This window comes from Ideonella sp. (assembly GCF_035254525.1).
Taxonomy (GTDB): Bacteria; Pseudomonadota; Gammaproteobacteria; order Burkholderiales; family Burkholderiaceae_C; genus Ideonella.
Genome location: NZ_DATFAN010000121.1, coordinates 1 through 48,888 on the forward strand (window position 1 = coordinate 1; position 48,888 = coordinate 48,888).

At 69.4% G+C, this 48,888-nt stretch carries 32 protein-coding genes and 1 pseudogene; 10 read left to right on the forward strand and 23 right to left on the reverse strand.

Annotation, left to right across the window (positions count from 1 at the left end; translation table 11 throughout):
• Positions 1–464 precede the first annotated feature (464 nt).
• From paaE to chvE, 9 genes are all read right to left on the reverse strand, one after another.
• Positions 465–1,550 carry a 1,2-phenylacetyl-CoA epoxidase subunit PaaE gene (paaE, locus tag VJ693_RS12045; protein WP_324154420.1) on the reverse strand — a complete coding sequence of 362 codons (1,086 nt, stop codon included), beginning with the start codon at positions 1,548–1,550 and terminating at the stop codon, positions 465–467.
• Position 1,551: 1 nt separating this feature from the next.
• Complete coding sequence (paaD, locus tag VJ693_RS12050) at positions 1,552–2,100, reverse strand: 1,2-phenylacetyl-CoA epoxidase subunit PaaD (RefSeq protein ID WP_414652269.1); 549 nt, start codon at positions 2,098–2,100, stop codon at positions 1,552–1,554.
• A gap of 32 nt (positions 2,101–2,132) precedes the next feature.
• Positions 2,133–2,918, reverse strand: a complete 786-nt coding sequence (gene paaC / locus VJ693_RS12055) for a 1,2-phenylacetyl-CoA epoxidase subunit PaaC (RefSeq protein ID WP_324154422.1) — start codon at positions 2,916–2,918, stop codon at positions 2,133–2,135.
• Positions 2,919–2,934: 16 nt separating this feature from the next.
• On the reverse strand, positions 2,935–3,228 hold the full coding sequence (gene paaB / locus VJ693_RS12060) for a 1,2-phenylacetyl-CoA epoxidase subunit PaaB (RefSeq protein ID WP_324154424.1): 294 nt from the start codon (positions 3,226–3,228) through the stop codon (positions 2,935–2,937).
• A gap of 18 nt (positions 3,229–3,246) precedes the next feature.
• On the reverse strand, positions 3,247–4,260 hold the full coding sequence (gene paaA, locus VJ693_RS12065) for a 1,2-phenylacetyl-CoA epoxidase subunit PaaA (protein WP_324154426.1): 1,014 nt from the start codon (positions 4,258–4,260) through the stop codon (positions 3,247–3,249).
• A gap of 42 nt (positions 4,261–4,302) precedes the next feature.
• Positions 4,303–5,610: a phenylacetate--CoA ligase PaaK gene (gene paaK / locus VJ693_RS12070; protein ID WP_324154428.1), complete on the reverse strand. Its 1,308-nt coding sequence runs from the start codon at positions 5,608–5,610 to the stop codon at positions 4,303–4,305.
• A gap of 584 nt (positions 5,611–6,194) precedes the next feature.
• Positions 6,195–7,379, reverse strand: a complete 1,185-nt coding sequence (gene mmsB / locus VJ693_RS12075; RefSeq protein WP_414652268.1) for a multiple monosaccharide ABC transporter permease — start codon at positions 7,377–7,379, stop codon at positions 6,195–6,197.
• A gap of 15 nt (positions 7,380–7,394) precedes the next feature.
• On the reverse strand, positions 7,395–8,936 hold the full coding sequence (mmsA, locus tag VJ693_RS12080) for a multiple monosaccharide ABC transporter ATP-binding protein (protein WP_324154431.1): 1,542 nt from the start codon (positions 8,934–8,936) through the stop codon (positions 7,395–7,397).
• A 29-nt stretch (positions 8,937–8,965) separates the two neighbouring features.
• Complete coding sequence (chvE, locus tag VJ693_RS12085; protein ID WP_324154433.1) at positions 8,966–10,036, reverse strand: multiple monosaccharide ABC transporter substrate-binding protein; 1,071 nt, start codon at positions 10,034–10,036, stop codon at positions 8,966–8,968.
• A gap of 177 nt (positions 10,037–10,213) precedes the next feature.
• Here chvE and VJ693_RS12090 point away from each other — a divergent pair, with 177 nt between their 5' ends.
• Positions 10,214–10,999, forward strand: a complete 786-nt coding sequence (locus VJ693_RS12090; protein ID WP_324154435.1) for an SDR family NAD(P)-dependent oxidoreductase — start codon at positions 10,214–10,216, stop codon at positions 10,997–10,999.
• A 78-nt stretch (positions 11,000–11,077) separates the two neighbouring features.
• Here the strand turns inward: VJ693_RS12090 and VJ693_RS12095 are convergent, their stop codons facing one another.
• From VJ693_RS12095 to VJ693_RS12115, 5 genes are all read right to left on the reverse strand, one after another.
• Entirely contained in the window at positions 11,078–12,388 is a 1,311-nt protein-coding gene (locus VJ693_RS12095; protein ID WP_324154436.1) for an MFS transporter, read from the reverse strand.
• 8 nt (positions 12,389–12,396) lie between these two features.
• Entirely contained in the window at positions 12,397–13,947 is a 1,551-nt protein-coding gene (locus VJ693_RS12100; protein ID WP_324154438.1) for a hypothetical protein, read from the reverse strand.
• Positions 13,944–16,343, reverse strand: a complete 2,400-nt coding sequence (locus VJ693_RS12105; RefSeq protein ID WP_324154440.1) for a glycoside hydrolase family 9 protein — start codon at positions 16,341–16,343, stop codon at positions 13,944–13,946. Before VJ693_RS12105 ends, VJ693_RS12100 begins: the two co-directional genes overlap by 4 nt.
• A gap of 7 nt (positions 16,344–16,350) precedes the next feature.
• Positions 16,351–18,633, reverse strand: a complete 2,283-nt coding sequence (gene yicI, locus VJ693_RS12110) for an alpha-xylosidase (protein WP_324154442.1) — start codon at positions 18,631–18,633, stop codon at positions 16,351–16,353.
• A 91-nt stretch (positions 18,634–18,724) separates the two neighbouring features.
• Positions 18,725–20,302 carry a tryptophan halogenase family protein gene (locus VJ693_RS12115; RefSeq protein ID WP_324154444.1) on the reverse strand — a complete coding sequence of 526 codons (1,578 nt, stop codon included), beginning with the start codon at positions 20,300–20,302 and terminating at the stop codon, positions 18,725–18,727.
• 252 nt (positions 20,303–20,554) lie between these two features.
• Here VJ693_RS12115 and VJ693_RS12120 point away from each other — a divergent pair, with 252 nt between their 5' ends.
• Positions 20,555–21,967 carry an MFS transporter gene (locus VJ693_RS12120; protein ID WP_324154446.1) on the forward strand — a complete coding sequence of 471 codons (1,413 nt, stop codon included), beginning with the start codon at positions 20,555–20,557 and terminating at the stop codon, positions 21,965–21,967.
• A gap of 10 nt (positions 21,968–21,977) precedes the next feature.
• Positions 21,978–24,032 (forward strand): alpha/beta hydrolase family protein, encoded by a 2,055-nt coding sequence (locus VJ693_RS12125; RefSeq protein ID WP_324154448.1) that lies wholly within the window; start codon positions 21,978–21,980, stop codon positions 24,030–24,032.
• 24 nt (positions 24,033–24,056) lie between these two features.
• Here VJ693_RS12125 and VJ693_RS12130 read toward each other — a convergent pair whose 3' ends face one another.
• The 8 genes from VJ693_RS12130 to VJ693_RS12165 are packed head-to-tail and all read right to left on the reverse strand — an operon-like array spanning position 24,057 to position 35,777.
• On the reverse strand, positions 24,057–26,204 hold the full coding sequence (locus tag VJ693_RS12130; RefSeq protein WP_324154449.1) for a glycoside hydrolase family 5 protein: 2,148 nt from the start codon (positions 26,202–26,204) through the stop codon (positions 24,057–24,059).
• Positions 26,201–27,391: an AGE family epimerase/isomerase gene (locus VJ693_RS12135; RefSeq protein WP_324154469.1), complete on the reverse strand. Its 1,191-nt coding sequence runs from the start codon at positions 27,389–27,391 to the stop codon at positions 26,201–26,203. Before VJ693_RS12135 ends, VJ693_RS12130 begins: the two co-directional genes overlap by 4 nt.
• 53 nt (positions 27,392–27,444) lie before the next feature.
• Entirely contained in the window at positions 27,445–29,658 is a 2,214-nt protein-coding gene (locus VJ693_RS12140; RefSeq protein WP_324154451.1) for a GDSL-type esterase/lipase family protein, read from the reverse strand.
• Positions 29,655–31,430 (reverse strand): ABC transporter ATP-binding protein, encoded by a 1,776-nt coding sequence (locus tag VJ693_RS12145; RefSeq protein WP_324154452.1) that lies wholly within the window; start codon positions 31,428–31,430, stop codon positions 29,655–29,657. The genes VJ693_RS12140 and VJ693_RS12145 overlap by 4 nt, the downstream gene beginning before the upstream one ends.
• On the reverse strand, positions 31,427–32,686 hold the full coding sequence (locus VJ693_RS12150) for an AGE family epimerase/isomerase (protein WP_324154454.1): 1,260 nt from the start codon (positions 32,684–32,686) through the stop codon (positions 31,427–31,429). Before VJ693_RS12150 ends, VJ693_RS12145 begins: the two co-directional genes overlap by 4 nt.
• Positions 32,687–32,688: 2 nt before the next feature.
• The gene (locus VJ693_RS12155) at positions 32,689–33,594 is read right to left on the reverse strand and encodes a carbohydrate ABC transporter permease (RefSeq protein WP_324154456.1); all 906 of its coding nucleotides are present in this window, start codon (positions 33,592–33,594) and stop codon (positions 32,689–32,691) included.
• A complete protein-coding gene (locus VJ693_RS12160) occupies positions 33,591–34,499 on the reverse strand; it encodes a sugar ABC transporter permease (RefSeq protein WP_324154457.1) in 909 nt (302 codons plus the stop codon). Before VJ693_RS12160 ends, VJ693_RS12155 begins: the two co-directional genes overlap by 4 nt.
• 30 nt (positions 34,500–34,529) lie before the next feature.
• Complete coding sequence (locus tag VJ693_RS12165; protein WP_324154459.1) at positions 34,530–35,777, reverse strand: extracellular solute-binding protein; 1,248 nt, start codon at positions 35,775–35,777, stop codon at positions 34,530–34,532.
• A 169-nt stretch (positions 35,778–35,946) separates the two neighbouring features.
• On the opposite strand from VJ693_RS12165, the gene VJ693_RS12170 reads away from it, so the two are divergent.
• From VJ693_RS12170 to VJ693_RS12180, 3 genes are all read left to right on the forward strand, one after another.
• On the forward strand, positions 35,947–37,020 hold the full coding sequence (locus VJ693_RS12170; RefSeq protein WP_324154461.1) for a sn-glycerol-3-phosphate ABC transporter ATP-binding protein UgpC: 1,074 nt from the start codon (positions 35,947–35,949) through the stop codon (positions 37,018–37,020).
• Between the two features lie 25 nt (positions 37,021–37,045).
• Positions 37,046–39,544, forward strand: a complete 2,499-nt coding sequence (locus VJ693_RS12175; RefSeq protein ID WP_324154462.1) for a glycoside hydrolase family 2 protein — start codon at positions 37,046–37,048, stop codon at positions 39,542–39,544.
• 128 nt (positions 39,545–39,672) lie between these two features.
• Positions 39,673–42,714 (forward strand): TonB-dependent receptor, encoded by a 3,042-nt coding sequence (locus tag VJ693_RS12180; RefSeq protein WP_324154463.1) that lies wholly within the window; start codon positions 39,673–39,675, stop codon positions 42,712–42,714.
• 462 nt (positions 42,715–43,176) lie between these two features.
• Here the strand turns inward: VJ693_RS12180 and VJ693_RS12185 are convergent, their stop codons facing one another.
• Positions 43,177–44,508: a GH1 family beta-glucosidase gene (locus tag VJ693_RS12185; protein ID WP_414652270.1), complete on the reverse strand. Its 1,332-nt coding sequence runs from the start codon at positions 44,506–44,508 to the stop codon at positions 43,177–43,179.
• Positions 44,509–44,768: 260 nt separating this feature from the next.
• On the opposite strand from VJ693_RS12185, the gene VJ693_RS12190 reads away from it, so the two are divergent.
• The 4 genes and pseudogenes from VJ693_RS12190 to VJ693_RS12205 all read left to right on the forward strand — a co-directional run.
• Positions 44,769–45,785, forward strand: a complete 1,017-nt coding sequence (locus VJ693_RS12190) for a LacI family DNA-binding transcriptional regulator (protein WP_324154465.1) — start codon at positions 44,769–44,771, stop codon at positions 45,783–45,785.
• 131 nt (positions 45,786–45,916) lie between these two features.
• A complete protein-coding gene (locus tag VJ693_RS12195; protein ID WP_324154466.1) occupies positions 45,917–47,149 on the forward strand; it encodes an ROK family protein in 1,233 nt (410 codons plus the stop codon).
• A complete protein-coding gene (gene xylB, locus VJ693_RS12200; protein WP_324154467.1) occupies positions 47,149–48,627 on the forward strand; it encodes a xylulokinase in 1,479 nt (492 codons plus the stop codon). The genes VJ693_RS12195 and xylB overlap by 1 nt, the downstream gene beginning before the upstream one ends.
• Positions 48,628–48,661: 34 nt before the next feature.
• Positions 48,662–48,888: pseudogene (locus VJ693_RS12205) on the forward strand (xylose isomerase); the annotation flags it as partial.

Here is a 48,888-nt window from a genome sequence, read left to right on the forward strand (position 1 = left end):
CTTCGCTCACTGCGTTCGCTTCGTTCAGACAATCGCCGGCGAGTCAGTCTACGAGGCTCGCAGCGCTCGCTGCCACGAACGCTGCGCGCTTCGGCGCCTCGAAATCGCCTCACCGCCTGCCGGCCCCCGGCCGAGTCCATCGTTGGAGCAGTGGTGCGGTTTGAATACAAGCGCCGTGCCACGCCACCGACGATTGCAGGCTGGGAGCCGGTACCCGCCCGGGCGATTTAGGCAGCGCCGAGGAGCGCAGGGCTTGTGGCTGCGCGCGCCAGCGCGCTTCGTTAACTGACTCACTGGCGATTGTTCGAGCACAGCGAACGCCAGTGAGCGGAGCGAGTTCGACAGTGGCCACAAGCCCGAGCACCACAGGGAACCCTCGGCCTTCAGGCCGAGGGCGCGGACTCATGAGCCCGAGCGGGTACCTGCTCCCAGCCCGCGTCGCCCCTCGCGAATTGGCCCACGATTCATCGCTCATCAAACGACACCGTCACGCAAGGCGTCAGCGGGTGCGCCTGGCAGGTGAGGATGAAGCCCGCCGCCACCTCTGCCTTCTCCAGCGCGAAGTTGCGGTCCATCCGCACCTGGCCGTCGAGCAGCTTGGCGCGGCAGGTGCCGCAGACGCCGGACTTGCAGGAGAACGGCACGTCCATGCCCGCGGACGCGGCCGCGTCGAGGATGCTGGGGTCGGTCTTGTGGAAGGTGATGTCGCGGGTCAGGCCGTCGCGCACCACGGTGATGGTGGCGTTGTCGGCGTCGCCTTCCTTCGGCGCATGCAGCTTGGCCAGGTCGCCCGCCGATTGCAGCGCGATGCCGAAGCGCTCGATGTGGATGCGCTCCTGTGCCAGGCCGGCCTCGAGCAGTGCCGCCTCGCCCTCGTCGTTCATCGCGTAGGGGCCGCAGACGAAGGCGTGGTCGATGTGCTTCACGTCGACCACGGTGCGCAGGAACTCGGCGATCTTGTCGCGGTTCATCATGCCCATGTTCAGGGGCGAGTCGACCTGCTCGTCGCTGAACACATGGTGCAGCGTCAACCGCGTCATGTAGCGGTTCTTCAGGTCTTCCAGCTCTTCCTTGAACATGGTCGACGCGGCGCGGCGGTTGCCGTAGACCAGCGTGAACCGGCTGTCCGGCTCGCGCGCCAGCACCGTCTTCATGATCGACAGGATCGGCGTGATGCCGCTGCCGCCGGCCAGGCCCAGGTAGTGGCGCGATTGCTCCGGCGCCAGCGGCACGAAGAACTTGCCCTGCGGCGGCATCACCTGCAGCGTGTCGCCGGCCTTCAGGTGCTGGTGCAGCCAGTTCGAGAAGATGCCGCCGGCAACCTTGCGCACGCCGACACGCAGCTCGCCGTCGTCCAGCCCCGCGCAGATCGAGTACGAGCGGCGCACGTCCTGCCCGTCCACGTCATGCCGCACCGTCAGGTACTGGCCTTGCGTGAACTTGAACAGCTCGGCCTCTTCGGCCGGCACGTCGAACGAGACGATCATCGCCTCGTCGGTGTCGGGGCGGACTTCGCGCACACGCAGCGGGTGGAAGTGGAGCGTCGTCATGTCAGATGGGCTTGAAGTGTTCGAAAGGCTCCTGGCAGGCCAGGCAGCGGTAGAGCGCCTTGCAGGCCGTGGAGCCGTAGGCCGACAGCCGCTCGGTCTCGGCGCTGCCGCAGCGCGGGCACGCCACGTTGCGCGGGCGGATGCGGATCGGCGACGCGGCCGTGGACGCCTCGCCGCAGCGCCCCGGCGGTGCGATGCCGTAGGCGGCGAGCCGCGCGCGGCCGGCGTCGCTCATCCAGTCGGTCGTCCAGGCCGGCGAGCGGCGCGTGGTGACTTCGATCGGGCCCAGGCCGTCGTCTTCCAGCGCCTGGCGGATGGCCTCGTTGATGACCTCGGTGGCGGGGCAGCCGGAGTAGGTCGGCGTGACGATCACCGACAAGCCGGCACCGGCCTCGGCGATTTCGCGCACCAGCCCGAGGTCGACGACCGACAGGGCCGGCACCTCCGGGTCCGGCACGCCGCCAAGCACGCCCCAGGCGCGCTCGATGCGGCCCTCGCCAACGCGGCGCGCCGGCGTGGCCGGCAGCGCCCAGCGCGGGTCAGCCGGCAGCTCGGGCGCAGGGAACAGCGCCGTCTTCGTGTTCACCACTTGCCGCCCGGGTAGGCGCGCTGCAGGTGCTGCATCTCGGCCAGCATGTAGCCCAGGTGCTCGCTGTGGACGCCGCGGCTGCCGGTGGAGCGGAAGGCGCTGTCCTTCGGCAACGCCAGCTGCGCCTCGGCCAGCACGGCACCGAGGGCCGCCTGCCAGTCGGTGCGCAGCGTGTCGCGCGCGGGGCCCAGCCCGGTGGCCGAGGCCTGAGCATCGGCCTCGTCTGCATCGAACAGCTCGGGCGTGTAGAGCCACAGCCGATCCAGCGCCTGCTGCATGCGGCGCGCCGATTCCTCGGTGCCGTCGCCCAGCCGCACGACCCAGCCTGCCGCATGCTCGACGTGGTAACGCGCTTCCTTGACGGCCTTGGCGGCGATCGCGGCCACCTCGGCATCGCTGCTGGCCTGCAGACGCTGCCACACCAGCAGCAGCCACTGGCCGAGCATCAGGTTGCGCAGCGTGGTGTCGGCGAAGTCGCGCCCGCCCTTGCGGCCGGGCAGCTCGGCCAGCGTCATGTTCAGGTAGTCGCGCTCCTCGCGCAAGAAGGCAAGCTGGTCTTCATCGAGCTTGACCGGCGCGGCCTGGCCGATGTGGGTCAGCAGTGCACGGGCCTGGCCGACCAGATCGAGCGCCATGTTGGTCAGCGCCATGTCCTCTTCGAGGATGGGGCCGTGGCCGCACCATTCGGCAAGGCGCTGGGCGTGGATCAGGCAGGTGTCGGCGATGCGCAGCAGGTAGCGCGCGCGCAAGTCTGACGGTGGGGTGATCGAGGGGGTCATCGGGCGGTCCGTCCGTTCACATGTGGTTCACGGCTTCGGGCAGCTCGTAGAACGTCGGGTGACGGTAGACCTTGTCCTCGGCCGGGTCGAAGAGCATGCCCTTGTCGGCCGGGTCGGAGGCGACGATCTGGTCCGAGCGCACGACCCAGACGCTGGTGCCTTCGAGGCGGCGGGTGTAGACGTCACGCGCCATCTGCACCGCCATCTTGGCGTCGGCCGCATGCAGGCTGCCGCAATGCTTGTGGTCCAGGCCGGCCTTCGGGCGCACGAACACTTCCCACAGCGGCCATTCGTTCTTCACGTCACTCATCTGGTGTCTCCTTGGGGGTCAGGCCGCCGCGGCCTTCGTCAGTTGCTTGCGAGCATGGGCGAGCGCGCCGTCGCGTACCCATGCGCCCTCATCCCACGCATCGACGCGGGCCTGCAGCCGCTCGCGGTTGCAGGCGCCGTCGCCGCCGACCACGCGCCAGAACTCGGCCCAGTCAATCGGGCCGAAGTCGTAGTGCTCGCGCTCGGCGTTCCACTTCAGCAGCGGATCGGGCAGCGTGACGCCCAGCACCTTGGCCTGCTCAACGGTCGCATCGACGAACTTCTGGCGCAGGTCGTCGTTGCTGATGCGCTTGATGCCCCAGCGCATCGACTGCGCGCTGTTCGGGCTGTCGCTGTCGTGCGGGCCGAACATCATCAGGCTCGGCCACCACCAGCGATTCACGGCATCCTGCACCATCGCCTTCTGCGCATCGGTGCCCGCGCGCATCATCACGTTCAGCGCGTCGAAGCCCTGGCGCTGGTGGAAGCTCTCTTCCTTGCACACGCGGATCATGGCCCGCGCATACGGCGCATACGAGCAGCGGCACAGGGGGATCTGGTTCATGATCGCCGCGCCGTCGACCAGCCAGCCGATCACGCCGACGTCGGCCCAGGTCAGCGTCGGGTAGTTGAAGATCGAGCTGTACTTGGCCTTGCCGGTGTGCAGCGCCTCGAGCATCTGGTCGCGGCTGGTGCCCAGCGTCTCGGCGGCGGCGTAGAGGTACAGGCCGTGGCCGCCCTCGTCCTGGATCTTCGCCAGCAGGATGGCCTTGCGCTTGAGCGAGGGCGCGCGCGTGACCCAGTTGCCCTCGGGCAGCATGCCGACGATCTCGGAGTGCGCATGCTGGCTGATCTGGCGCACCAGCGTCTTGCGGTAGTGCTCGGGCATCCAGTCCTTGGCCTCGATGAAGGCGCCGTCGTCGATGCGCGCGTCGAAGCGCTCTTCCAGCACCGCCTCCTCGGCCGAGCGCACGGACGGCCGCAGGGCCTGGAGCTCTTCCTTCGACGCGGTGTCCATCGCCTGGGTGTACATGGCGTGTTCCTTTGCTTGGGTCGCTTGTCGACGCGATCGCGCTCAGCGCGGCCGCTTGTCTATCACGCGACGCGCCTTGCCGACCAAGGTGCGTTCGATCGAATCCGGTGCGCCGATGTCGACGCGGGTGCTGACGCCGATCAGCGTCTTGATGCGGTGCTGCAGCGTCTTGGCGATCTCGCCGCGGTCGGCGGCGGCGTGCGAGGGCAGCAGCTCGGTCCTGACCTCGACCTCGTCGAGCGCACCCTGGCGGGTGACGACGATCTGGTACTGGCCTGACAGGCCCTCCGTCTGCAGCACCAGCTCCTCGATCTGGGTCGGGAACATGTTGACGCCGCGGATGATCAGCATGTCGTCGGAGCGGCCGACGATCTTGCCCATGCGGCGCATCGCGCGCGCGGTGGGCGGCAGCAGGCGCGTCAGGTCGCGGGTGCGGTAGCGCACGATCGGAAAGGCCTCTTTGGTCAGCGAGGTGAAGACCAGCTCGCCCTCGCTGCCGTCGGGCAGCACCTCACCGGTCTCGGGATTGATGATCTCGGGGTAGAAGTGGTCTTCCCAGATCACCGGGCCGTCCTTGCTCTCGACGCACTCGCTGGCCACGCCCGGGCCCATCACCTCGGACAGGCCGTAGATGTCGACCGCGTCGATCGCGGCGTCGCCCTCGATCTGCGCGCGCATCGCCTCGGTCCAGGGCTCGGCGCCGAAGATGCCGACCTTGACCGACATCTCGCGCGGGTCCAGCCCTTGGCGGCGGAATTCCTCGATGATCACCTGCATGTAGCTCGGCGTGACCATGATGATGTCGGGCTGGAAATCGCGGATCAGCTGGACCTGCTTTTCCGTCTGCCCGCCCGACATCGGGATCACCGTGCAGCCCATCTTCTCGGCGCCGTAGTGCGCGCCCAGGCCGCCGGTGAACAGGCCGTAGCCGTAGGCGATGTGGCAGATGTCGCCCGGGCGGCCGCCGGCCGCGCGGATCGAGCGCGCCACCAGCCCGGCCCACATCTCGATGTCGTTCTTCGTGTAGCCGACGACGGTCGGCTTGCCGGTCGTGCCCGACGAGGCGTGGATGCGCGCCACCTGCTCACGCGGCACCGCGAACATGCCGAAGGGGTAGTTGGCGCGCAGGTCGTGCTTGGTCGTGAACGGGAACTTCGCCAGGTCGGCCAGCGAGGTCAGGTCCGACGGGTGGACGCCCTTCGCGTCGAACGCCGCCCGGTAGTGCGGCACGTTCGCATAGACGCGCTCCAGCGTGGCTTTCAGCCGCTGCAGTTGCAGCGCCGAGATCTCGTCGCGGCTGGCGGTCTCGATGGCTTCGAGCTCGCCGGGGGCAGGCGTCTTGACGGGCATGCGCGGGGTCTCCGTGGTGCCGCCCGAGTTAATTTACCGGACGGTCGGTAAATGATAAAGGCGCACCTCGGGTTGATGCAAGTCAGGAAGACCCCTGATTACCCGGACTTGACTTGGCGCCAGCTTCGTTCAGTGCCGGGCTAGTTGTCTGCAACGCTGGTGGCGAGCCGAGCGGTGGCGGCGCCCCCGTTCTCCGGCCCACCACGCGGGGCACCGTCGAGGTGGGTCACGGACAGCCGCATCAACACGGTGGTGCCCTGGATGCATGGGAGGCTACCGCGAATGGGGCCTGCGCCCGGGGGCACCACCACCGCCCTGCAGGCACCGTCGTTGGCAGGCCTCGCCGTGGCATGCCGCGCGAGTGCCTTGGGTCGGTGGCTTGGGGCACGATCGCAGGCCCCATTCGCGGTAGCCTCCCATGGCGGCAAGAGGAAACCGTGTTGATGGAGAGCCGCTTGCAGTCTGCAAACGGTGCCCCGCGTGGTGGGCCGGAGAACGTGCCCCAAGCCGCCGGCCCACGCGCAACCGTTGCAGGTCTGCCCTGCCCCCCCGGCGTTCGACCCCGCTCGCCGGCGCCCTGCGACTCAGGCCTTGTTCTTGTTGTAGACGTCCACGCAAACGGCCGCGAGCAGCACCAGCCCCTTGATCACCTGCTGGTAGTCGATGCCGATGCCGAGGATGGACATGCCGTTGTTCATCACGCCCATCACGAAGGCGCCGATCACCGCGCCCATCACCTTGCCGACGCCGCCCGAAGCCGAGGCGCCGCCGATGAAGCAGGCGGCGATCACGTCGAGCTCGAAGCCGAGGCCGGCCTTCGGCGTGGCGGTGTTCAGGCGCGCCGCGAACACCAGGCCGGCCAGCGCCGCGAGCACGCCCATGTTGACGAAGGCGAGGAAGGACAGGCGCTCGGTGCGGATGCCCGACAGCCGCGCCGCCTTCTCGTTGCCGCCCAGCGCGTAGATGCGCCGGCCGACGGTGGTGCGAGTCGTGACGAAGTGATAGACCACCATCAGCGCGAACATCACGATCAGCACGTTGGGCAGGCCCTTGTACGAGGCCATCAGCCAGGCGAGCGCGACGATGATCGCGGTGAACACCGCGTTGCGCACGGCGAACAGGGGCGTCGGCTCGACCTCCATGCCATGCATCTGCTGGTGGCTGCGCGCGCGCCAGCCGATCGCCACCATCGCCAGCGCCACGCCGGCGCTGAGCAGCAGCGAGGTCAGGCGCAGCTCGCTGCCGCCCAGCGGGTCGGGGATGAAGCCGGAGCTCAGGTGCTGGAACGCTTCCGGGAACGGCCCGACCGACTGGCCTTCCAGCAGCGCCAGCGCCAGGCCCTTGAACACCAGCATGCCGGCCAGCGTGACGATGAACGACGGGATCCTGAACCAGGCCACGAACCAGCCCTGCGCGGCGCCGATCAGGCCGCCGACCGCCAGGCACACCAGGCTGGCGGGCACGAAGTGCCACTCGTGATTGACCATCAGCACCGCGGCGAGTGCGCCGACGAAGCCGCTCACCGAGCCCACCGACAGGTCGATGTGGCCGGCCACGATCACCAGCAGCATGCCGAGCGCCATGATCACGATGTAGCTGTTCTGCAGCACCAGGTTGGTCAGGTTCAACGGCTGCAGCAGCGTGCCGTCGGTGAAGACCTGGAAGAACGCCATGATCGCGACGAGCGAGATCAGCATCCCGTACTCGCGCAGGTTCTGCTTCAGGAAATGGCCGGTGCGCGCGGGGGCGCGGCTCGCAGGGGTGCTCAAGGTCTGTTCCATGGTTCAGGCTCCAACGATCGCGCGCATGATCTTTTCCTGCGTGGCTTCGGCAGCGTTCATCTCGGCGATCAGCTCGCCCTCGTTCATCACATAAAGGCGGTCGCACAGGCCCAGCAACTCGGGCATCTCGGACGAGATCACCAGGATCGAGCGGCCCTCCTCGGCCAGGCGGGCGATCAGCGCATAGATCTCGAACTTCGCGCCCACGTCGATGCCCCGCGTCGGCTCGTCGAGGATCAGCAGCTTGGGGTTGGCGAACAGCCACTTGGCGAGCACGACCTTCTGCTGGTTGCCGCCCGAGAGGTTGACCACGCTCTGGTGCACGCCGGCGCAGCGCGTGGCCAGCCGGGCGCGGAAGTCGTTGGCCACGGTGAACTCGCGGCCCTCGTCGATCACGCCGTGGCGCGACACGCCCGGCAGGTTGGCCAGCGTGGTGTTGCACGCGATCGATTCGTTCAGCACCAGGCCGAGTGCCTTGCGATCCTCGGTGACGTAGGCCAGGCCGGCGTTCACGGCCTTCTGCACGCTGGACAGGTCGACCGGCTGGCCGCCCATCAGCGCCGTGCCGGTGATGCGGTGGCCCCAGGAGCGGCCGAACACGCTCATCGCGAGCTCGGTGCGGCCCGCGCCCATCAAGCCGGCGATGCCGACGATCTCGCCGCGGCGCACGTTCAGGTTCACGCCCTTGACGACCTCGCGCTCGGGGTGCAGCGGGTGGCGCACGCGCCAGTCGCGCAGCTCGAACAGCACCTCGCCGATCTTCGGCGTGCGCTTGGGGTAGCGGTCGGCCATCTCGCGGCCGACCATCGCGCGAATGATCAGGTCCTCGCTGGCCGGCGCCTCGCGACAGTCGAGCATCGCCACCGTCGCGCCGTCACGCAGCACGGTGATCGCGTCGGCCACCTTGCCGATCTCGTTGAGCTTGTGCGAGATCAGGATGCACGAGATGCCCTGCGCCTTCAGCTCCAGCAGTAGTTGCAGCAGCGCTTCGCTGTCGGTCTCGTTCAGGCTCGCGGTCGGCTCGTCGAGGATGAGCAGCTTGACTTCCTTGGCCAGCGCCTTGGCGATCTCGACCAACTGCTGCTTGCCGACGCCGATGTCGTCGACCCGCGTCGCGGGCGATTCCCGCAGGCCCACGCGGGCCAGCAGGTCGCGCGTCTTCTTGTGGGCGGCGATCCAGTCGATCACGCCGAAGCGAGCCGGCTCGTGGCCGAGGAAGATGTTTTCGGCGATCGACAGCAGCGGCACCAGCGCGAGCTCCTGGTGGATGATGATGATGCCCTGCTGCTCGCTGTCGGCGATGCCGCGAAAACGCCGTTCCTGGCCCAGGTAGCGGATCTCGCCGTCGTACTCGGGGTGCGGGTAGACGCCCGACAGCACCTTCATCAGCGTCGACTTGCCGGCGCCGTTCTCGCCGACCACCGCATGGATCTCGCCGCGGCGCACCGTGAGGTTCACGTTCTGGAGCGCCGCCACGCCGTGGAAGCGCTTGCTGATGCCGCGCATGTCGAGGATCGTGTCGTCCAACTCGTCTCCTTGTGCCATTCGATCCCCCGCTTTCGCTGCGGCCGGGCTTACTTGATCTGGCCGTCCTTGTAGTAGCCGCTGTCGACGAGGACCTTCTTCCAGTTCGTCGCGTCCACCGCGACCGGCTTGAGCAGATAGGCCGGCACGACCTTGACGCCGTTGTTGTAGGTCTTGGTGTCGTTGATCTCGGGCGCCTTGCCCGCGACCACGGCATCGACCAGGTTGGCCGTCACGCGGGCCAGGTCACGCGTGTCCTTGAACACCGTCGAAGACTGCTCGCCCTTCAGGATCGACTTGACCGACGGCACCTCGGCGTCCTGGCCGCTGACCACCGGGCACGGTTGCTGCGCGGTGCAGTAGCCCACGCCCTTGAGCGACGACAGGATGCCGATCGACATGCCGTCGTAGGGCGACAGCACGGCGTGCAGCTTGTCCTTGCCGTAGAAGGCCGACAGCAGGTTGTCCATGCGGGCCTGCGCGACCGCGCCGTCCCAGCGCAGCGTGCCGACCTTGCCCATGCCCAGCTGCTTGCTGCGCACGACGAGCTTGCCGCCGTCGAGGTAGGGCTTGAGCACCGACATCGCGCCGTCGTAGAAGAAGAAGGCGTTGTTGTCGTCGGGCGAGCCGCCGAACAGCTCGATGTTGAACGGCCCCTTGCCCTGCTTCAGCCCGAGCTTGTCGACGATCGAGCTGGCCTGCAGCACGCCGACCTGGAAGTTGTCGAAGGTGGTGTAGTAGTCGACGTTCTTCGTGCCGCGGATCAGCCGGTCGTAGGCGATCACCTTGACGCCCTTGTCGGCCGCCTTCTGCAAGGCGCCGGACAGCGTGGTGCCGTCGATCGCGGCGATCACGAGCACCTTCGCGCCCTTGGTGATCATGTTCTCGATCTGCGCGAGCTGGTTCGGGATGTCGTCGTCGGCGTACTGCAGGTCGGTCTTGTAGCCGCGTTCCTTGAAGACCTTGACCATGTTGTCGCCGTCGGCGATCCAGCGTGCCGAGCTCTTGGTCGGCATCGAGACGCCGATCGTGCCCTTGTCCTGCGCGGCGGCGGGCAGGCTCCAGGCGGCGGTGGCGAGCCCGAAGGCGGCGAGCCAGGTGTTCAGGGTGCGAATGTTCATCCGGTGTCTCCTCGGGTGGGGGATGTTCGTCAGTGAGGTCCCCTGGGGCGCGAATCGTACGTCGCGCACCCATCCCCATGAAATGAGATCTTTGGGGCGCTCTATATGGATTCCGGCATAGGTTCTGCCGGACAAACCATTGGAGCGGATACGACCGCACGCGTAGGATTCATCGTCATGTCTGAACCCACTTTGCGCCGCAACGGCGCCCGTTACCCCGGCCTGCAGGGCCGCAGTGTCTTCGTCACCGGCGGCGGCTCCGGCATCGGCGCGGCGATCGTGCGTGCGTTCACCGAACAAGGTGCGCGCGTGGCCTTCGTCGACGTGGCCGAGGCCGAGAGCGCGCAGCTGGCGGAGCAGCTCGCCGCAGCCGGCCTCGCGCGCCCGTGGTGGCAGCGTTGTGACGTGCGCGACGTGGCGGCGCTGCAGGCGGCGATCGCCGCCGCAGCGGCGGTGCTCGGCGATTTCCACGCCCTGGTCAACAACGTCGCGAGCGACGAGCGCCACACGATCGAAGGCGTCACGCCGGCCTATTACGACGAGCGGGTCGCGATCAACCAGCGTGCCGCCTACTTTGCGCTGCAGGCCGTGGTGCCGGGCATGAAGCGGCTGGGCGGCGGCTCGGTCGTCAACCTCGGCTCGATCGGCTGGCAGATCAAGGAAAGCGCCTACCCGTGTTACGCGATCGCCAAGTCGGCGGTCAACGGGCTGACGCGCGGCACCGCGGCGCAGCTCGGGCGCGACCGCATCCGCGTCAACACCGTCTCGCCAGGCTGGGTGATGACCGAGCGGCAGAAGGCGCTGTGGCTGACGCCCGAGGGCGAACGCGAGATCGACCGCAACCAGTGCCTGCCCGACCGGCTGCAGCCCGAAGACGTCGCGGCGATGGTGCTCTTCCTCGCTTCCGACGACGCGCGCATGTGCACCGCGCAGGAGTTCGTCGTCGACGGCGGCTGGCTTTAGTCGCGAAGACACCAAGCTTCCAAGGCAATTGCGCGGATCCGGCTTTGCCGGTCCGCTGCAAGAGTCCCCTCTCTCATTTCAAGGCGCGTGGTCGTGCGGGTCCTTGTGCGGGAACGGCGCGAGCCACGCGAGGATGACGGGCGGGATGGACGCGACCAGCACGAAGCCGAAGAACGTGGCGTAGTGGTGATCGAAGGCACCGTAGACCCAGCCGCTGACGGTGCCGGTGGCCCACTTGGTCATGGCCATCACACCGGTGGCAAAGGCGTAGTGGGTCATCTTGAACGGCCCCGGCGCGATCTGCTGCATCATGTAGAGCATGTGGCCGACCGAGCCCATGCCGAAGCCGAACTTCTCGATCGCGATGATGGCGCCGATCCACACGAGGTTGTCCGGCATCGCGTGGCTCAGGTAGAAGTAGGTCACGTGCGGCAGGTTCAGCACCAGGGCCAGCAGCAGGAACGCGCGCGGCAGCGTCAGGCGGGCCACCAGGAAGCCGCCGAGGAAGGCGCCCACGATGAAGGCGATCGTGCCCACCGTGCCGTTGATGAAACCGAGCGATTCGTTGTCGAGGCCCAGCCCGCCGGCACTGCGCGGGTCGAGCATGAACAGCGGGCCGAACTTCTCGATGAAGCCTTCGCCGAACCGGTAGAAGAAGATCACCGCCAGCATCATCCAGATGCTCGGCTTCTGGAAGAACGTCACCCACGAGTCGCGCAGCGCCGGAAACGCCGACCGGAAGCCCTGCCCCTGCACGGTCGACGGCGCGCCCGGCGGCAGCACCCGCAGGTGCCACAGGCCGAAGGCGCCCATCACCAGCGCGGTGCCGGCCATGACCAGCATCCAGCAGTGCACCCATGACAGGCCCATGCGGTTGTGCAGCCAGCCGGTGAGCGAGACCAGCAGGCCCGAGGCGATGACGGCGCCCATGTTCCAGCACATGCCTTGCAGGCCCGAGTAGCGGGCCTGGTCGCGCAGCGGCATCGTGGTCATGAAGACACCGTCGGCGACGATGTCCTGCGTGGCCGAGGCGAAGCCGGTGATCCAGAAGAAGGCCAGCGAGGCCTGGAAGAACCCGTCGAGCGGCAGGCAGAACGCCACCATGCCCAGCGAGGCCATCATGGTGAATTCCATGCTGATCACCCACCAGCGCTTGGTCTTGAAGGGCTCGAGAAACGGTGACCAGAAGGGCTTCAGCACCCACGGCAGGTACATCTGCGAGGTGTAGAGCGCGATGTCCTCGTTCGAGACGCCGAGGTTCTTGAAGATGATCGCCGCGACCACGCCGACGGTGACGTTGGGCAAGCCCATCGCCAGGTAGAGCGAGGGCACCCAGGTGAGCGGGTGCCGGGCTGATGTCGTCCGCTCGGCGGAAGTGTTGGGGTTCATGGGGGAAATCAAGGCGGTGGGTTCATCATCGAAGCCACCTCGCCGGCGCTCTTGCCGCCGCGGATGGCATCGATGGCCTGGCGCATGCGCGCGGCACGCTCGGGCTGGTGCGAGTCGGTCGCCAGCGGCACCAGCGCCCGGATGGCGTGCTCGCGGTCGCCGACCCCCAGGTCGGCGCGAGCCTCGAAGACGGCATAGTCGCCGACCGACGGGGCCAGCAGGCGTGCGGCGCGGGCGGCGTTCACGACGTTCTGGTCGATGCCCTTCTCGGCCAAGGCACGGGCCAGGTGATGGAGCGTGGGCGCATCGTCCTTCTTGAGGCGGTAGGCCTTGAACAGGTGGCTGCGCGCCTGCTCCTGCGCCGCACGCTGCTCATCGCCCGCCAGCTTCTCGGCCTGGCGGGTCAGCGCACGCGCCAGCAGGTAGTGCGCCTCGGCCGGCGCGTTGTCGGCGCTGACCGCGCCCTCCAGCATGCGCACGGCCGCCGCAGGGTCGCCGAACATCGTTTCGGCCCGCGCCAGGACCAAGGTGAGCGTCGGGTCGACCGAAGCCGACTTCTGCGCCTGCAGCCGCAGGCGCTCGAGAACGGCCTGGCCCGGCGCCGGCTTCGGGCAGGTGCGCAGCAGCGACGCATCCAGCGCGTAGCCGGCGGCGTCATCGTCGAGCTTCGTGGTGCGGATGGCCGGCTGGGGCATCTCCTGGCTGCGCACTTTCACCATCGGCAGCGCGCGGCGGTAGTGCTCGAGCAGCCGCTGCAGATCGGCCACCGCGATGCCGGTCGCCGCCTCGAAGGCCTTGACCGGGTCATCACCATCGCCGGCGCGGCTGAAATAAGCCGCCAGCTGCTGCGCACGCTTGTCGTCGCTGAGCATGTAGTGCGTCAGCAACCAGGCCTGCGCATAGAAGCGCTCGACCTCGAATCGGCTGGACGCGCCGCTCTGGCGGCTGTTCCACCGCAGCACCTCGTCGAACGGCAGCCAAGGCGGCGTTGCCAGGATGGGCAGCCGCGCCTCGTGAGGGCCGCCCAGCGAGATCGTGCCGTTTTCCAGCGCGGCGGTGCCCATGTACTCGGCGAAGCCCTCGACGTACCACGAGGGGTAGGCCATGGTCCCGTACTGGAACATCAGGTGATGCGCGTACTCGTGCTGCAGCACGAGGCGGCCCCAGTCCCATCCATCCGGCCCCAGGCGGGACGCCTTGGTGGCGTAGGCGACCGCGCCCTCGGCGCAATAGGTGTAGAGGCCGGCCGCGTTGTCGGGCAGATCGGGGCGCAAGGCATGCAGCGCGCGCTCGCCCTCGAGCAGGTAGATGTCGAATCGGGCCTGGGCCCGCACGCTCTTCTCGTCGGCCCCGAGCAGCTTCATGCTCAGCCAGCGGAAGGCTTCGAGCTGCTGCAGGTACTCGCGGGTGACGGATTCCTGGGCGCTGCTGTGGAGCGTGAAGTGCTCGCTCTCGGCCAGGATCCACCCGCCTGCCATGGCCGGTGCGACGGCCAGCCATGCCAGGGCACCGGCCGCGAGCGTGGCCATGCCGCGCAGTCTCGTGCGTCGTTTCGTCATCGGTTCGCGCTCAGCACCTGCACCGCCGCCGACACGTACACCAACGGCGCGTTCCAGTTGATCGCGATCTCGTTGCTGGCGTAGCTGCAGACATGGTCGAGCCAGGCCTTGGCCGGTTCCGTGGATGCGTAGGGCACGGGGCAGTTGGCGGCGTCCTGCCGGCCGGCGTTGGGCCCGCCAACGATGAAGCCGGGCACCGGCGCGGCCACGCCATCGGCCTCGGAGGGGCGATGGTGCGGATGCTGCGGCGAGCGGGCGCCGAACCCGGTCACCATCGAAGTGACCAGCGCGTTGCGGCCGAGCACGTAGTCCAGCGCCGACTGCGCGGCATCGAGCTGCTGGCGGTCGCCCGTGAGGCGGTAGCCCTGGATGAGCATCATGGCCTGGTTGAGCAGGCCGGCGTTGCTGCCCCAGTTCATGTCCTTGGCGTGGTTCAGACCGATGCGGTAGGGCGAGGACGCCCACGCGGCGGCGAGCTGCCTGGCCAGGCCACCGATGCGCTCGGCGATCAAACGCTGGTCGGCCGCGGGGGTGAGCCGTTGGCGATGGTGCGCCAGCGACATCCAGGCCAGCCCGCCGACATCGTTCCAGCCCGGCACGCCTGCAGGCAGGCGCTCGGGCTTCATCGCGGCGTAGAAGCTGTCGTCGCGGGTGGTGATGTACAGCTCTGCAGCGGCCCAGGCGAACTCGTCTTCGAGCTCGCTGTCGTCATAGCCGCCGGTGTGGATGTCGGGCGGTTGGCGGTAGATCACGTCGGGGTGCTTGTCGGCCCAGCCCCAGGCGGCGAGTGCGGCGGCGCGCATGCGCGCCGCGAGCCCGGGGCGCTGCGCCTCGAAGCCGGCGAAGACACGGCTGGCCGTGGCCATCACCGCGGCAAAATCCAGCGCCGCAGCCGTGGTCTTCTGCACCACGTAGCGCGGGCTGGTGGCCTGGTGCGGCATGACCAGGCCGTCGAAGCCCTTGTCGGTGAGCTTGTGGTAGACCCCGCCATCGGCCGGATCCTGCATCGTGAGCATCCACTCGAGGTTCCACAGCGCTTCATCGAGCAGGTCGGGGATGGCGTTGCCGCTCTCGGGAATGTTCAGCGTCTGCTTCTGGAAGAGCGCCGGAAAGTGCTCGTAGGCGGCGAGCAGCGTGTAGGTCGTGATGCCCGAGTTGACGATGTACTTGTTGTAGTCGCCCGCGTCGTACCAGCCCTTGGGGCTGGAGATCACGGTGCCTTCGGGGCGCCCCGGGCCGGCGGCCGAGGCATGGATATGCACCTGGGTGTCCGGGTGCCCCGCCTCGCGGGCATACACGCCGGCCTGCCCCGGCAGCAGCGCCGTGCTGGCACGGTTGAAATAGAAGGCCTTGATGCTGGCGGCATTGAGCGCCGCGTAGGCATCGGCCGCGATCGTGAAGGGGGGCGAATCGGCCAGGCCCTCGACGCGCAGCCGGTAGGTGCCCGGCACCGCCAGCGAGGAGAAATCCGCCAGCCTGACCGACTCCTGCGCCGGTTCCCAGATGGCCGCTGCGCCCAGCGTGCCGCGGAGCGCGGCGGCGCCGGTTCCGGCATCGACCACCTCGAAGCCGGTGGCCGCGACGTCGGGTACGACTGCCCACTTCGCAGCGCCCGGCAGGAAGCCGACCTGGTTGACCTGGATGGAGCCCGCTGCCGCCCACTCGAGGTGCACGACCCGCAAGCCCTGCTCCTTCAGGGTCTTGAGCAGCAGCGGCAACGCCGCCGCCGTCTGGTCCTGCGCGTCGTGCAGCAGGATGATCCCGCCGCCGCTGCGCTGCAGCCGCTCGACCAGCCGGTCGGCCAGCACCTGCGGGGTCTGGTCGGGCAGCCAGTCGTCGATGCCGGCGTCGACCGACATCACGGTGACCGCCTGCGCCTTCAGCGCCGCCATCAGCGTGGGCGTCTCCTCCAGGAACGGAAAGCGGTAGGCCGGCGCGCTGGCGCCGAAGACCTGCTGGTAGGCCTGCTGCATCGCTGCCAGATCGGCCAGCTGCTCTGCCTCGGCCATCGCCGCGAAATGCGGGTGCTGATAGCCATGCATGCCCACCGAATGGCCTTCGGCGCGCACGCGCTGGGCGAGTTCGCGGTGGCGAGCCAGCGGCTCGCCGTTCATGAAGAAGGTCGCCCGCACGCACTGCGCCTGCAGCGCCTGCAGCACGGCCGGGGTCGATTCGGGCCGTGGCCCGTCATCGAAGGTGATCACCACCTCGCCGGGTTCGAGCGGCAGGGCTTCGTGCTGGGCCCGGCCATAGGCCGCCCCTTCACGCTTGAGAACCAAGGTGCGCGAGGTGCCCAGGGCATCGGGCCCGCAATTGCCCCAGGCGGAGCCGGCTGCCAGGCTCGCGCCCAGCAGCACCCCGCCCAGGAAGGGCCGGTGAACGTGCCGTTTCGCCATCGGAACCCTAGTCGTCCCAGCTCAGCGAGGTCGACGCGGCCTGCACCGGGCTGCGCCGCCCGTCGACGTCCAGGCGCCACTGGTGCAGCGCCCCTTCCGTGACGCTGGCCGTGTAGCGCCGGCCCTGGCGGCTGACCGTGCCGCGGGCCGCGATGCGGCCATCCGGCGAGGCCACCGCGAACGGGGCGGTCGCCCCATCGGCGAGGGCGAACACGCGCAGGGTCACGCCCTGCGCATAGTCGTAGTCCGGCCGCTCCGTTTCTGCGCCCCACGGCAGCACGGTGTTCGGCGCCACGTACAGCGGCAGGCCGAGGAAGTCGTGCGTCTCGCGGTGCCAGCGGCCGCCCGCCTTCACGTCCCCCGTCAGCAGGTGCGTCCAGCTGCCCTCGGGCAGGTAGAAATCCACCTCGCCGCTGTCGGTGAACACCGGCGCCACCAGCAGCGATTCGCCCAGGTGGTACTGGCGGTCGAGCGTGGTGCAGCCGGGGTCGTGCGGATGCTCCATCACCATCGAACGCATCACCGGCACCCCGGTCTCGGTCGCCTCGATGGCCTTGGCGTAGAGGTAGGGCATCAGGCGGTGCTTCAGGCGGGTGAAGGCCTGCAGCACCGTGCAGCTTTCCTCGTCGACCAGCCAGGGCACCCGGTACGAACTGCTGCCGTGCAGGCGGCTGTGCGAGGACAGCAGGCCGAACTGCAGCCAGCGCTTGTACACGGCCGGCGGCGGGTTGCCCTCGAAGCCGCCGATGTCGTGGCTCCAGAAGGCAAAGCCGCAGCTCGTGAGCGACAGGCCGCCGCGCAGGCTCTCGGCCATCGATTCGAAGTTCGACCAGCAGTCGCCGCCCCAGTGCACCGGGAAGCGCTGGCCCGAGGCATAGGTCGAGCGCGCGAACACCACCGCCTCGTCGCCCTTGACCTCGCGCAGCAGGTCGAACACGACCTCGTTGTACTTCAGCGCGTAGAGGTTGTGCATCTCCACCGGGTCGGCGCCATCGTGGTAGACCACGCCCTCGCTCGGGATGCGCTCGCCGAAATCGGTCTTGAAGCAATCGACGCCCATGGCCAGCAGCCGGCGCAGGTGGCCCTGGTACCAGGCCGCCGCGGCGGGGTTCGTGAAGTCGACGATGGCCATGCCGGGCTGCCAGAGGTCGGTCTGCCAGGTGAGACCGTTCGGGCGCTTGAGGAAGTAGCCCTTTGCCGCGCCGTCGGCGAACAGCGGCGACTTCTGCGCGATGTACGGGTTGATCCAGAGGCTGATCTTCAGGCCCTTGGCGTGCAGGCGCGCCAGCATGCCCTCGGGGTCGGGGAAGCCGCGGCGATCCCACTCGAAATCGCACCACTGGAATTCACGCATCCAGAAGCAGTCGAAGTGGAAGACCGACAGCGGCAGCTCGCGCCGCTTCATCTCGTCGATGAAGTGGGTGGCGGTCGCCTCGTCGTACTGGGTGGTGAACGAGGTCGTCATCCACAGGCCGAAGGTCCAGGCCGGCGGCAGCGGCGCGCGGCCGGTGAGCGCGGTCAGGCGCTGCACCACGTCCTTCTGGGTGGGGCCGGCGATCACGCAGTAGTCGAGGCTCTCGCCCTGGCGGCTGAACTGCACCCGCGTCGTCTTCTCCGACGCGACCTCGAACGACACCGGGCCGGCCTCGTTCACCAGCACGCCGTAGCCGCGGCTGGTCAGGTAGAACGGCACGCTCTTGTAGGCCTGCTCGCAGGCGGTGCCGCCGTCCTTGTTGACGTTCTCGACCACTTGCCCGTTCTTCACCCAGGGTGTGAAGCGCTCGCCCAGGCCGTAGACGCTTTCGCCGACGGCCAGCGTGAGCTGCTCGTGCACGTAGCTGCTCTTCTCGCCGTGGGCGCCTGCCCACTGGATGTAGCCCAGGCCGCGCCAGTCGCTGCGCGTCAGCACGCGCTCACCTTCGCGGAAGGTCAACCCCCAGCCTTCGCCCTTGCGCACGTCGACCGACAGGCCGCCGGAGCGCAGCGTGGCGCGGGTCTCGGTGTCTTCGATCTGCACATGGGGCCTGCCCGCACCGGGCATCGGCACGCCGAGGCGGGGCGCCTCGGAAGCCGAGAAGTGCTCGACCCGCACGCGGATCACGCCGGCGATCGGCGAGCTCAGAGTCACGGTCAGCGTGGGGCCTTGCAGCGTGTCGCCGCGATGCTTGATCGGGCGTGTGGTGGCCAGCACCACCAGGGCGTCGTCATGGACCTCCACTGCATAGGCCTCGGCCGCGTAGTGCGCGGTGACGCCGGGCTGCAGCATCCATTGTCCGTCGGTGAACTTCATAGAAATCGGAACCCTCGTTGATCAACTCTCATGTCGTGCTTGTTCATGGTTGCCTGCCCACGCGTGGGCGCCATCTCCCGAGCCCATCGCATCAGGCCGCGTTCTCGGCCATCGCAGGTGCCTCGGCCCGAACGTGCCGGGCGATGTAGTCGCCGTGGTCCGGCATGCCGGCCACGGTCTGCGCGATCGCGGTGCGCACGCGGCTGAAGTGCGTGCGCAAGGCCTGCTCGTCGATCAGGTCGACGAGCGGGTCGTAGCTGCGCGGCATCACGCCCAGGCCGAGCAGGATGGAGACCCACGACGGCTCGGCGAAGCCCTCGGGATCGCGGATGGCCACGCGCCCCGACGAGCGGAACAGCTCGATCTGGTGCTGCAGCGCCTCGGGAATCGGCATCGCCGCGCAGTAGCGCCAGAACTCCGAATCGCTGCGCTGGGTCAGCTTGTAGTGCAGGATGATGAAGTCGCGGATCGACTCGTACTGGAACGCCATCTTGCGGTTGAACTCCGCCGCCAGCGCGGGGGCGAAATCGCGGTCGGGGAAGTACTGGATCAGCCGCCCGACACCATCCATGATCAGCTGGATGCTGGTCGACTCGAGCGGCTCCAGGAACCCCGACGCCAGCCCCAGCGCGACGACGTTCTTCACCCACTGCTGGCGTCGCCGGCCGGTGGTGAAGCGCAGCTGGCGCGGGGCGTCCTGGGCCTCGCCGTCGAGGCCCTCGAGCAGCACCCGCGTGGCCTCCTCGTCACTGGTGAAGCCGTTGCAGTAGACGTGGCCGTTGCCGGTGCGGTGCTGCAGCGGGATGCGCCACTGCCAGCCGGCGGCGTGCGCCGTCGAGGTGGTGAAGGGCGTCAGCTTCGCCACCTTGGCGCAGGGCACGGCCTGCGCGCTGTTGCACGGCAGCATCGCGCTCCAGTCCTCGTAGCCGGCCTTCATCGCGCCTTCGATCAGCAGGCCGCGAAAGCCCGAGCAGTCGATGAACAGGTCGCCGTCGATGCGCCGGCCGTCCTTGAGCTTCACCGCGGCGACGAAGCCGTCTTCGGGCCGCAGCTCGACGTCGACGATCGTGCCCTCGATGCGCCCGGCCCCGCGGCGCATCGCGTACTCGCGCAGGTAGGCGGCGTACAAGGACGCGTCGAAATGGAAGGCGAAGGAGTAGGCGTTGGCCGCCGAGGGCCGGTCGCCCTGTGGCGGCGTGAAGCGGTTCTGGCGCGCCATCACCGTCGAGGTGGACCACTCCTCGTACGACGGCATCTCGCCGGCCCGGCGCAGGCGCAGCCAGTGCATGTAGGGCGAGCGGTTGTCGATGGCGGGCCCGAAGTCGCCGAAGCCGTGGAAGAAGCGGTTGCCGACGTGCCCCCAATCCTTGAACTCGATGCCGAGCTTGAAGGTCGCCTGGGTCTTCTTGATGAAGTCGGCGCCGTCCAGGCCCAGCGACAGGTTGTAGTGCCGGATCGTCGGCAAGGTGGCCTCGCCGACGCCGATCGTGCCGATGTCGGGCGATTCGATCAGGATGATCTCGCAGGGCTGGCGGCTGCCCTGCCCCAGTCTTTGCGCCAGCGGCGCGGCCGCCATCCAGCCCGCCGTGCCGCCGCCGACGATCACGATCTTGCGAATGGCCTTGTCGTTCGTGAGCGGCCCGTGCGCTGGCGGTTCGGTGGTTTTCACGAGGCGTCTCCTTTTCGTCGCGGCGCAGGTGGCGTGGCCAGCCCTGTGCACGGCCGGCAGTCTCGGGCTCCGCCGCTTTCCTGTGGCTAGGTGTTTATACCTCTTTAGTTCGTTCGGTCACCAAACTAACATCGGAGCCCTCGCCATGGACTGCTCTTGCCTTCGATCAAGGGCGGCGCGCTGGTCGGCGCGGACGCGTGGGGCATGAGGGCCCGCGCCTTGCCTTCGCAACCGAAACATCAAGACTCCCGCATGTCGCTTCCCGCCGTATCCGACCGCGTTCCCCTGCCCCAGAAGATCGGCTACGGGATGGGAGCCTTCCTCGACATGTGGGGCCATTGGCTCTACCAGTCGCTCGCCTTCCACGTCTTCAACGTCTTCCTGGGCATGGCGCCGGGGCTGATCTCGACGGCGTTGATGATCAAGATCTTCGTCGACGCCGCCAGCGACGCCATGTTCGGCTGGCTGTCGGACAACGCGCGCACCCGCTTCGGGCGCCGCCGGCCCTTCATCCTGGTGGGCGGCGTCCTGGCCGGCATCGGCCTGCCGCTGATGTTCGCCGTCGGACGTGGCTGGACCGACACGCAGTACTTCATCTTCATGCTGGTCTCCACGTTCATCTACGTGCCGGTGATGAGCTGCTTCAACATGCCCTGGGTCAGCCTGGGCGCGGAGATGACGCCGGGCTACCACGAGCGTACGCGGCTGATGTCGGTGAAGAACGCGATCCAGAAGATTCCGGAACTGGCGATGTTCGTGGCGGCCCAGTTCACGACGCTGGCGATCTTCAACGACGCGAACGGCAAGCCCGACATCCTGAAGGGCGCGCAGGTCTACACCAGCATCCTGGGGGCCATCATGGTGGCGGTGTCGGTCGCCATCTTCCTGCTGGTCAAAGAGCGCTACTACGTGAAGCTCGTCAGCAGGACGCACCAGCGCATCCCGCTCAAGGACACGCTCTACCGCACGCTGCGCAACCGCCCGTTCCGGCTACTGCTGGGCACGATGCTGTCCTACGGCATGGCCACCGCGATGGTCGGCCTGCTGGGCTACTACGCCACGGTGTATTACGTGTGCCACGGCAACCTCGCCGAGGCGACGAAGTGGAACTCGTTGATGGGCGTGTCCGGCATGCTGTTCGGCCTGGCCGGCATTCCCTTCGCGGGCTGGGTGGCGCACCACTGGGGCAAGCGCAATGCGCTGATCACCGTGCTGTCGCTGGCCATTGCCGCGTTCGTCGGCGACTGGTTCTTCTACAACCCCGAACTGCCGATGCTGCAGTTGCTGGCCAGCGGCTTCGTGGCCTTCACGGGTGCCGGCTTCTGGACGATCTACGGCTCGGCCGCGGCCGACATCATCGACCACGACGAGCTCGAGACCGACCAGCGCCGCGAGGGCTCGTTCGCTGCCTGCCAGTCGTGGATTACCAAGGTGGGGCTGGCGCTGGGCAACGGTGCCTCGGGCTGGGTGCTGCAATTCACCGGCTTCGACGCCAAGCTGCCGGCGCAGAGCGACGACGCGATCTTCCTGATCCGCGTCCTGCTGTCGGCGATCCCGGTCGTGGGGCTGATGATCGGCATCCTGATCATCTCGCGCTTCGGCCTCACCGAGAACCGCATGCACGAAATCCGGGGCCAGCTGGAGGCCCGCCGCGGCGCGGTCTGAGTCGAACTTCATGGCCGAACGTGCCAACGCGACGGGGCGCGCCATCGAGCTGGCGCTCGCGCTGATTTGTCCCCTGGCCGCTGGCGCGACCGATCTGGCGCCGCCCGCTGCATCCACCGGGGCCGCTGCGAAGCCGGCGGCGGTCGTCCCCGACGAGAATTTCTTCCGCCACCCTTCCGTGCTGCGCGCCGAGCTCTCGCCGACGGGGCGCCACGTCGCGATCACCGCCGTGCGCGACGACTCCCGGGCCAGCCTGCTGGTGGTCGATCTGCAGCAGACCGCCGAACCCGCCAGGGTGCTGGCGAGTTACAAGAAGCTGGACGTCGTCGACTTCCATTGGGTGAACGACGAACGCCTGCTCTACAGCCTCGGACAGCTGGAGCCTGGAAAGATCCGTGGCCATGCACCCGGGCTCTTCTCGGTGGACGTGGGCGGCAAGCAACACGTCGAACTCATCTGCAGCGAGGTGAAGTCATGCCGGCAGCAGCCGGGCACGCTCGACCTCAGCCATCACCTGCTGTTCGTTCCGGTGCCACAGGCCGGCGTCAAGCCCAACGAGGTCGTCCTCGGGCAGGCCCGAGGCGGTCAGTACCACGTCGCGCCGATGTGGCTGGACACGCGCTCGGGCATTGTTCGCCGCATGGACATGCCGGCGGCACCGGACGGCGCGGCAGCCTGGTGGTTCGACCCGCGCGGCGAACCTCGCCTGGCCATGAGCGTGGACGAGGGACGCGCCAGCTACCACTGGCTGGCGCCGGGGGCCACGTCGTGGCGCCGCATCGCCGAATTCGACGTGCTGCAGGAGCCGTTCCGGCCCGTCGCCGTCGCCGGCGATGGGCGTCTCTACGTGACCCACCAGCGTGGCGAGGCCCGCGAAGCCGTGTTGACGACCTTCGACTTCGACACCCTGGCGCCGGCCACCCGCCCCATCGTGCAAGTGCCCGGGTTCGACTTCGAGGGGATGCTCGTCCCGGGCGAGCCCGGTGCCGGCATAGTGGGCTTGCACCTGGATGCCGACGCGGGTGTCTCGGTCTGGTTCGACGAGGCGATGAAGCGCTTCCAGGAGGCGGTGGACAAGCGCCTACCTGGCCGCGTGAACCTCATCCAGTGTCGGCGCTGCGGACAGGCCGACATGGTGGCCTTGGTGCAGTCCTACGCCGACCGCGACCCGGGCCGCCTGCTGCTGTACCGCGCCGCGACGCAGCGCTGGGAGAACGTGGCCGTCGTGCTCGACGGCATCGATCCGCGCAAGATGGCCGGCGTCGACTTCCAGCGCATCAAGGCGCGCGACGGGCGCGACCTGCCGGTCTGGCTGACGCTGCCCCAAGGGGTGCCGGCAGGCCAGGCCGCGCCGGCGGTGGTGCTCGTGCACGGCGGCCCGTGGATGCGCGGCGGCTCCTGGCGCTGGGCGCCGATGGAGCAGTTCCTGGCCTCTCGCGGCTACCTGGTCATCGCCCCGGACTTTCGCGGCAGCACCGGCTACGGCGAGGCCCACTGGCGGGCCGGCTTCAAGCAGTGGGGCCAGGCCATGCAGGACGACGTGGCCGACGCGCTGCTGTGGGCACGCAAGCAGGGCCTGGCCAGCGACCGGGCCTGCATTGCCGGAGCCAGCTATGGCGGCTACGCCACACTGATGGGCCTGGTACGCCACCCCGATCTGTACCGCTGCGGCGTCGCCTGGGTGGCCGTGGCCGACCCCTTCCTGTTCCTCGAGGGCTCGAGCTGGGTTCTCGACGACATCGGCCGCTGGGGTCGCCGGCACATGCTGCCCGAGATGGTGGGCGATGTCGACAAGGATGCTGCCATGCTCACCGCGGTATCGCCCGTCGCCCAGGCCGAGCGCATTCGTGCGCCGCTGCTGCTGGCCTACGGCGAGGATGACTTGCGCGTGCCGCTGACGCACGGCACGCGCCTGCGCGAAGCCCTGATCAAGGCAGGCCATCCACCCGAGTGGATCGTCTACCCGAACGAGGGGCATGGCTGGCAGCACCTGTCCACGCGGGTGGACTTCGCCCAGCGTGTCGAGGCCTTTCTTCAGCGCCATCTTCGCGATCCGGCCCAGTGACGCGCGCGGCGGGCGCCTTGCGCTTCAGCTTCCCCAGCCAGCCTTGATGGCGTCGACGATCTGCGGGAATCGCCAGGTGTTGGTCACACGATCGAGCAGGCCGTAGGCCTCGCCGTTCGCGGTGGGGTGGTCGGGATCGTAGGTGAACTGACCGTTGTCCCACCAGACGATGGGGATCTTGTAGGCGCTGCCCTTCTGCCCGAAGTACATGGCGTGCTTCACCCGCTCGTCGTTGTTGTTCTTCAGCAAGGCGCCCCACTCGCCCATGACGACGGGGATGCCCTTCTGGATGAACTTGCTGTCGAGCCGGGCGAAGATGGCGTCGACGGTGGCGGTGTCGGTGAAGGTCGTGACGCTGCCCGTGCCCAGGTTGAGCGCGAAGTGGTACGGGCTGTATGAATGCGCCGACAGGGCGACCATCTTGTCGTTGGGCATCACGATGGCATCGAGCTGGTGTTCCTCGGTGCCCGCCACGTAGCCCGGCATCATCACCAGGCGCCTGGCGTTGTTGCCCCCGGTGGCGCGGATGGCGGCCAGGGCGGCGGCGTTGAGGTGGTTGATCACCGTGAAGGTGCTGGGGTCCTTGCCCCACCAGTCGTCGGTGCCGCCTGACCGGTTGCGCGGTTCGTTCATGGTTTCGAAGATGACGTGGTGGTCGTACTTCGCGAACCGCGTGGCGATCTGGGTCCACAGTTTGCGCAGCCGATCGGCCGCGCTGGCCTCGTTGTCGGTGGTTGGGCTCTCCCAGGCGCCGACGTGGTGCACGTTGACGATCACGTACATGCCGTCGTTCAACGCATAGTTGGCGATGGCCTCCACGCGGTCCATCCAGGCGGTGTCGATCGTGTAGCCGGTGCCGGTGACATGGTCGTCCCAGGAGACCGGCAGGCGCAGGGTCTTGAAGCCGGCGCGGTGGACCGCGTCCAGGTTGGCCTGGGTGGTCCGGGGGTTGCCCCACTGGGTCTCGTCGCCCACCGGGTCGGCGGTGTTGCCCATGGCATCCATCGTGTTGCCCAGGTTCCAGCCGTAGCCCATGTCGGCGGTGATGTCGAAGCCCGTTCGCATCTTGCAGGGGGCGCCGGCTTCGGTGCCGATCCCGTCGCCATCGGGGTCCGAGCTCAGCTGGGTGCAGAACGCCGTTGGCCCGGTGTGATTCAGGTACGGCTCCAGCCAGCGCATCTGCGGCTTGTCGCGGCCATCGGCGCCGGGCTCGAGCGACATGAAGTAGTCGCCCCACAGCGGGCCGCCTGCCCACCACAGCCAGCCGGCCCAGACATCGGCGTTGGATTGCAGGTGGTCCAGCGCGCCGCGCACGGCGCCGGCGCAGGCCGGGTTGTCGCCGCCGCCCAGTTCGCCCAGCAGGCCGCGGCGGCCGTGGCGGCGCAGCCATTCGGTGAAGCGCTGCAGCCGCTCGGCGCCGATGGCCGGGCTGACGCAGGTGGTGTGGCTGCCGGAGCCGTCGTCGTCGAAGTACTGGTGCACCTCGATCAGCATGCGGTCCGCCGGGTCCTTCACCCGCGTCATGACCTCGGCGTTGGCGGTGCCGTACCAGTTGTTGTGCCAGCTCCAGGCGCCGGTCCAGCCGTTGCCCGGCAGGGTGATGACGTTGGCCGCGCCGGTCGCGCGGATCGCGTCCACCACGGCCTGGGCAGCGTCCGCCCAGGTCTCGGTGGGCAGGTCGTGCGGCTCGTTGACGAGGCCGAACAGCACGCGCGGGTTGTCCTTGAACTGCAGCGACAGGCGCCGCCAGAAATCGGCGAAGGCCGCGATGGGCACCTCGCGCGAACCGACCGGCTTGTCGCGGTAGGCGGCGTAGTTGTGCGGGTCCAGCAGCACCGACAGCCCGCGTGCGGTGGTGCCGTCCACGAGCTGGCGCAGGCGGCCGAGCTCGGCCGCATCGAAGTCGCCGTTCAGCGTGGGCTGCAGCCGCTCCCAGCGGAAGGCCACGCGCATCAGGTTCATGCCCTTGGCCTGGTAGTAGGCCGTGCTCTCGACGGTGGGGTAGGCGTAGTCCTTGCCCAGCACGCCGGGAAAGTTCTTCTCGCCCCATTCGGCGCTGGACAGGCTGATGCCACGCCATTCGAGTGGCGCGCAGGCGGCCGGGGCCGCGTGCAGGCCCAGCGCGAGGAGCGCAGCGGCGGCGAGCCGATGCCAGGCGGGTGTCTTCTTCAAGGGGTCGTCTCCAGGGGCTCGTTGGATGTCGGCGGCGGCGCCACGCCCAACGCGGCCAGCACGTCCTGGCAGGCGCCCATCGTGTGGTAGTCGGTCTTGCCGGCCGGGCTTTTCTCGTCGCTGACCTTGGCGTTGTCGGGCGCGAGGATGCGGTACCACGCGCCGTGCTCGTGGTCGACGAAGTGCGCCCACGCGTAGGCCCAGAGGCGGTCGTACCACTGCCAGTGGCGGTCGTCGCCGGAGCGCACCGCCAGCCACGCAGCCGCGGCCAGGCTTTCGGCCTGGACCCAGAAGTACTTGTCGCCGTCGCAGACCCGGCCATCGGGCCCGAAGCCGTAGACCAAGCCGCCGTGGGCTTCGTCCCAGCCGGGCTTCATGGCCTCGTCGAACAGGCTCGCGGCCGTGTCGAACAGCCACGCGGGCGCCGCCGTGCCCAGGCGCCGCTCCAGTTGCAGCAGCAGCTTGGCCCACTCGGTCAGGTGGCCGGTCTGGAAGCCCCAGGGGCGGAAGATGTTCGTCTTGTCGTGGCGGTTGTAGTGCCAGTCGGGCGTCCAGTCGGCGCGGTAGTGCTCCCAGATCAGCCCGCCGGCCATCGCCGCCTGGCACTGGGTGATGGACTCGGCCAGCACCAGCGCGCGGTCGAGGTAGCACTGCTCGCCCGTGGCGGCATGGGCCGCCAGCATGGCCTCGCAGGCATGCATGTTGGCGTTCTGGCCGCGGTAGGCGCCCACCCGCCAGTCCGGCGTGGCCTCGTCGGCATACAGGCCGTGCTCGGGCTCCCAGAAGCGCTCTTCCATCAGCGCGAAGGTTTCGGCGATGCCTTCGCGGGCGCCCGGCACGCCGGCCTCGGCCGCATGGGCATGGGCCAGCAGCACGAATGCCAGGCCGTAGCAGTGGTGGGTGTCGTCGAGCACCGTCGCGCGGCCCTCGTGCCAGTCCAGCACCCAGGCGTAGCCACCCTGCGGCTGAGCATGCGCGTTGCGCACGAAGGCCAGTGCATGCGCCACGTCGGCCACCGGCGCGCCGAACCAGCGCCAGGCCAAGGCATGGTTGAAGACGAAGCGCGTGCTGCTGACCAGGTGGCGCATGCGGCGGTCGTAGACCGTGCCATCGTCCTTGAAGAACTGGAAGCAGCCCCCGCTGCCGTCCTTCACGCGGGGTGCATAGAACGACAGCGTGTGGCGCATGTGGGCCAGCAGCGCCTCGGGCTGGCGCAGGTCGGGGCGTTCGGGCGGTCGGTTCACGGCAGGACGTTGTTCTTCAGGAAACCCACCAGCTCGTCGGCCATCTGCGCATGCACGTCGATGCGCGGATGCGCCCAGGAGAAGGCCTGGAAGGTGTAGGTCCAGACCTGGGCATCACCTTCGGCCTTCAGGCGCCGCACCGCTTCGGCCAACGCCTGCGGGATCGCCGGCTGCTCCTTCCAGGCCGTCATGCCGCCGGCCAGCAGCACCAGCCGCGTCGCCGGGTAGCGCTGGCGCAGTTGGCGGACGAAGGCCAGGTAGCGCTCGGCGAAATCGGCGGCAAAGGGTTCGCCGCGCGAGGCCGGAAAACCGTGGTCGTTCTGGCCGAGGTTCACGAGCACGACATCGGGCTCGCGAGCATCGCGCGGTGCTTCGGGCGCATCCGGCCAGGGCGCCACGCGGTTCCAGACCTGCGGCATCAGGAACTCGCCCCAGGTGCGGGTGATGCCGATGCCGCTGAAGGCGATGCCCACGTAGTCGGCCCCCAGGCGCTGGGCCGTCAGCGCGCCGTAGGCGCGCGTGCCGTCGTGGCTCGAGAGGTCTTCGTACTGGTCCTCGCCCATGTCGCCGTTGCAGGCGCCGGCGGTGATCGAATCGCCGTAGAACTCGAGCTTGAGCGGACGGGCGGGCGGCGGCGCGAGCAGTTGGCCGCCCGTTCCCAGCAGCAGGCCGTGCAGCACGGCTTCGGCCATCGCCCCTTCGGTGCGCTTGACGATGCGCAGGCTGTGCTCGCCCGGTGGCAGCGGTTCGCGCAGGCGCCAGTCGGCCAGGCCCTCGCCGCGCAGCGACAGCATGTGGGGCCGGCCGTCCACCTCGACCGTGAAGTGGTTGATGCCGCCGCGCCCGGGGGCGAAGCGCAGCGCGAACTGCGTGCCGGTGAAGCGGGCGCGCAGCTCGGTGCCGCTCCAGGCCAGCAGGCGCGCGCCGCTGGCCTCCTTGCCGGTGCGGCCGGTCGTGCGCCACCGGGCATCGTCGGCGGTCACGAAGCGCCAGCCGCGCACGCCACTGGGCGATTCGCGCACGAAATCACTCGGGTGCAGCGCGGGCGGCAGCAGCCCCGCGCCCATCACGGAGACGAGGCTGGCGCTGCGGCCGCTGCCGGCCCACTCATCACGCTTGACGCGCACGTGCAGCAGGTGGGCGCCCGGCTCCAGGTCGGTGCCAACGACGGTGTAGTGCCAGCCGATGTAGCCGACCCGCTCGGGCACCTGGCCGCGCAAGGTCACGACCGGGCCGTCGTCGACCCAGGCTTCGAGGTTGCGGTAACGCTCGCTCTCGGCGTGGAAGACGGCCACCTCGCGGCCCCAGACGAGGAACGAGGCCTGCGCATCGTCGGCCGTCGTGGTCCAGCCCGCCACCTGGCCGCCGGGCAGCTGCGCCCACTCCGGGTGAACCTCGCCGCCGCGCACGAAGCCGTGGTGGCGCCAGGGCTTCAGATCATCGCCGGCGAAGTGGCGCACGTGCTCGTACTCGCGGGCGCGGGCATGCAGGGGCTCGGGCAAGGCCGCAGCCACAGCGGGTGCCCCCGTCTTCATGGCCCCCTCGAGCGATTCGATGACGGCCTGGGCGATGGTGTCGTGGCCGCGCTGGTTGGGGTGCACGGGCTCGTCGTAGAGCACCTCCCAGCGGCCCTGCCCGCTGTCGACGCGGCCTTGCATCCACTGGCCGAAGTCGACCGCCGTGAGGCCGTAGTGCGCCGCCAGCCGAAGCTGCTGGTCCACGGCATCACGAAAGCGGTTGCCCTGCTGGGTGAGCATCAGCGGCACCACCGCGGGCGGCTTCGGGGCGGAGAGCAGCCGGCGCAGCAGGGCCTCGTAGCTGGCGGCGCGCACGCGCTCGTCCAGCCACTGGTCGTTCACGCCGAACTCGACGAACACCAGGTCGGGCTCGGCATCGAGCACGTGCGACTGCAGGCGCTGCACCGCCGCGGCCGAATCGGTGCCGCTGACGCCGGCGTTGATGAAGCGCACCGGCCCCCACCGGCCGAGCCGGGCCGCCACCTGCGCGGCCCAGCCGCGCTCGCGCGGCGGGTTGGCGGCGTAGCCGGTGGTGATCGAGCCGCCGATCGCGGCCACCATGATCGGCTGACCCGCGTCCAGCCGTTTCAGCACCTGTTGCAGGCGCGCGTCTGCCGCGCTGGCGGCGGGGGTTGCCATTCCGATCGTGGCGGCGGTGGTCATCGTGAACAAACACTCCCATAGACGCTTCATGGCGCGGATTCCTCGTCCTGCCACAAGCGCCGGTAAAGCCCGCAGCGCGCGAGCAACTCGTCGTGGCGGCCCTGGTCCACGATGTGCCCGGCGTCCATGACGACCAGGCGGTCGGCATTGGCCACCGTCGACAGCCGGTGCGCGATGACCAGCGTGGCACGGGTGGCGCGGCTGCGTTCGAGGGCCGCCATCACGATGCGTTCGCTCTGGCCGTCCAGCGCGCTGGTGGGCTCGTCCAGCACGAGCAGGCGGGGTTCGCGAAGCAGCGCACGGGCCAAGGCCAGCCGTTGCCGCTCGCCGCCGGACAGGCGGTGGCCGTGGTGGCCCAGCGGCGTGTCCAGCCCTTGCGGCAGGCGCTCGACGAAGGCCTTGCAGCCGGTCTCGTGCAGCACCGGCCACAGGGCCGCATCGTCCACCGGGCCGAGCCCGAACGCCAGGTTGTCGCGCACGGTGCCGTCGCCGAGCAGCGCGTCCTGCGGCACCCAGGCCACCTGCCGGCGCCAGGCCTGCGGGTCCAGCGTGGCCAGGGCCACGCCGTCGATCAGCACGCGCCCCGCCTGCGGCTCCAGCAGGCCGCAGGCCAGCATCGCCAGCGTCGTCTTGCCCGAGCCGCTGGGGCCGACCAGGGCCACGGTTTCGCCCGGCGCCAGCGTGAGCGTGATCGCGTGCACGCCCGCCCCGGCGGCGCCGACCTCGTGCGCCAGCGTGGCAGCCTCGAAGCTCACCTGCCCGTGCGAGCGGGCCGGGCGCTCGGTGCCCACCGCCTGCACCGGCGCACTGCGCAGCAGCAGGTCGAGCGAGCGGATGGCCTCGATGCCGCGATGGATCTGGGGCACGAGGTTGGCCAGGCCGAGCACCGAATTCGTCAGCGTTGCGAAGAAGCCGGAAAGCAGCACCACGTCGCCCAGCGTCAGCGCGATCCATCCGCTTGCATAGATGCCCGCCGCGACGAACAGGCACAGCGCATTCATGCCCTGGAAGCCGACCCAGGCCATGGCGCCGAAGCGGCCACCGGCCTGGTCCAGCGCCAGCCCGGTGCGGGCGGCCTCGCTGATGTGGCCGCCCACCCGCTCGAGCTGGGCCGGCTCCAGCCCGTGCGCGCGCGTCAGCGGCAGCAGCCGGGCCATTTCGGCGGCGCTGTTGCCCAGGGTTTCGATGGCCTCGCGGTGCTGGTTCTGCGCCTGGCCCAGCCGCTTGCGCGTGAACCACACCAGCGCCGCCGCCAGCGGCACCGTGCACAGGAACAGCCAGAGGAACTGCGGCGCGCGCCAGGCGGTGACGGCCAGGGCCACGGCGATGCCGCTGCCGCATCCCAGCACGCCGTCGGCCAGCGCCATCGTGAGCAGGCCGACGGATTCGACATCGCGCAGCAGCTTGGTCTGCAGCGCGGCCGGCGACTGCCGCCACCACCACGGCAACGACAGCACCAGCAGGCGCTCGGCCAGGGCGCTGCGCAGCGCGGCCTCGGCATCGCGCACGGCATGGCTGATCAGGTGGATGTACAGGCGGTGGCCCGGCAGGTTCTGCGCGATCAGCAGCGCCGTGCCCGCCGCGCAGGCCAGCAGCGTGGTCAGCGGCGCGTGCTCGGCCAGCAGGTCCACCGTGATGCCGGTGATCACCGGCAGCAGCACCGCGGGGCTGTGCTTGATCAGGTAGACGATGGCCGCCGCGGCCAGCCGCGCCCGCTGCCCGGCGAACAGCTGCGCATAGGTGCGAAGCGCCGCCAGCGTCGAATCGGCGGGCTCGGCGAAGGCGGCCAGGGTCGGGTTCATCGGGGAGCGCGCTGAAGGCGCTCGATCATCTCGAGGCCGGCGCGCACATGGTGGTAGGGACACTCCCAGGGGCCGGCCTTGGGCACCTGGTCGATCGGGCAGCCCTGGGCGTCCAGCGTCTTGAACCAGTCACCGCCCACGCGGTCGACGTGGTGCCTGTCGATGTACTGCCAGGCGCGCCAGGCCGCCTGGGCATGGCGCGGGTCACCGCCGTGCTGCCAGGCATCCCAGAAGCCGACCACGGCCTCGGCCTGGCACCACCAGTGGCGGCGGGCGTCGGTGATCGTGCCGTCGAAGCGGCCCTCGCCCAGCACGCTGCCGTCGGCCGCCACGCCGCGCTCGAGCACGGCATCGGCCACGCGCCGCGCCAACTCGCGCGTGCGCTGCAGCAGCGCGGCATCGTTCAAGGCCTCGGCCGCGCGGACCAGCAGCCAGGCGGTCTCGATGTCGTGGCCGAAAGACACCTGCGGTGTCAGGTGGCGCCAGTCGGCAGAGAAGAACAGGCCGAAACAGCGCTGCTGCGGCAACCAGATCGATTCGAGGAAGATCCCCATCAACTCGCGCAGCCGCCGGGCCACGCGCGGGTCCGGGTGGTGGCGATGCAGTTCGGTCAGCGCCTCCACCACGTGCAGCATGGTGTTCATCGACTTCGGCGCCTGCGGCTCCTTGTCCGACAGGCGGGAATCCCCGAGCACCGTCCAATCGCGCGCGCAGCCTTCCCAGCAGCCGCCGTCCGCGGCATCGAATGCGTGCGCGTCGAGCAGGTCGAACAGGCGCAGTGCCTTCTCCAGCGCCGGGCCTACCGGCGCGGCGGCCGCGCCCCGTTCGCCCTTCTGCCAGGCGTGAACGGCCGTGAAGGCGTAGATCGCGAAGGCCTGGGCGTAGACCTGCTTGTGGTCGTCGACGGGCCGGCCGCCGGCATCGACGGACCAGAACACGCCGCCGTGCTCGGCGTCGGTCTGCGGGCCGGTGACCCAGTCCCACGCACGCCGGGCCGCCTGGGCGCCCGCCGCATCCGCGCCGAGGCGGCCCTGGGCGCTGGCGAAGGCCCACAGCACGCGGGTGCTGAGCACCGCGCTGCGCGGCACCTCGCGCAGCACGCCGTCGTTGCCGCGCGAGCCAAGCAGCCGGCCGGCATCGTCGAACATCTCGCGCTGCCACCAGGGCAGCACGTTGCCTGCGAGCTCGTCTTGCCAGCGCTGGGCCCAGCGCGAGGCGAAGGCGGGCGTGGTGAAGCTCGAATCGGTGCCGGTCATGCTCAACCCTTGGTCGCGCCGGCGGTCAGCCCATCGACGAACTGGCGCTGGAGCAGCAGGAAGGCCACGATGGCCGGCAGCGAGGCCAGCAGCGAACCCGCCATCAGCACGGCCGCCGTGTGCGGGTAGAAGGTGAGGTTGCCGGCCATCTTGCCGAGCTGCAGCGGCAGCGTCATGTACTCGGCGTCGTTGACCACCAGCAGCGGCCACAGGAAGTTGTTCCACTCGCTCACGGCCACCGGAATGGCGATGGCGGCCAGCGCCGGCTTGAGCAGCGGCAGCACGACGCTCCACCAGGTGCGCACCGCGCCCGCGCCGTCCATCGTCGCCGCGTCGATCAGCTCCTCGGGGATCGACGTGATGATCTGGCGGAAGTAGAAGACGATGAAGGCCTTGGCCAGGCCCGGCACCAGCAGCGCCGCGTAGGTGTTGACCCAGCCCAGGCGGGCCACGGTGACGAAGTTCGGCACGATGGTCACCTCCCACGGCACCATCATGCTGATCAGCAGCAGGTTGAACAGCAGCCGGCTGCCGGGAAAGGGCCGCTTGGTCAGCACGAAGGCCACGAAGGACGCGGCCAGCAGGCTCAACCCCGTGACGAAGAAGGTGACCAGCAGGCTGTTGGCGTAGAAGTGCAGGAAGCCATGCCCCTCGACCTGCACCTGCAGGATGCCGGCCAGGCGCTCGGGATCGGCCGAGGTGCCGGCCCAATCCGGGTTGAAGAAGTTGCGCCAGGTGGGCGCCTCGGCCCAGAACGAAGGCGGCACCCGGACCAGCTCGGTCACCGACTTGAATGCGCCGATGCTCATCCAGTAGTAGGGCAGCAGCACGCCGGCCACCAGCAGCCACAGCGGCAGGCGCGCCAGCGTCAGCCAGCGGCCGGGCTTGTCACCGGGCAGGCGGCTCATCGCCGACTCTCCGTGACGCCGCCCACCTTCAGGTTCACCCAGGTGAGGAAGAACAGGATGGTCGTCAGCACCCAGGCGGCGGCCGAGGCCAGGCCCAGGTCGAGCTGGCGGAAGCCGTAGTCGAACAGGTAGGTCACCAGCATCAGCGCGGAGTCCAGCGGCCCGCCGATGTTGTCGACGGTGCCGAACAGCAGATAGGGTTCGTAGAACACCTGGAACGACGCGATCATCCCGGTGACGAGCACATACACCAGCGAGGGCCGAAGCATCGGCAGCGTGACGTGGCGCAGCCGCTGCCAGCGCGTGGCGCCGTCCAGCGTGGCCGCTTCGACCAGGTGGGCGGGAATGGCACGCATGCCCGCCACGAAGATCACCATGTTGTAGCCGACGACCGACCACACGCCGACGATCACCAGGATCACCATGCTCCACACCGGATCGCCGAGGAAGCGCGCGGGCTCGAAGCCGAGCGCGACGCGCACGCTGTTGAACAGACCGTAGGGCTCCGAGTTGGCCATCCACTTCCAGGCCGAGATGGCGCCGACGCCACCGGCCACCGAGGGCAGCAGGAAGGCGATGCGCACACACTGGTGCAGGCGCGACTGGCTGCCGAAGGCCAGGGCCAGCACCAGGCCCATGACCACCGAGATCAGCGACACCGCGCCCATGTAGGTGAAGGTGTTGCGCAAGGCCGTCCAGAAGCGCTCGTCGGTGAACAGGTCGGCATAGTTGCGCCCGCCCACCCACACCGGGGCCGAGGTCGCGTGGTACTCGGTGAAGCTGAGCCAGGCCGAGCGCAGCACCGGCCAGGCGACGAAGAGCGCGAACAGCGCGAAGAAGGGTGCGACCAGCAGCATGTCCTGGCCATGGCGGCGCCAGGTTCGCAACAGCGGTCCGTGGGTCATGGTCTCGCGCATGCTGGGCTGTTCAGGCTCTCAGTGCCGGGCCAGCGCGCGGTTCAACACCGCGGCGGCCTGGTTGAGTTCGGTCTGCGGGTCGCCACCGGCCAGCACCACGCGCTGCACGGCCCGCGTGACAGCGTATTCGTAGCGCAGCCAGCCGGGGCAGTTGGGCGGGCCTTCCGCGTCCTGGAGCTGCGCCAGCATGGCCTGCTTGCGATCGGCCGGCATCGGCAGCGCGGCGAGCTGGTCCTGCCGGCCCGCGGGCAGCCACATCAACCCCATCTCCAGCGCCGAGTCGACCATGGTCCGGGCCACGTCCGCCCGGTAGACGGTGCGCATGAACGCCAGCGCCAGGTCGATGCGGGGCGAGAAGGCCGTCACGCCCAGCACCGTGCCGCCGAGCAAGGCGGTGCGCCGCCCGGTGGGGCCGGCCGGCAGGGGCGCCGCGGCCCAATGGCCGGCGACCTGCTTGTGCATGATGTCGATCGACGACAGCTGCCAGGTGCCCGACTGGATCAGCGGGTACGCGCCGCTGGCCAGCCCGCCGTCGGCGTCCGGCCACGAATCGGTCGGGGCCTGGAGCTCGCGGTAGATCGACGCGTAGTAGCGCAGGGCCGTGACCGCCTGCGGGCTGCCCAGCAGCGCCTGGGTGCAGCCCTCGTCGTAGACCGCGCCGCCCGCCTGGCGCAGGTAGGGGAAGTAGCCCAGCCAGGTGGTGTTGCCCCATTGCTGCGCGAAACCGCGCGTGCCCTTGGCGCGCAGGGCCTTGGCCGCCGCCATGAACTCGTCCCAGGTGGCGGGGGCGCGCGGCAGCAGGTCGGTCCGGTAGTACTGCAACTGCGCATGCATGTCGAACGGCGCGGCATGCATCGTCCCGTCGGGGCGGCGCACGGCGCGCAGCGCGCCCGGGTTGGCATGCTGCTCGAGCAGGCGCACGAGATCCGGCGCGCGCTGGTTCAGGTCCACCAGCGCGCCCTTGGCGCCCAGGTCGATGCCGTAGGACGTGCTGCCGGTGATCAGATCCGGGCCACGCTGGCTGGCCAGCGCGGCGGAGTACTTGGTCATCGCGTCGGCCCAGGGCACGTCGCGCACCTCCACGTCGACGCCCGGGTGCTCGGCCCGGAAGGCCTCGACCGCCGGCTGGAGCAGGCGCGGGATCCGGTCGTCGCCCACCATCCAGACGACGAGCTTGCGCGCAGGCGCTGGCGCGGGCGCCGCGGCGGCCGCAGCCAGGGCCGCCAGCGCCAAGGCGGCGAGCAAGGTGCGAGGGGTGGAGTTCAAGCTAACTGTTTAGTAAACAGTTTGATTATGCCTGCCCGCCAGGGGGCTGGCGAGTGTGGCGCACCGGCAGAATCTAGGTATTGTCCCTGAGTGACGCAAACTAGACAGAGAAACAAACTGCGCAACACATTTTTGTTTAGCTCAACACCCCGAGCCGGGAACTCCGAACGTGGCCGATCTGGCACTCGAGAACGTAGAAAAGACCTTCGGTGCCGGCGCGCCGCCGGTGCTGCACGGCATCGACCTGGCCGTGGCCGACGGCGAGTTCATGGTGTTCGTCGGCCCATCCGGCTGCGGCAAGTCGACGACCTTGCGCCTGATCGCCGGGCTGGAAGACATCACCCGCGGCACCCTGCGCATCGGGGGCCGCATCGTCAACGACACGCCGGCCGCCCAGCGCGGCGTGGCGATGGTGTTCCAGAGCTACGCGCTGTACCCGCACATGACCGTGCGCGAGAACCTGGGCTTCGCGCTCAAGCTGGCACGCCAGCCGCGCGCCGCCATCGACGAAGCGGTAGCGCGGGTCTCGCGCATCCTGCAGCTCGACCCGCTGCTGGGTCGCAAGCCGGCCGCCCTGTCCGGCGGCCAGCGCCAGCGCGTGGCCATCGGCCGGGCCATCGTGCGCCAGCCCGAGGTCTTCCTGTTCGACGAGCCGCTGTCCAACCTCGACGCCGCGCTGCGCGTGCAGATGCGCGCCGAGCTGGCCCGCCTGCACCGCGAGCTGGGCACGACCATGGTCTACGTCACCCACGACCAGGTCGAGGCGATGACGCTGGGCCAGCGCATCGCCGTGTTCAACCACGGCCGCATCGAGCAGTGCGGCGAGCCGCTCGCGCTGTACGACCGCCCCGCCAACCGTTTCGTCGCCGGCTTCATCGGCAACCCGGCGATGAACTTCCTGCCTGCGCGCGCCGACGGCGCCGGCGCCATCCACGTGGCCGGCGCGTCGCTCGAGGCACCGACCGCCGCGGGCCCGCTGCCCGCGGAACTGGTGCTGGGCATCCGCCCGGAGCACGTCAGCCTGGCGCCGGCCGGCGAAGGCCTGTCGGGCTGCATCGAGTTCGCCGAACACCTGGGCAACGAACAGATCGTGCACGTCGGCCTGCCGGCCGGAGAACGGGTGCTGGCCCGCCTGCCTGCCGATGGGCCGCGGCCTCGTCGCGGCGAGGCCGTCGGCCTGCGGTGGCCCGCGGCTTGCACCCATTGGTTCGGTGCCGACGAGACCGGCGCCCGCCTGAACTGACACCTCCCTTCCTGGACCCCTACCCATGACCCCTGAACGACTGCTGGACCTGCATGCCGGCTGGCAACTGGCCGAGGCGCCGGCTGGCGTGGACTGCGCCGCGCTGAACGCACTGCCCGATGCCGAATGGCAGGCCGTGTCCGTGCCGGGCAGCGCCCACGGCGCGCTGCTCGCCGCCGGCCGCATCCCCGACCCGTTCTACGGCACGAACGAGACGGCCGTGCGCTGGGTCGGCGAGCGCACCTGGGCGTGGCGCCTGCACTTCGATGTGGCGAGCCTGGCCGCCCACGAAACCCTGGTCTTCGAGGGCCTGGACACCTACTGCACCGCCTGGTTGAACGGCGTGCCGCTGTTCACCTCGTCCAACATGTTCGTGCCGCTGCGCGTGGACGTGCGCGAGCGCCTGCGCATCGGCAGCAACGAGCTGGTGCTGCGCTTCGACCCGCCGCTGGCGCGTGCGCGCGAACAGGAGGCCGCCTTCGGGCGCCGGCAACTCTGGAACGGCGACAGCGCGCGCCTGTATGCCCGCAAGGCGCAATACCACTTCGGCTGGGATTGGGGCCCCGAGCTGCTGACCTGCGGCCCGTGGAAGCCGGTGCGGCGCCACAGCTGGGAGGCGCGCATCGACGAGGTCCAGACCCGCACGCAGGTGGACGTGGCCGCCCAGCGCGCGGCCATCCACGTGGCGACGCGCCTCGAAGGCGCCGCGCCCGGGCTGGCGGTGGAGCTGGACCTGCTCGATCCGGACGGCCACAGCGTCGCCCGCGCGGCCTACGCGGCCGAAGTCGCAGGCGCGAGCCTCGCGGTCCCCGAGGCCCGCCTGTGGTGGCCGCGCGGCATGGGCGGCCAGCCGCTCTACACGCTGGTGACCAGGGTGGTCGACGGTGCCGGCCAGCCGCTGGCGGAAGACCGCCGCCGCATCGGCCTGCGCACGCTGCGCCTGGTGCAGGAGCCGGTGAAGGGCGAAGGCGGCCGAAGCTTCTACTTCGAGGTCAACGGCCAGGGGTTCTTTGCCGGCGGCGCGAACTGGATCCCCGACGACAGCCTGCTGGAGCGCATCACGCCCGCGCGCTACCGCGAGCGCGTGGCCCAGGCCGCGGCGGCCAACATGACGATGCTGCGCATCTGGGGCGGCGGCATCTACGAGCACGACGCCTTCTACGACGCCTGCGACGAGCTGGGCCTGCTGGTCTGGCAGGACTTCATGTTCGCCTGCGGCATGTACCCGGCGCACGCCCCGTTCCTGGCCAGCGTGCGCGACGAGGCCCGCGCTGCCGTCAAGCGCCTGCGCCACCACGCCTGCATGGCGCTGTGGTGCGGCAATAACGAGGACTACGCGGTGGCCGAGTCGATCGGCGCGTACGGCCCGCATGCGCAGCTCGAGCGCTTCGATGCCCGCGCCATCTACGAGAAGCTGCTGCCCGAGGTCTGCACCGAGCTCGACCCCGACCGCGCCTACTGGCCCGGCAGCCCGTATTCGCCCAACCCCACCGGCATCACCATGTCGGCGGACGCCACCGTCGGCGACCGCCACAGCTGGGAGGTCTGGCACCAGCAGATGCTGCCGTACCAGCGCTACGGCGACGTGCAGGCGCGCTTCGTCAGCGAGTTCGGCATGCAGTCGCACCCCTCGCTGGCCCTGCTGGAATCGGTGCTGCCGCCCGAGGAGCGATTCGCCGAAAGCCGCACCGCCACATGGCACAACAAGGCCGGCGGCAGCGCCCCAGATGGCCACCGGCGGCTGGCCGTCTACATGGCCGACAACCTGCGTGTCGGCCCCTCGCTGGCCGAGCAGGTCTACGCCACCCAGTTCATCCAGGCCGAGGCGATGCGCGTGGCCTACCAGGACTTCCGCCGCCGCTGGCAGCAGCCCGGCGCGCGGGCCGTCGGCGGCGCGCTGGTCTGGCAGCTCAACGACTGCTGGCCCGTCACCAGCTGGGCGCTGATCGATTCGTCCGGCACCGTCAAGCCGGCGTGGCATGCGATCCGCCGCGCGCTGGCGCCCTTGGCCGTGGCCGCGCGGCTCGAGGCGGGCCAGGTCCGGCTGGCGGTGATGAACGCCGGCAGCGAAGCGCGCGCGGTGCTGCTGCAACTGCGCGTCTACGCGCTGGACGGCCGCTGCCTGCTGGACACGATCAGCGACCGCGTGGCGCCGGCGAGCAGCACCGTCGAGACCACGCAGGCCCTGCCGGCGGCGGGTGAGCCCGTCGTCGCCGAGCTGCGTGCGCTGAACCCCGCGGACAGCGCCGAGCTGGCGCGCGACTGCGCCTGGGCCGAGCCCTTCAAGTTCTACCGGCTCGACGCCGCAGCCATCACCGTGACCCGCGCGGCCGGCGGGCTGAGCCTCAACGCCGACCGGCCCGTCAAGGGGCTGTGGCTGCAGGCCGATGGCGCCACATTCGCCGACAACTTCATCGACCTCGTGCCCGGCCAGGCGTGGCACGTGGCCGTCGCGGGAACCCCGTCGAACCTTCACTACGCAGCACTGGATCACGCGGCTCGCGCCGTGTCGATCAAGGACTGAAGGGAGGCAGCAAACGCGCACCGATGACCCCGACCTGATTTCCACCACTGAAGCACTAAGAAGCACAAGAGGCTGACAGCCCGCAGAGAGGCTCGCAAGTGCTGACCCCGAGGACCAACGAGGAGCAAATGAGAGTGAGACATTTCCAGAAGACAGCGTTGTCGATCGCAGCGGCGCAAACGGTGCTGCTGCTGTGTGGCGCCGCGCAGGCGCAGACCCAGCCGGCCTCCGAGAAGGTCGAGACCGTCGTCGTGACGGGCCAGCGCGCCGCCCTGCAATCGGCACAGAAGATCAAGCAGGAAGCCGACGAGATCGTCGATTCCATCGTCGCCGAAGACATCGGCAAGCTGCCCGATCGCTCGGTCACGGAAGTGCTGCAGCGCGTCGTCGGCGTCACCATGGACCGCACCGCCGCGCGCTCCGACCCGGTCCACTACTCGGTCGAAGGCTCGGGCGTCATCATCCGCGGCCTGACCTACGTGAGCGCGCAGCTCAACGGCCGCGAAACCTTCAGCGCGAACAACGGCCGCGGCCTCGGCTTCGAAGACGTGCCGCCGGAGCTGATGTCGCGGGTGGACGTCTACAAGAACCCGTCGGCCGAGCAGACCGAGGGCGCGATCGCCGGCCTGGTCGACCTGCGCACCGCCCTGCCCTTCGACTACAAGGGCTTCAAGGGCGCGGTGTCCCTGTCGACCACCTACTCCGACCTGCAGGGCAAGTTCAAGCCCGAGGTGTCGGGGCTGATCGCGAACAGCTGGGACACCGAGTTCGGCAAGTTCGGCGTGCTGCTCGACGTCGCCCACTCGGAAGGCACCAGCCGCACCGACACCGTCACGGTGGACCCGTACTACCCCACGACGACGACGGCCGATGGGAAAACGATCCCGACGGCCGACGGCCATTGGTTCCCGCGCGACCTGAGCTGGCGTCGCCAGGAATACGACCGCACCCGCGACGGCGCCTACGCGGCGCTGCAGTGGAAGAAGAACGACATGGAGTCGTCCCTGACCTACTTCCAGTCGCGCTACAAGTTCGACATGCGCGAGTGGGCGGTCAAGGCCGAGGTCGACCCCTACTCGATCCTGATCGAGGACGCCGTCTATGACGACGCGGGCCGCCTGGTCAAGGGCGTGCTGAAGAGCAACGCCGACGGCATCGAGGTCGAGAACAACACCCGCTTCTCTTCGCGCACCTCGCAGAGCGAGGACTGGGCCTGGAACTTCCGCTGGAAGCCGTCCGCCGAATGGACGCTGACCTCGGATCTGCAGTACGTGACGTCGAAGACCCACGCGCTGGACTCGAACGTCGCGACCGGCATCCTGATGCCCAAGCAGACCATCGACCTCACCGGCTCCATTCCGAAGGCCAGCTTCGACACCTCGGACACCGAGTTCCTGAACAACCGGGACAACTACTACTGGGCCACGACGATGGAGCACCTGGACAAGGGTGAAGCCACGCAGAAGGCCTGGCGCGGCGACGCGCGCTACCAGTTCCAGGACAACCCGTATCTGGTCGACCTCCGCTTCGGGGTGCGCCTGGCCGACCGCGACGCGCTGACGCAGAACTCGAACCCGAACTACAACTGGGCGGCGGTGAGCAAGGCCTGGGAGCGTTACTGGTACGTGAACGATCTGGCCTGGGTGAAGAACTACAGCGAAGCCACGCAGTACAACCCGTTCTCCAACTTCATGGGCGGCATGGGTGCGGTGCCGGGCATGTACTTCCCGGGTGCGTCGGTGGTCAACGGCTTCCCGGCCAGCTACGTGAGCCTGCACGACCACGTGAAGTCGCTCTGCACCGGCTGGGCATGGGGCGGCGACGATCACTGCGGCTGGATGGGTGCCAACGCCAACCCGTACACCTGGGCGCCTGCCGGCCTCGGCGACCCGATCGGCACGAACGACCAGCACGAGCGCACCACCAGCGGCTACACGCAGTTGCGCTTCGCCTTCGACGAGCTGGCGATGCCCGTGGACGGCAACGTGGGCCTGCGCGTGGTGCACACCGAGGGCCATGCCAACGGCTACACCACGCTCACCGCGGCAACGCCGCCCACCGGCGCCGGGGGCGAGACGGTGCCGGTGTTCACGAGCTTCGCGAAGGCCGAATCCTTCGACAACTCGTACACCGATGTGCTGCCCAGCCTGAACCTGCGCATGAAGGCCACCAACGCGCTGCAGTTCCGCTTCGCGGCGGCCAAGGCGATTTCGCGGCCGGACCTGAGCCAGATGCAGGGCTACCTGGATCTGAAGGAAAACGTCGACATCGACAACACCGACCCGAACAATCCCGTGGTGCGCTCGGTGACCTTCACCGGCACTGCGGGCGGCAACCCGATGCTCAAGCCGGTGCGCTCGACGCAGGAGGACGTGACCGCCGAGTGGTATTTCGCCAAGACCGGCTCGCTGACCTTCGCGGTCTTCAACAAGGATCTGAAGGACATCATCGTCAACCAGACCTACACCCGCACGGTCAACGCGGACGACGGCACGCCGTACGACTTCGTCATCACGGCACCGGTGAACGGCGCCAAGGGCCACGCCCGCGGCATCGAGCTGGCCTACCAGCAGTACTACGACAATCTGCCGGATTGGCTGCAGGGTCTGGGGCTGCAGGCCAACTACACCTACGTCGACAGCAAGATGAAGCGGTACAACGCGGTGTACTCGCCGTACTGCTCGGCCGGCGCCGGCGCCGACAACCTGAACCTGTTCATCAACGGCTGCGACACCGATGGCCGCACGTTCGGCGACACCCCGCTGCCCAACCTGTCGCGCAACACCTTCAACCTGGCGGTGCTGTACGACAAGGGGCCGATCTCGGCGCGCGTGGCCTACTCCTGGCGCGAGAAGTACCTGCAGGGCGTGTCGCTGAACTCGGACAACACCGGCCCCAACCAGCAGAACGGCCTGGACACCAACACCGCCAGCAGCGGCTACGGGTCGCACGGATTGCCCCTGGGCCTGCCCTTGTGGGGCGACAGCTATGGCCAGGTCGATGCGGGCATCCAGTACCGGTTCGACGACAACCTGACCTTCGCCCTGGAGGGCCGCAACCTGACGAACTCGATGTACAAGCAGCTGATGCAGCAGCACATCGGCATGCTCGGCCACAACTACTTCACCTCCGGCCGCAGCTACACGGCGTCGTTGCGCTACTCGTTCTGATGCGCCGCCAGGGCCGGATCCCGATCCGGCCCTGGCGACCTTCGGGAACCAACTGGTCTCATGTCGAAAGCACTTTCGACTTTGCAGTGCGCCGGGCCCTCGCCCGGCGCACTGTCTTTTTCCCGCCGTGAGGTGGGGAGGCTGTTCGCCGCCATCGCGGCAGGCGCATGGATGGCGCCGGTCGCAGCGGCCGAACCCCCGCTCGATGCGCTGGCACGCGCCAAGGGCTTGCGCTTCGGCAGCACCCTGGGTGTCGGTGGCACGCCGCGCCGCGCCAGCGGCTTCAACGACCCGGCCTACCGCGCGCTGACCGCACGCGAATGCAGTGTGCTCGTGCTCGAGAACGAAACCAAGTGGCCGCAGCTGTGCCCCGACCCGCGCCAGCCCTACCGCTTCGGGCCGGCGCCTGCTGGCGAGCCATGTGCGAACGACCTGCACGCACTTCGGCGCGATGCCCGCCCGCTAAAGCGGCACCGCTTCCGCCAGCGCACGCTGGTGCAGGAAGGCCGCATAGGCCAGCGCGCTGCGCTTGGGCGTCCGCTTCTGGGTCTCGAAGTCCACGTGCACGATGCCGAAGCGGCGCTCGTAGCCGAACGCCCACTCGAAGTTGTCCATCAGCGACCAGATGAAGTAGCCGCGCACGTCCACGCCGTTGACCATGGCACGCGAGCACGCGGCGAAGTGGCGCTTGATGTAGGACTGGCGCTGCACGTCGTCGACCTGGCCGTCGCGCAGCTCATCGGCGCTCGACATGCCGTTCTCGGTGATGTAGATCGGCGGCAGGTTCGGGTAGCGCCGCTGGAAGGCCTCGAGGATGTCCTGCAGGCCTTGCGGGTAGACCTCCCAGTCCATGGTCGTGCGCTCGACGTCGGGCCGGTGCACCCACTCGAAGCTGTCGTCGCCGCTCGCGCGCACGACGGCGCGGCTGTAGAAGTTCAGCCCCAGGTAGTCGATCGGCCGGGCGATGGCCTCCATGTCGCCCGGCAGCACCAGCGGTTCGCAGCCCTTCCAGTAGCGCCACAGCGCCTCGGGGTACTGGCCCTTCAGCAGGGGGTCGAGCACCCAGCGGTTCTGGTAGGCGTCGTACAGGTCGACGGCCGCGTGGTCGGCGGGCGTGTCGCTGTCGGGGTAGGCCGGGCCGACGTTGGCCACGATGCCCGCCTGCGCGGCCGGGTCGTTCGCGCGCAGCGCCGGCAGCGCCAGGCCGTGGCCCAGCAGCAGGTGGTGCATGGCCTGCGTGCCCCAGCGCAGTTGGTCGTACCCGGGGGCGTGATGGCCGTTGCCATAACCGAGGTAGGCGGCACACCAGGGCTCGTTGTGCGTGGCCCAGGCCTCGACGCGACCGGCCAGCTCGCGGCTCATCAGGTCGGCGTAGTCGGCGAAGCGCCAGGCCGTCTCCCGGTTGAGCCAGCCGCCCTTGTCCTCGAGGTGCTGCGGCAGGTCCCAGTGGTAGAGCGTGACGAAGGCGCGCAGCCCGCGCTCGGCCAAGCCGTCGAGCAGGCGCTTGTAGAAGTCGATGCCGCGCGGGTTGGGGCGGCCGGCCTCGTCCATCACCCGCGGCCACGCGATCGAGAAGCGGTACGCGTCGACGCCGAGCGCCTGCAGCAAATCCAGGTCATCGGACCAGCGGTGGTAGTGGTCGCAGGCGACGTCGCCGTTCTCGGCACGCGCCACCTTGCCGGGCACGGCGCAGAAGGTGTCCCAGATCGACGGCAGGCGCCCATCCTCGTGCGCCGCGCCCTCGATCTGGTACGAGGACGTGCCTGCGCCGAAGACGAAGCCGCGACGCCGCATCGGCGAGCCGTCCGGTGGCGACACCAGGGCCCCCAGCAGGGCCTGTTCATCGCGGTTCAAGGATGCGTTCAACGTAGCGTTCAGCGAGGCGTTCAGGGGCATGGCGTCGGGCCAGGATCGAAACAACCTGGTGTTGTTTGCGTTGTTTAGTAAACCGCTGGTATTCTGGTCACCCGGGAAGACGGCGTCAAGCCAGCACGGGAGGGCCCGATGTCACAATCGCCGCCGATGTTTAGTACGAGACAGGTTGGATTCGGGGCATGACCGACAAGACGAAACGGCGCGTGACGATCCGCGAACTGGCCCAGGCCGCTGGCGTGTCGATCGGCACGGTGTCGCGGGCGCTGAAGGGCCAGCCCGGGCTGTCGGAGCAGACGCGGGCCGACGTGATCCGCGTCGCCCACGAGCTGAACTACGACCTCAGCCACCTGCAGACGGGCAAGCCGCGCCGCATCCTGTTTCTGTACAACCGCAGCATCGGCTCGCTCGCGACGAACCAGTTCTATTCCATCGTGCTGCATGGCGCGGAGGCCGCGTGCCGCGAGGCCGGCGTCCTGCTGAGCCTGATGTCGGTGGCGCCGGGCGACGACGTCGCGGCGCAGGTGCGCCGGCATGAATCCGACGCGCTGCTGGCCGCGGGATACATCGACAGCGAGACCATGGCGGCGATCCGCCAGTGCGACCTGCCGCTGGTGCTGGTCGACCATTTCATGGTCGGCGTGCACTGCGTCAACGACGACAACCTGCATGGCGCCTGGCTGGCCACGCGGCACCTGCTGGAGGGCGGCTCCCGCCGTCCGGCGGCGATCTTCGGGCCGCTGTCGCACCACTCGGTCGCCCTGCGCGCCAAGGGCTTCCACAAGGCGCTGTTCGAGGCCAAGCGCCTGCACGATCCCGACCTCGATGTCACCCTGGACATGGCGCTGCAGTACAGCGAGGCCGGCCAGGACGCGATGCGCCGGCTGCTGGCGCTGCCGAAGCGACCGGACGCGGTGTTCGCCTACAACGACGAGACGGCGCTCAACGCGATCGAGGTCTGCACCGCGGCCGGGCTGCGGGTGCCGGAGGACATCCGCGTCATCGGCTACGACGACATCGCCGCCGCCTCGCGCAGCAAGCCCACGCTGTCGACCGTGCGGGTGGACAAGGAGGCGCTGGGGCGCGAGGCCGTGCGCGCGCTGATCGAGGGCGCCTCGCCCAGCGAAACCCTGCTTCCGGTGGAACTGGTGGTGCGCGACAGCTCGCGCCCCGCGCGGCCGCCCGCATCCAAGGATTGACCGGCCGGCGCCACCGCGCCGGCCGCGCCCGTGGCGATTCCGCGTCTAGGTGTTTGCACGGCCTTTATTTAGTCCGACGATCGAACTAACATGCAGACCTCGTTCAAATAACACCCATCAGGAGGCCTGTCTTGTCCGTCGAGGCTGCCGGCAACCAACAGTTGCTCAAGGACATCAACCGGATGGCGCTGGTGCGCCACCTGTGCGCCCACCCGGGGCTGTCGCGTGCCGATCTGGCCACGGCCGTCGGGCTGACGAAGTCGACGGTGAGTCTGCTCGTGCGCGAGCTGCTGCTCGAAGGCTGGCTGCTCGAGCGCGAGGTCGTCGCCACCGGCGACCTCGGCCGCCGGCCGACGCCACTGTTCATCGATCCCTCGCGCCTGCTCCTGCTGGGCGCCGAAGTGGGCATCGACTCGCTGCGGGTCGTGGCCACCTCCCTGACTGGGGAGATCCTGGCTTCCGCGTCCTCCAACCACGGGGCCGGCAGGTCGGCCAAGGCCTGCATCGCCAGCCTCGCGACGACGCTGCTGAAGCTGCGCCGCCAGCTGGACGAAGCCCGGCACCAGATCATCGGCATCGGCGTCGGCCTGCCCGGCGGCGTCGACGAGGCGAGCGGCCTGCTGCATTTCGCCCCCAACCTCGGCTGGCGGGACGTGCCCTTCAAGGCCCTGCTCTCCGAGAAGCTCAGCGGGTCGACGCTGGCGGGCGTGCCCCTGTTCGTGCAGAACGAGGCGGACGTCGCCGCACTGGGCGAGCTGGAATTCAACACCTCGGAAGCCCGCAATCCCCTGCTCTACGTGAGCGTCAACCAGGGCGTCGGCGCCGGCGTGATCGTCGACGACCGGTTGCTGACGGGCAACCGCGGCTTTGCCGGCGAGGTCGGCCACATCGTGCTGCAGCTCGACGGCCCGCTGTGCTCCTGCGGCCGCCGGGGCTGCGCCGAAGCCCTGATCGGCCCGCGGGCGATCCTGCGCCTGCCCGCAAACGGCGAGCAGACCCTGCCCGCCGCACCGGTGGCCGAGATCCAGCACCGGCTGGCCCAGCGCGACGCCGAGACCTCGCGTGCCGTCAAGAAGGCCGGCAGCTACCTCGGCATGCTGCTGCAGAACCTGGCCGCCGCCTATGACCCCGCCTGCATCGTGCTCGGCGGTTCGGTCGTCGACCTGGGCGATGCCTTCCTCGACCCGGCGCTGCAGACCCTCAACGACTATGCCTCGGCGGCCAACCTCGAGCCGCCGGTCGTGCAGATCTCGCGCTTCGGTGCCGACGCGGTCGCGGTCGGCGCCGCCGCGCTGGCCCGCTACCGCCTGACCCGGCCGCTGATCTCTCCGGGCTTCAGCGTCAAGACCGCACAGGAAGATTGATGTACCTCGGTATCGACCTGGGCACCTCCGAAGTCAAGCTGCTGTTGCTCGACTCGGCAGGGCGGATCGTCGGCCAGGCCGGCGCGCCGCTCACGGTCTCTCGGCCGCAGCCGCTGTGGGCCGAGCAGGCGCCCGAAGACTGGTGGCAAGCCACCGAGAGCGCCGTGGCCCGGCTGCGGCAGGACCATGCGCAAGCCTTCGCGCAGGTGCGCGCGATCGGCCTGTCCGGCCAGATGCACGGCGCCGTGCTGCTCGGCGCGCAAGACCAGGTCTTGCGGCCAGCGATCCTGTGGAACGACGGCCGCAGCCACGCCGAGTGTGCCGAGCTGACCGAACGCGCGCCTGGCCTGCACGCGGTGGCCGGCAACCTGGCGATGCCCGGCTTCACGGCGCCCAAGCTGCTGTGGGTCCGACGGCACGAGCCCGAGGTCTTCGCGCAAATCAAGACCGTCCTGCTGCCGAAGGACTATCTGCGCCTGCGGCTCAGCGGCGAGAAGGTCTCCGACCCGTCGGACGCCGCCGGCACCCTGTGGCTCGACGTGGCGGCGCGCGACTGGTCGGACGATCTGCTGGCGGCCTGCCAGCTCAGCCGCGCACAGATGCCGCGCCTGGTCGAGAGCAACCAGCCCAGCGGCGTGCTGCGGCCCGAACTCGCGCGGGCCTGGGGCCTGGGCCCCGAAGTCGTGATCGCCGGCGGTGCGGGCGACAACGCGGCCAGCGCGATCGGCATCGGTGCGGTCGGGCCCGGCGATGGCTTCATTTCCCTCGGCACTTCGGGCGTGCTGTTCGTCGTCAACGACCGCTATCGCCCGAATCCCGCTTCGGCCGTGCACGCGTTCTGCCATGCGCTGCCGCAACGCTGGCACCAGATGAGCGTGATGCTGTCGGCCGCGAGCTGCCTGAAGTGGTTCGTGCAGCTCAGCGGCGCAGCCGACGAAGCCGCGCTGCTGCGCGAACTCGCGGCGCTGCCCGCCGAGTCGCTGCACGACGCCCCGATCTTCCTGCCCTATCTGGCCGGTGAGCGGACGCCGCACAACGACCCGTTCGCCCAGGGCCTGTTCTTTGGACTGAACCACCAGTCCACGCGGGCTTTGTGTGCCTACGCCGTGCTCGAGGGCGTGGCCTTCGGCCTGGCCGACGGCCTGGCCGCCCTGCAGGAAGCCGGCACCGAAGTCACGCGCCTGTCGCTGGTCGGCGGCGGCGCGCGCAGCAGCCTGTGGGCACAGCTGATTGCCGATGCCCTCGGCGTCGAGATCGTCGTCCATGCCGGCGGCGAGGCCGGCGGTGCGCTCGGCGCCGCGCGGCTCGGCTGGCTGGCGGCCGGCGGCGACGAGGCGAAGGTCTGCACCAAACCCGACATCGCTGCCCGGCATCTTCCGGAACCACAGCGCCACCAGCGGCTGCAGCAACGCCTGCAGCGCTATCGCGAGATCTACCAGCGCTTGAAGCCGATGCCGGCCCTCGCCGGCGCGGCCTGAGCGACCACGCTGGCCGATACAACACTTCATTGACATGAACAGTTACTTCCACAGCATCCCGCAAATCGCCTACCGTGGCCCCGACAGCACCGATGCACTGTCCTTCCGTCATTACGACAAGAACCGCATCGTGCTGGGCAAGCGCATGGAGGAGCACCTGCGCTTCGCGGTGTGCTACTGGCACAGCTTCTGCTGGACCGGCCTGGATCCCTTCGGCGGCGGCACCTTCCAGCGCCCCTGGTTCGAAGGCGGCTCGCCGAT

What these genes read in the sequence shown, in the direction of transcription:
- paaE (WP_324154420.1), bottom strand. Translation starts at nt 1,550, where the DNA reads ATGACGACGCTCCACTTCCACCCGCTGCGTGTGCGCGAAGTCCGCCCC.
- paaC (WP_324154422.1), bottom strand. Translation starts at nt 2,918, where the DNA reads ATGACCCCCTCGATCACCCCACCGTCAGACTTGCGCGCGCGCTACCTG.
- paaB (WP_324154424.1), bottom strand. Translation starts at nt 3,228, where the DNA reads ATGAGTGACGTGAAGAACGAATGGCCGCTGTGGGAAGTGTTCGTGCGC.
- paaA (WP_324154426.1), bottom strand. Translation starts at nt 4,260, where the DNA reads ATGTACACCCAGGCGATGGACACCGCGTCGAAGGAAGAGCTCCAGGCC.
- paaK (WP_324154428.1), bottom strand. Translation starts at nt 5,610, where the DNA reads ATGCCCGTCAAGACGCCTGCCCCCGGCGAGCTCGAAGCCATCGAGACC.
- mmsA (WP_324154431.1), bottom strand. Translation starts at nt 8,936, where the DNA reads ATGGCACAAGGAGACGAGTTGGACGACACGATCCTCGACATGCGCGGC.
- chvE (WP_324154433.1), bottom strand. Translation starts at nt 10,036, where the DNA reads ATGAACATTCGCACCCTGAACACCTGGCTCGCCGCCTTCGGGCTCGCC.
- VJ693_RS12090 (WP_324154435.1), top strand. Translation starts at nt 10,214, where the DNA reads ATGTCTGAACCCACTTTGCGCCGCAACGGCGCCCGTTACCCCGGCCTG.
- VJ693_RS12095 (WP_324154436.1), bottom strand. Translation starts at nt 12,388, where the DNA reads ATGAACCCCAACACTTCCGCCGAGCGGACGACATCAGCCCGGCACCCG.
- VJ693_RS12100 (WP_324154438.1), bottom strand. Translation starts at nt 13,947, where the DNA reads ATGACGAAACGACGCACGAGACTGCGCGGCATGGCCACGCTCGCGGCC.
- VJ693_RS12105 (WP_324154440.1), bottom strand. Translation starts at nt 16,343, where the DNA reads ATGGCGAAACGGCACGTTCACCGGCCCTTCCTGGGCGGGGTGCTGCTG.
- yicI (WP_324154442.1), bottom strand. Translation starts at nt 18,633, where the DNA reads ATGAAGTTCACCGACGGACAATGGATGCTGCAGCCCGGCGTCACCGCG.
- VJ693_RS12120 (WP_324154446.1), top strand. Translation starts at nt 20,555, where the DNA reads ATGTCGCTTCCCGCCGTATCCGACCGCGTTCCCCTGCCCCAGAAGATC.
- VJ693_RS12125 (WP_324154448.1), top strand. Translation starts at nt 21,978, where the DNA reads ATGGCCGAACGTGCCAACGCGACGGGGCGCGCCATCGAGCTGGCGCTC.
- VJ693_RS12135 (WP_324154469.1), bottom strand. Translation starts at nt 27,391, where the DNA reads ATGCGCCACACGCTGTCGTTCTATGCACCCCGCGTGAAGGACGGCAGC.
- VJ693_RS12140 (WP_324154451.1), bottom strand. Translation starts at nt 29,658, where the DNA reads ATGAAGCGTCTATGGGAGTGTTTGTTCACGATGACCACCGCCGCCACG.
- VJ693_RS12145 (WP_324154452.1), bottom strand. Translation starts at nt 31,430, where the DNA reads ATGAACCCGACCCTGGCCGCCTTCGCCGAGCCCGCCGATTCGACGCTG.
- VJ693_RS12150 (WP_324154454.1), bottom strand. Translation starts at nt 32,686, where the DNA reads ATGACCGGCACCGATTCGAGCTTCACCACGCCCGCCTTCGCCTCGCGC.
- VJ693_RS12155 (WP_324154456.1), bottom strand. Translation starts at nt 33,594, where the DNA reads ATGAGCCGCCTGCCCGGTGACAAGCCCGGCCGCTGGCTGACGCTGGCG.
- VJ693_RS12160 (WP_324154457.1), bottom strand. Translation starts at nt 34,499, where the DNA reads ATGACCCACGGACCGCTGTTGCGAACCTGGCGCCGCCATGGCCAGGAC.
- VJ693_RS12175 (WP_324154462.1), top strand. Translation starts at nt 37,046, where the DNA reads ATGACCCCTGAACGACTGCTGGACCTGCATGCCGGCTGGCAACTGGCC.
- VJ693_RS12180 (WP_324154463.1), top strand. Translation starts at nt 39,673, where the DNA reads ATGAGAGTGAGACATTTCCAGAAGACAGCGTTGTCGATCGCAGCGGCG.
- VJ693_RS12185 (WP_414652270.1), bottom strand. Translation starts at nt 44,508, where the DNA reads ATGCGGCGTCGCGGCTTCGTCTTCGGCGCAGGCACGTCCTCGTACCAG.
- VJ693_RS12190 (WP_324154465.1), top strand. Translation starts at nt 44,769, where the DNA reads ATGACCGACAAGACGAAACGGCGCGTGACGATCCGCGAACTGGCCCAG.
- xylB (WP_324154467.1), top strand. Translation starts at nt 47,149, where the DNA reads ATGTACCTCGGTATCGACCTGGGCACCTCCGAAGTCAAGCTGCTGTTG.